Origin of the sequence: Centipeda artemidis DSM 19719, assembly GCF_000426665.1 — a bacterium.
GTDB classification, from domain to species: Bacteria; Bacillota; Negativicutes; order Selenomonadales; family Selenomonadaceae; genus Centipeda; species Centipeda artemidis.
This window is the reverse complement of sequence record NZ_AUFU01000014.1, coordinates 1-57,671: the sequence shown is the minus strand read 5'-3', so window position 1 is coordinate 57,671 and position 57,671 is coordinate 1. Positions and strand designations below refer to the sequence as shown.

Genomic DNA, 57,671 nt, shown 5'->3' with positions numbered 1-57,671 from the left:
TTTTTCTCTGCGGCGAATTTTATACGAGAAGGAAAACTTTCGGGAAAAAGAGGGATAGTTATGTGGAGAGGTCTTTATATCGCGGCGTCCGGCATGATCACGGAGACCAAGCACACGGACATGATCGCGAACAACCTTGCGAACGCGTCGAATACGGGCTTTAAGCGTGACGATATGGCGATCCGCGAGTTCGAACCGATGCTCTTGCGCCGCATCAACGACTATACGGCGGACACGGATGTGACGAGCTTTAAGGGCTTTCGGCTGGGGCATGGCGCCCCACGCGTCGGTATGCTTGGACTCGGTTCTGCGGTAGATGAGATCGCGACTGATCATTTGCAGGGCGCGCTTCAGACAACGGGCAACACCTACGATTTTGCCATCTCGGGCGAGGGCTACTTCGTTATCGATACCCCGCAGGGACCGCGCTACACGCGCGACGGCAGCTTTTACCGCTCGGCGAGCGGGCAGCTGCAGAACGTACGCGGGCAGGCGGTGCTCTCGGCGCAGGGGCGTCCCATCAATATCCCCGCGGACGCGACGCGCGTGAATGTCTCCGGTGACGGGCGCATCTATGTGGGGAATGCGGAGATCGCACAGCTCGGCTTTGTGCAGTTCGACGCACCCGACGCGGTCATTAAGCAGGGGGACAACCTCTACCGTCCGCAGGAGGGCGCGCGCCCCACGCAGGCGACCGGGACGATCGAGCAGGGGCTGCTCGAGATGTCAAACACGAGCGTCGTTACCGAGATGGTCGAGCTCATCAACAACTATCGCGTCTATGAGGCAGGTTCGCGCGCCGTGCAGACGCAGGATTCGCTGCTTGATAAGGCGGTCAATGATGTCGGGCGCACGAGTTAAATGCATTTAAGAAAACCGGAAAAGATTTCGATATAATAGAGTACAAGCAGGAAAAATACTTCTCTTGGAGGGGGATACCGACTATGATGAGAGCACTTTGGTCTGCAGCGTCCGGCATGAAGGCGCAGCAGGCACATATGGACATCGTGGCGCACAACATCGCGAACGTCAACACCCACGGCGGCAAGAAGGTGCGCGCGGAGTTCCAGGATCTCGTCTACCAGACGCTCCGCGAGGCGGGCGCACGGAACGGCACGGATTCGCAGTACCCGACGGCACTGCAGATCGGTCTCGGCACGCGCGTCGCCGCGACGCAGCGTATCTTCACACAGGGGGCGCTCCAGACGACGGACAACCCGACCGACATCGGCATTCAGGGCGAGGGCTTCTTCCGCGTCACGCTGCCGGACGGTTCGACTGCATATACGCGTGACGGCACGTGGAAGCTCGACAGCAACCGCCGCATGGTTACGACGGACGGTTATCTGATTGCGGACGGCATTCAAATCGGTGAGAATGCGCCGTCGGAGTCCATCACGATCTCCGGCGACGGGCGCGTCTCTTACCGTGAGGCGGGGCAGACGCAGCAGCAGGAAGCAGGACAGATCACACTTGCACGTTTCGTGAACCCTGCAGGACTGACCTCTATCGGCAAGAATCTCTTCGTCGTCTCCGACGCATCGGGCGAGGCGATCGAGTCGACGCCCGGTCTTGACGGAACGGGAACGCTCACGCAGGGGACACTCGAGATGAGCAATGTGCAGATCGTTGAGGAAATGGTCGAGATGATCATCTCACAGCGTGCGTACGAGTCCAATTCCAAGGCAATCACGACGTCTGATTCGATGCTCGAGATTGCAAATACGCTCAAGCGTTGAGCATTCAAATTAGAATCATCACAGCCATTCTATTCCTATGGAGTGGCTTATTCGCTTTTTTGCCCGCGCAGACGGTCGCTGCCGTCCCGTACGACACGGTGGGAGAGCAGTTTCCAAACGTGCTTTCCGCCGTGCAGATTTCAACGCTCGCAGAGAAAAAAATCGAAGAGACGCTTACGGAGAGCGGAGAAACACGACGGCATGAGCTGCATTTGCAGCGATCGACAAACACAATGCACCTCCCGGCAGGCGAGGTGACAGCGACGGTAGAATTTCCGCGCGGCATTCCCTACGGCAGAGATTTCCCGGCACTGATTTCGGTCTATATAGACGGTGTATTGCAGCGGAAAACGACGAATTACTATCGCGTAACGGTCTATGACCGCGTGCTCGTCGCCATGACGGACATCCGTCAGGAGGCGGAGATCAGCCCCGCGAATGCGCGGATCGAAGAGCGCGCGGTGGATACCCTACCCGCCGTAACGCTGACGGATTTTTCAAAGCTCGGGGGACGCGTTGCGGGACGCTGGATTCGCAAGGATACGGTGATTACGCCAAACTTTTTGGCGATGCCGCTCGTGATCCGTGTGGGAAATCCGGTCACGCTCATTTTCAACACGAACGGCATCGTTGTTCGTGCCGAGGGGGCGGCGATGGAGGGCGGCCGCATCGGCTACATGATCCGCGTGCGCAATGTACGCTCAGGGAAGATCCTGCGCGGCAAGGTGATTGACGCAGAGACGGTACAGATTTCGGGGTAACGGGACAACGGGAGTTCGGGAGGAGAACATGATGAGTAAAAGGAAATGGCTTGCAGGGATGCTTGCCGCCGCCTTTGCGGTCGGGAGCATTGCACCCGCCGTCTCGGCGGAGTCCCTGTGGAAAAATCCGAGCGGCTACCCGACACGGAATGTTTTCGCGGATCACCGTGCGATGAATGTCGGCGATATTGTGACCATCATCATCAGTGAGACCACAACGACATCGGCGACGCGATCGTCGGCGAATGAGAAAAGCGGCTCCGTTTCGATCGGTGCGGGTGTCGGCATTTTTGACTTCCTCAAGGCAGCGTCGGCGAGCGGATCCGATAAATTCAACGCAAAGGGCTCCGCGTCCTCGACGAACCGAACGATCGGCAACGTGACCGTGACCATTACGGAGATCACGCCTGCAGGGAACTTCATCCTTGAGGGGACGCAGTCCATCTGGCAGAACCGCAATGAGCACAAGATCACGTTCCGCGGCATGTGCCGCCCGGAGGACATCTCCGCAACGAACACCGTGCTCTCGACACGCGTTGCCGATGCGACGGTACGCTTCGACGGCAAGGGACCGCTCAATGCAAAACAGCGGCAGGGCATTCTGACCCAGATCTTCAATATCTTGTTCTAAAGGGGAGGGAGTTCTTATGAAGAAATTTGCAGCAGCACTGCTCCTCCTCGCCCTTGTGTTCGGAACGTTTCCGGGCATCGCATCGGCGGAATCCGCAGTCACGCGTCTCAAGGACATCTCGAAGGTGCAGGGCGTGCGTTCCAACCAGCTCATGGGCTACGGGCTCGTCGTCGGGCTCAACGGCACGGGCGACGGCTCCAGCTCGGGCGAGACGCTCCAGTCGATTGCGAACATGCTCATCAGCTACGGCATCAACGTCAACACGAGCTCGATCAAGCTCAAGAACGCGGCGGCGGTCATGGTGACGGCGACACTGCCGCCCTTCGTCCGCGAAGGCGATGCGCTCGACGTAACCGTCTCCTCCATCGGCGATGCGAAGAGTCTGCGCGGCGGCACGTTGCTCCAGACGCCGCTCAAGGCGGGCAACGGCGAGGTCTACGTCGTCGCGCAGGGGGCGGTTTCTACGGGCGGCTTTACCGCAGGCAGCGGCGGCAGCAACGTGCAGGCGGCGTTCCCAACGGTCGGGATCGCAGTGAATGCGGGCATTGTCGAGCGTACGGTGGAGGACGACATCGGCGGCGACGGGCGCATCTCGATCTCGCTCTCTCGCGCGGATTTTACAACGGCGTCGCGGGTCGCGGGGGCGATCAACGCACAGTATGGGAACATCGCGCAGGCTGCGAATGCAGGGCGCGTGGACGTTTCGATCCCGTCCTATTACCGCGGGAATGTGGTCAGTTTCATCGCATCGCTCGAGGAGCTGCCGATCCGTCCCGATAATATGGCGCGCGTCGTGGTCAACGAGCGCACAGGTACGATTATCATGGGCGGCGACGTTTCCGTGGATGCGGTTGCCATCACGCAGGGCGGCATTACGATCCGCATTCAGGCGAACCCCGATGTATCGCAGCCGGGACCATTCAGCTACGGGAACACGGTTGTGACGGAGAACCCCGACGTATCGGTCTCCGAGGCAAAGGGCAGCACCATCGTTCTGCCCGCGACGACGAATGTCAGCGATATCGTGGGTGCACTCAATACCGTGGGCGCGACCCCGCGCGATACGATTTCCATACTGCAGGCGATGAAGGCGGCAGGTGCACTACACGCAGAGCTTGAGATTATCTAAGGAGGAAAAGATCATGACGATACAGCCGATCGGCAGTCCCGCGCTCACGAGCGGTGCTGCGGGCACCTCCTACGATGCGGCGCGTACGAACGCCGAGGAGAAATCGTTCCAATCGACATTGGAGGAGCTGCAACGCAAAGCCGCCGCTGCGGATGCGACACCCGCAAAAACCACGCCGGAGACGCAGGGATTCGTCCGAACGATGACGGACGCAGACGTGCAGGCGAAGAAACTGCGCGAGGCATGCGAGGGATTTGAGGCGATGTTCCTCAGCATGATGTATAAGCAGATGCGGGCGACTGTCCCTGAGGGCGGTCTGTTCGGGAAAAAGTCCAACGCAATGAATATCTTTGAGGATATGCGGGATACCGAGCTGATGAACGAGGTATCAAAGAGCGGCGGCATTGGCATCGCGGATATGATGTACAAGCAGCTTGCTCCGACCGCCTTGAAGAAATAACGAAGCAAGAGAGAAAACGTCCTTAGGAGGACGCTGTGATGAAGGGAGCTGTTTTTGGGCAGCTCTCTTTTTATTTTGAGACTGCGATTTCTAGTTTGGAGTTTGTTATGCGTGTTTTGAAGAAAATCCTTGTGCTTGCTGCGGCGCTGATGCTTGCGGCAGCTTCTTATGTACATGCGGCGGCAGATCTGACCGGACTGCGCTCGTCATCGGGCACAGCGCGTGACCGCATCGTGTTCGACCTCACGGAGATGCCGATCTACCATGCGAATATTTCCGAGGATGGACGTGAACTGACGCTCGACTTTGCGGATGTGGATGCAGCAAAACTCAATCGGTCAGCGATTCGGACAAAGCGCATTCAGTCTGTCTCCTATGCAAAGCGCAACGGGCATTTCTATGTCACCGTTACGATGGCGAAGGGGATGTCGTACCGGATTGGAAACCTGACCAATCCATTCCGCATTTTTGTTGACGTTGCGCCCGAGGGGATGGAAAAATCCGAGGAAAAGCCCTCGGCAAAACCTGTGCAAAAGCCGGTGGAAAAACCTGCGGAGACCGGCATACCGCCGCAGGAACTTCCTGCCTATATCAAAGTGCTTCAGGAGCACGGACTGCTCGGCAGCGTAGATCCGCGCGCGGTGAGCGAGGGACGCATACTGCCCATCAATCGCGTCACGAATCTCGGGCAGGGACTTGAGCTGACGACGCAGGTATGGCAAGATGAGGATGGTCTCGTGACGGCGTACTTCCTCGCGGCTGACCCGCAGCTTTACAGCGTGCGGCCGGCACTTGCGCGCGGCTATATCCCCGGGCGGCAAACGGTGAGCGGCATCGCGCGCGCCACGAACGCGGCCGCGGCGATCAACGCGTCCTATTTTGCACCGAACGGCGAACTCATCGGCGTGACGAAGATTGACGGGAGCGTCGTTGGAACGACGTATTTCGATCGCTCCGCATTTGGCGTGATGGAGGACGGCTCCTTTATCTTCGGCATTGTATCCTATAATGGAACGGTGAAGATCGACCAAACGACGCTGCCCGTCTCGGGTGTCGACGCCGAACGCGGGGAGAATAATCTTATCATCTATAACCGCGCCTATGGCAGAACGACGGGGACGAATCCCTACGGGCTGGAGTACGTTGTGCGGAACGGGCGCGTGACAGAGATCAATACGAACGACTCCGTGATCCCGTCGGACGGTTATGTCGTCTCGGTACACGGCTCCTCAATGGACGCGTTCGCCTCGGCGGGCGTGCGCGTTGGTGACCCTGTGACACTGACGGAGCATCTAACAGGGGCGTTCGACCGCGCCGTGCAGGTCGTCGGCGCAGGTCCTCGGCTCGTCGAAAATGGGCAAATACATGTGACGGCAGGGGACGAGCAGTTTCCCGGTGACATCCGTTACGGACGCGCGCCGCGCAGTGCGGTCGGCGTAACGAAAAAGGGGATGATTTTCTTTGCCGTGGTTGACGGGCGGCAGTCGCACAGCCATGGGCTGACGCTGACGGAGTTCGCGGAGTTCCTTGTAAAGCGGGGCGTACGGGACGCCGTGAACCTCGACGGCGGCGGCTCCTCGGCACTCTATGCGGACGGCAAGGTGCAGAATTTCCCCTCGGACGGGACGGAGCGCAGTGTCGGCAGCGCGCTCGTTTTGCAGAAGAAATAATTTTGACGGTATAGCGGCAATATGATAGAATGTGATGAGGTTTATGCCTGCGGGTATTAGAAATATCAATGAAGAGAGTTGCCGCGCCGCGCTGCGGATCGCGTTACTGTAGGTGATAAGACATTGAAAAACGACATGTTTGATGTCATAGAGGAAGACCTCACCGTACTCGAGGCGGCGCTGGAGGCGGCGCTTTCTTCGGATTCGGCTCTCGTAAGCGACATCGGTGCGCATCTCGTTTCCTCCGGTGGGAAGCGGCTGCGTCCCGCTCTGTTCCTGCTCGCGGCGCGCGCAGGTGCGGACTTTGACCGCGACCGCGCGATGCCGATTGCGGTTGCACTCGAGCTGATTCACACGGCGTCCCTTGTGCATGACGATGTGATCGACGAGGCGGATACGCGGCGCGGGTCGGCAACGACAAATGCAAAATGGGGCAATCAGGTCGCCATTCTGAGCGGCGACTATATCTTTGCGCGCGCCTTTAAGCAGGTCGCGCGGGTCGGGTATTCCTCGCATATCTATATGCGTCTCGCCGACCTTGTCTGTACGCTCAGCGAGGGGGAGATCCTGCAGGATCATACGGTCTATCAGGTGCCGGCGAGCGAGGACGCCTACTATGAGCGTATTCGGAAGAAAACGGCGGACTTCCTTGAGATCTGCTGCGAGCTCGGCGCGGGCATCGGCGGGATGAGCGCGGAGGATACGGCGAATTTTGCTCGGTACGGGCACGCGATCGGCATGGCGTTCCAGATTACGGACGACCTGCTCGACCTCCAACAGACCGCCGAGCGCATCGGAAAGCCTGCAGGGCGCGATCTCGCGCAGGGCTATGTGACCCTGCCCGTCATCCGCGCGCTCTCGGTGCTCGGCGAAAAGGAGCGCGCCGAGCTCACGGCGCTTATTACGAATCCGAAGATGTCGGAGGAGGAGGTCGCACGCGCGCTCGTACTCGTTCGCAGTACGGACGGCGTGGACTACGCGCAGGAGCAGGCGGATGCCTACCTCGCGCGAGCGAAGGAGGCGCTCCCCGCATCGCTCGACCCGCGCATCAGGGAAACGTGCCTCATGGCGGCGGATTTCATCGGACGCAGAGAGTTTTGAGAGGGCGAAGCAGAGAGGGGCGCATCGTCGTGTCGTCGTGAAGACATGCCGCTATATATTGCAGGAGGGCACGGTATGCGCGCTGTTCTTGATTACGCTCTGTAACAATCGTTTATCATAAAAGAAGGTGTCATTCATGTTTGGTATCGGTGTCCCCGAACTCATTTTAATCCTCGTTGTGGGACTGATCGTGTTCGGTCCCGGTAAATTGCCCGAGGTGGGGCGGTCGCTCGGCAAGGGACTCCGCGAGTTCCGCAAAGCGTCGAACGCCCTGACACAGGCGATTAACGCACCCGATCCGCCGCCCGCCGCACCCGCGCCGCAGCCGGCACAACAACCGCCCGTGGCGCAGCCTATACAGACCGCACAGCCTGTGCAGGAGACGGCACAGCCCGCTCCCGCGACCATGGAGAGCGCGGCGGCAGCCGTCGCGGCACATCGTGCAGCGCAGGCGGAAACGGCGGGAGAGCAGCCCACCGCCGCAGAGACTGCAGAACCCGCACAAAAGAACGGATAGTAATGGTTCTGCCGATATATGGCGGCATCGCATCGCAAGCGAAACATCTCTCGCTATGCCGCTCCCGTAGGGGCGCCGCGCTGCTGCGCCCTCCTGCGATATGCGGCGGCGTAACGTCCGGCAGCCAACAGTATCACATCATGTCGGCATGGAGATTCACCGCGACATCGCGTGTGAAGTACCTCGTTATGCCGCCCCCGTAGGGGCACGGCGCCGCCGTGCCCTCCTGCGATTCACGGCGGCGTAACGTCCGGCAGCCAAAATGTTTAACGATATAACAAGTTGTATTATTTTTAGGAAGAATAGAGTGAAGTGAAAGTTTTGAAAAAATCTCACTTCACGCCTTGGGAGGGGAACAATCATCATGTTTGGACTCGGCGTACCCGAACTCGTACTCATTCTCATCATCGGACTGGTCGTCTTTGGCCCCGGCCGCCTGCCGGACATCGGCAAGGCGCTCGGCAAGAGCATCAAGGAGTTCAAATCCGCGAACAACGAACAAGACCGGGAAAAATCCGAGATCAATGTCACGGCGGAGACAAAGACGCTCCCCGCGGACGGAAAGACGGAAACGAAGAGCTAATCTATGTCTGAGGAATCGAAAACGCCCGAGGCGCCTGTCTCCTGCCCCGCCACACCGGAGGAGCGCGACGCCATGATCGCCGCGCAGCGGCGGGCGGCGGCGGCTGCGGAACAGGCGGCACAGACACCCGAGACAATCTCGTCTCCTGACGATGTGCCGTCCACGGAGGACACTCCTCCGATCGCGGAACCCGATCCGACGAGCGGGGAGGAACCGCCGCTCCCGTCACCCGCCGCAGAGACGGAGGACGACGACGAGGGGAGCATGTCGCTCATCGCGCATCTGACGGAGCTGCGATCGCGCCTCATCAAGTGCCTGATCGCCGTCGCCGTCGGGAGCAGCGTCGGTTATTACTTCATCGAAGACATCATGCATTATCTGACCCGTCCGGTCGGAAAGCTCTACTACATGCAGCCCGCCGAAGCGTTCTTCACCTACATCAAGATCGCCGTCGTCGTGGGCTTTCTTCTCGCGCTGCCCGTCATATTTTACCATGTGTGGCGGTTCTTCCTGCCCGCACTCACGCGCGCGGAGCGCATCGTCCTCGGGATCGTTGTGCCGGTCTCGGTCGTGCTCTTCTTCCTCGGGCTCGCGTTCTCGTTCTTCCTCGTGTTCCCCGCCGCGATTCTCTTTTTCAAGGGTTTTGGCAACTCCGAACTCGAGGCGCTCTTTTCCGTCAACCGCTACTTCGAATTTGTCATTATGTTTGTCCTGCCGTTCGGCTTTGTCTTTGAACTGCCACTCATCATCACGATTCTCGGCAAAATGGGCTTTATCTCGTCTAAATTTCTGCGGAAATATGCCCGCATCGTCATTTTCCTCTCGTTCGTCGTCGCCGCCGTCATATCGCCGACGCCGGACGTCTTTACCCAGTCGATGATCGCCGTGCCGATGATCGCGCTTTACGGCGTCGGCTACCTCATCGTGCGGTACATCCTGCGCAAATAACATCTAGGAGGGATTTCCTTGGCGTATAAAGATCTACGCGAATTCATCGACGTGCTCGAACAGCGCGGCCTCTTGAGACGCATCACGGCGGAGGTCGACCCGGAGCTCGAGATCACCGAGATTACCGACCGCATATCGAAACTGGAGGGGGAGAAAAACGTCGCCCTCCTCTTTGAGAACGTCAAGGGCTCGACCATGCCCGTCCTCATGAACGCGTTCGGCAGCTACGAGCGCATGGCGCTCGCGTTCGGCGTGGAAAAACTCGACGACGTGGCGGACGAGCTGACCGAGCTGCTCAAAATCCCGCACATCTCCCTCCAAAACAAGATGAACCTCATGACGCTCATCCCGATGGCGCGCAAGGCGATTAATTTCCCGAAATATGTGAAAAATGCGCCCTGTCAGGAAGTGATCGAGACCGAGAATCCGAGCCTCGACAATATCCCCATCCTGAAATGCTGGCCGGACGACGGCGGCCCCTTCGTCACACTGCCGCTCGTCTTTACGAAGAACCCCGCGACGGGCAAGCGCAACGTCGGCATGTACCGCCTGCAAAAATATGACAGCCGCACGACGGGGATGCACTGGCACATCCACAAGAACGGCGCGGAGAACTTTCGCGATACGAAGGAGCGCGGCGGCACGCGCATCGAGGCGGCGGTCGCCATCGGCACCGATCCCGTCCTCACCTACGCCGCGACCGCGCCGCTGCCGCGCGACATCGACGAGATGGTGTTCGCGGGCTTCCTGCGGCACAAGTCCGTCGAGCTCGTGAAATGCGTGACCGTCGATCTCGAAGTGCCCGCGACGGCGGAGATCATCCTTGAGGGCTATGTCGACACGGAGGAGCGGCGGCGCGAGGGGCCGTTCGGCGACCACACGGGCTACTACTCGCTCGCCGACGACTATCCCGTCTTTCACATCACGGCGATCACGCACCGCAGAGATCCCGTCTACGCCGCGACCGTCGTCGGCAAGCCGCCGATGGAGGACTGCTTTATCGCAAAGGCAACCGAGCGCATTTTCCTCCCGCTGCTGAAACAGATGCTGCCGGAGATCGTCGACGTCAACATGCCGCTCGAGGGCGTGTTCCACGACTGCATCGTCGTCTCCATCAAAAAGCAGTTCCCGATGCACGCGCGCAAGGTCATGCACGCGCTGTGGGGCATGGGGCAGATGATGAACGTCAAGATGATCATCGTCGTGGACGCGCACGTCAACGTGCAGGACATGAAGGAAGTCTGGTGGCGCGTCTTTAACAACATCGACGCGAAATATGACCTTGAGATCGTGCAGGGGCCGCTCGATGTACTCGACCACTCCTCGCCCATGGCGCAGTGGGGCTCAAAGCTCGGCATCGACGCGACCAAGACATGGCCGTCCGAGGGGCACGCGCGCGAGTGGCCGGACGAGATCACGATGAGCGATGAGATCAAGGCGCGCGTCACGGCGCGCTGGAAGGAGTTTGGACTCGATTGAACCGACTGATCGAACGGATTCGGGCGCATGCGAACAACACCGCTTTTCATCATACGGTGTTCTCGCTGCCGTTCGCACTCATGGCGGCGCTGCTCGCTGCGGACGGACATCCGCGTCCGGGAGACCTCGGCTGGATCGTCCTTGCCATCACGGCGGCGCGGTCGGCGGCGCTCGTCCTCGACAATCTCGCCGATCTGAAATATGACAGGCAGCAGCCCCGCCTCGCGTACCGCGCGATGGTGCAGGGACGCGTGAGCAAACGGGAGGCGCTCGTCTTTATAGGCGTGTGCCTCCTTGTGCTTGTATTTGCGGTATTGCAGCTGCATCCCATTTGCATCTATCTCCTGCCGATCGCCGCGCTGCCCTTTCTCGTCTACCCGTTCCTCAAGCGCGTGACGGGCTGGGTACACCTCTTCCTTGGCATCGCGATCGCGATGGCGCCTGCGGGCGGCTGGGTTGCGGTGACGGGGGAGATCGCGGCGCCGATGGTCGTGCTCTGTCTCGCCGTCGCCCTCTGGATCGGTGCGTTCGACGCAATGTACGGCGCGCAGGATGAGGAGTTCGACCGCAGTCAAGGACTGCACTCCCTCGCCGTCTCCTACGGCGCGGCGGGGGCGTTCCGCATCGCACGCATCGCGCATGTGCTGTCGATTGTCGGATTCGTCGCCGTCGGCATTATGTGCCGGCTGCATTGGCCGTATTTTGTCGGCGTCCTGATCGCGGCGGCGACACTCGTCTATCAGCACCGCATCGCGAGTCCTACGGATTTTTCACGCGTGACGCAGACGTATTTCATGCGGAACGGCATCGTATCGATCGCCGTTTGCGCGTTCGCGTGGATGAGTTACTATATATAGAACTGAAAAAGAGGAGAGCATATGGCACGCATACTGTCGGGCAAGGAATTTGCCGCGAAAATCAAAGAGGACGCGGGACGCGCGGTCGCGGAGCTCAAGGCGGAGGGCGTTCACCCGCGGCTCGCCGTCGTCATCGTCGGCGCTGATCCCGCCTCGGAGGTCTACGTCCGCAACAAGCAAAAGGCGTGTGCGGAGCTCGGCATCATCTCGGATCACATCGCCCTGCCTGCCGATACGGCAAAGGAGGAGCTGATCACGCGCATCGATGCCCTGAACGCAGACGCATCCGTGCATGGGATTCTCGTGCAGCTTCCTCTGCCGGAGGGGCTGCGCGCCTATGAAGAGGAAGTGCTGGAGCGTATCGACCCGCGCAAGGACGTGGACGGGTTCAACCCCATGAACGCAGGGCGGCTCGTGCTCGGCGCGCCGGGACTGCGCCCCTGCACGCCTGCGGGCTGTATCCGTATGCTCGAACTCGCGGGCATCCCCATCGAGGGGGCGCACGCCGTCATCATCGGGCGCAGCAACATCGTCGGCAAGCCGATGGGGCATCTTCTCCTCGAGCGGAACGCGACCGTGACGGTCTGCCACTCGCGCACACAGAACCTCGCGGCAGTCGCACGTGAGGCGGATATTCTCGTCGCGGCAGTCGGGCGTCCGGGCTTTGTGACCGCGGATATGGTGAAGCCGGGCGCAACCGTGATCGACGTCGGCATCAACCGCATCGCCCCGAAAAAACTCGTCGGCGACGTGGATTTTGATGCTGTGTCGGAGATCGCAGGAGCGATCACGCCCGTGCCGGGCGGCGTGGGGCTCTTAACTGTCGCAATGCTTATGAATAATGTTGTTGAGGCAGTTAAGCTACAGCAGGGGTGAGTCATATGTTCCGGCGCCGTTCGGGCATCCGCCTTGCCAAAAAAGCGGGGCTTAAAAATGGCTGCGGCGGACGCCCAAACGGCATATCAACTACGGCGGTACACATTGCGGGAGAACAACCGCTCAACGTGCGCCCAACATCGTGGGAAGAGGAAATTCAATATGCACGCCTTGTAGGGGCGCCGCGCTGCCGCGCCCTCCCGCGATCTACGCGCGCCTTACATCGTGGGTAAAAAAATCGCTTAAATTCGGTCAAATTTGGTAAAGGAGAGCACCAACATGAAAACCGACGTCGAAATCGCACGCGCAGCGAAAATGCGCCCCATCGCGGAGATCGCCGAAAGCATCGGCATCCGCGCCGATCATCTCGAACCGTATGGAAAATACAAGGCGAAGATCGGGCGCGCCGCGCTTGACGCCGTAAAAAATAATCCCGACGGCAAACTCATCCTCGTGACCGCGATCAACCCGACCCCCGCGGGTGAGGGCAAGACAACGACGAGCGTCGGACTTGCCGACGCCCTGCACCGCCGGGGGAAGCGAACGATCGTCGCTCTGCGCGAACCCTCACTCGGCCCCTGTTTCGGCATGAAGGGCGGCGCGGCGGGCGGCGGCTATGCGCAGGTCGTGCCGATGGAGGACATCAACCTCCACTTCACGGGCGACTTCCACGCCGTCACGACGGCGCATAATCTGCTCGCTGCGCTCATTGACAACCACATCCAGCAGGGGAACACGCTCGACCTTGACGTCAGGCGCATCGTGTGGAAGCGCGTGCTCGACGTCAACGACCGCGCTCTGCGGCACATCACGCTCGGTCTTGGCGGCACGGCGCACGGCGTCCCGCGCGAGTCGGGCTTTGACATCACGGTCGCCTCGGAGATGATGGCGATCCTCTGTCTCGCGGACGGCATATCGGACATGAAACGCCGCCTCGGGTGCATCCTCATCGGCTACACGCGCGGCGGACGTCCCGTCTGCGCGGAGGAACTCGGCACGACGGGCGCACTCGCACTCCTCTTTAAGGACGCGGTGTACCCCAACCTCGTGCAGACCATCGAGGGCACGCCCGCTCTCATCCACGGCGGCCCCTTCGCGAACATCGCGCACGGGTGCAGCAGCGTCATGGCGACCAAATACGCGCTGAAATCTGCCGATTACGTTGTCACCGAGGCGGGCTTCGGCGCTGATCTCGGCGCGGAGAAATTCTTTGACATCAAATGCCGCATGGCGGGGCTCACGCCCGACGCGGTCGTCATCGTCGTGACGGTGCGCGCGCTCAAGATGAACGGCGGTGTGGCAAAAGACGCACTCGGCACAGAAAACCTCGACGCGCTGCGGCGCGGCGCGGCGAATCTCGAAAAGCACATTGAGAACATCGGCAAGTTCGGACTGCCTGCCGTCGTCGCGGTCAACGTGTTCCCGACCGACACCGAGGCGGAGCTGGCACTGCTCGAGGAGCTATGCGCGGCGCTCGGCGCGCCCGCCGTTCGCTCCGAGGTCTGGGCAGAGGGCGGCGCGGGCGGACTTGCCCTCGCGGACGCCGTGGAGACAGCGCTTCAAAAACCCGCCGACTTCCGGACGATTTACGATACGAACCGCTCCATCGTTGAGAAGATCGAAACAATCGCACGGGAAATCTACGGCGCGGACGGCGTTGACTTTACACCCGAGGCACGGAAACAACTCGCCGAGATGGAGCGGATCGGCATGACGGAGACGCCCGTCTGCATGGCAAAGACGCAGTATTCCTTTTCGGATGATCCTGCGCGTCTCGGACGCCCGACGGACTTTCGCATCACCGTGCGCGAACTGCGCGCCTCCTGTGGCGCGGGCTTCGTCGTCGCACTCACAGGGAACGTCCTCACCATGCCGGGACTGCCGAAACATCCCGCCGCGATGGACATGGACATCAGCGAGGACGGCGTGATTACCGGGCTATTCTAAAAAAATAAATATAAGGTGGGCTTACTGCATAAAGGTACTTTTTGCACACAATCAGTAAGCCCTTTTTCTATACCACCTATATTAAAATCGACAGAATAAAACTATTATATCTTATGAGACGGATTTTCATTGACAGTTGCTGTGAAATACTTTATTCTGCAAAGGTGAATATTGTTCATATTTAAGAACTGCCTTGTTTTGATGCGGCATATGGGAGAAAGGAGCACTCGTGCATATGAGGCGTATACTGACAGCGCCGCCCGTACTCGCGGCAGTGCTCGCAATCATCGCGCTTTATGCGGTCTCTGCGGGCAGCGTCGCCGTTCCCACATCCGATACACTCGCCGTTGTGACGGCGAAGCTGATGGGGCATGAGCCGTCCATCGATCCCGCGGTGACGGACATCATCTGGGAACTGCGCGTGCCGCGTGTACTGCTTGCAATGACGGCGGGCGCGGGGCTTGCGCTTGCGGGTGTTGTGATGCAGGCGTCCGTGCAGAACCCGCTTGCCGAACCGTTCATCCTCGGCATCGCCTCGGGCGCGTCCGTCGGAGCGACGCTCGCAATCCTCCTCGGCTCTGGGACGATCCCGTTCGGCGTACCGGGGGCGGCGTTTCTCGGCGCGATTCTCGCAACACTCGCCGTGCTCATGCTCGCGGGGATCCGGCGGCGCGTCTCGACGGTGAAACTCGTGCTCGCGGGCGCGGCGATCAGCGCACTCTGCGTTGCCGCGACGAATTTCATCGTCTACATGGCGGCGGATGCGGAGGGGATGCAGTCCGCGGCATTTTGGACGATGGGATCGCTCGCCGATGCGAAATGGCGCAGTCTCTTTCTGCCCGTCCTCATTGTGAGCACGCTCGCCGTGTACTTCCTCTCGCAGCTGCGCACGCTGGACGTGCTCCTCCTCGGCGAGGAGCTGGCGACGACACTCGGCATCGATGCGAGCGCGAAACGGCGCCGCTATATGGCGCTGCTTGCGCTCCTGACGGGCGTCCTAGTCGCGACCTGCGGCATCATTGGTTTCGTGGGGCTCGTCGTGCCGCATCTCGTGCGCGCCTTTACGGGGGCGTCGCATCGGCGGCTGCTCCCCGCGGCGCTCCTCATTGGGGCGATCTTCCTCATCGTCGCAGATCTCATCGCGCGGACACTTCTCCCCTCGGGCGATCTGCCCATCGGCATCATCACCGCGCTCATCGGCGCGCCGCTCTTCATGAAGCTGCTCTTTGGCAGCGGCGGGAATTTCGGAGGCTGATATGAAGGAGATTCGCATTGAGGGGCTGAAATTCTGCATCGGAACAAAAGAGATTCTCCACGGCATCTCCGCCGTGCTGCCCGCCGACCGTTTTGTTGCGCTTCTCGGCCCCAACGGCTGCGGCAAGTCCACGCTGCTCAAACACCTCTACCGCGTACATCAGATTCAAGAAGGCACGGTCTACTTCGACGGCATGCCCATCGCCGACATCCCGCTGCGCGCGGCGGCGCAGGAGATTGGCGTGATGGGGCAGTTCCACGCGGTGGACTTTGATTTCTCCGTGGAGGAGATCGCGCTCATGGGGCGCGCCCCGTACAAGGAGAGCTTTGAGGAGGACACGGCGGAGGACTTTGCACTCGTCCGCGCCGCGCTCGATAAGGTCGGCATGGCGGACGCGGCGGCGCGCAGTTTCAACGAGCTCTCGGGCGGCGAGCAGCAGCGCGTCATGCTCGCACGCTGTCTCGTGCAGGAGCCGCGCCTGCTCATCCTCGACGAACCGACGAACCATCTCGATGTAAAGTACCAACTGCATCTGCTGCGCCTCGTCAAAGGGCTCGGCATCGGCGTCATCGCGGCGCTCCACGATCTCAACCTCGCGGCGATGTTCGCCGATCTGCTTGTCGTCATGAAGGCGGGGGAAATCGTAGAGATCGGCGCGCCGCGCGAGGTGATTACAGAGGAGCTGCTGCAAAGTGTCTACGGCGTTGCGGCGCATGTCGCCTACGATGCAGAGGGCTTGCCGCTCGTCGACTATCGCACGGGAGCGTATGCATCATGAGGCGGCGGCTGCGCGCAGCGCTCTGTCTGCTGCCGCTCCTCGCCGTCACCGCGCTGGTTCTCTTTCTCTCCTATACGGAGGGGCGCGGGGCTGAGGAGGCGGCGGGCACGCCGGGCGGCGAGACGTTCGTCACGGCGGACAGCGACGGGCACCCGACGACGTTCACACTCGTGCATGTGCCGGAGCGTGTCCTCGTCACTTATCCCGGGGCGGCGGAGCTGATGATCGACCTCGGCATCGCGGATCGAATCGTCGGCGCGATCGCGCCGTATGGGGAGGAGCCGCCTGTCTATAGGGACGCTTACGCCGCCCTGCCGATTCTCGGCGCGCCCTATATGCCGAGCCGCGAGGAGGTGACGGCGCTGCGCCCCGATCTCATCATCGGCTGGTCGCATCACTTCACGCCCGACGCGCTCGGCGACGTGCACAATTATTTCCGCAAGGGCATCGGATGCTACGTCGTCCCCGCCACCGTGCGCAAAGGGCATCCGACGCTCGACGGCACGGTCTATCCGTTCATTGAGGATATGGGGCGGATGTTTGCGGTGGAGGAACGTGCCGCCGCCTATGCTGCGGGACTGAGGGCGCGTTCCGCAGCGATTGAGGAGCGGACGCGCGCACGGGGCAAAAGGTATACGGCGATGATCCTGCAGGCGCACGGGAGCAGTCTCTATAGTCTCTACGGCGCCACATACATCATCGACGACATCGCGCGGCGGGCAGGCGCGGACAATGTGACGGAGCGGCAGATGAACGGCGTTGGACCCGAGCGTGTGCTCGGCTTTGCCCCCGACGTCGTTATCTATGTGAATCCGAAGAATATCTCCGCGGAGGAGGCGCGCGCCGAGCTGCGCGCGGATGAGAATCTAAGGAATATGCGGGCGATCCGCGAGAACCACATCATCGTCGTTTCCTACGCCGATGTGAACAATGGGAACGGGCGCACGATCACGGCGCTTGAAGATATTGCCGCGGGGCTGGATGCCCTCGCGGACTAGGGAATTGGGAGGATTATCATGAAGAAGAATGTACTGCGCGGGCTCATCGCGGGCGCACTCACGGTAGGAGCATCTGTTTGCCCACCTTCGGTGTACGTTTATGCCGCTGAGGCGGAATCGGGAGATCTTGAAACCTACAGCCTCGCCGATGTTATCGTCACGGCGAGCCGCAGCGACACGCAGATCGCCGATGTCCCCGCCGACGTCACGCTCATCAGTGAGGCGCAGATCGAGCGCGGCAACTATAAGAGCGTCTCGGATGCTCTGGCGGGGGCGAACATCAACGTCGTCAAGAAGGGCTTTGCCGCCTATCCGATCATCAACGGCGATACGCGCGTCCTCGTCATGGTCGACGGTAAGAAGGTCAACTGGGATCATCTCATGGTCAGCGGCGACGACAATGCGGTCAACGTGGATCAAGTGCCGATGGAGAACGTCGAGCGCATTGAGATCGTGCGCGGGCCGAACTCCTCGCTCTACGGCGAGCGCGCCGTCTCGGGCGTCATCAACATCATCACAAAGCGCGCCAAGACGGGCAAGCCGTCCGGATCGCTGAACATGCAGCTCGGCGCGTGGGGGGAAAAGCGTGCGGGCGTCTATGTGACCGGCGGTGATGCGAAAAACAGCATCAAGGCAAGCGCTGCGCATGAGCGCAGTCATGATTTCCGCTACCGGAACGCGGACGGAGACACGCGCACCTTTGGCAACAGTGACATCAAGCATACGGACTATACGATCGGTTATGACCGCATCATTGGCAATGACCGACTGAGCTTTGACTTTTCACGGCACGAAATGGACGATGGATTCGGTGTTTTGTTAAAGAACCCAAAGACCGGCGAACCCACCTACACGGGGCGTCAGGAAACGCTGGATACCGCCTATGGCATCACCTATATGTTCGGCTCGGAGAAGGACGGCGAGGGGACGTTCCTGCGTTATTATCGCAATGAATCCACAGCGGATTCGCCGTTTGGCGCGCCGTATAATCATAAGCTGCGCCGCAACAGCTTTGAAGGACAAAAACTTTGGATGTTGGGCGATAAGAATATGCTCGTGGGCGGATTCCTGTGGGCGAAGGAAAGCATCTATGAGAACAACGACGGATCGGAGATGAACGCGTCCGCGACAACGAAGGCGATCTTTGCTGAGGACGACTGGCAGCTTGGCGGCGGGTATGCGCTGAAACTCGGCACGCGGTACGAGCATCACAGTGACTTCGGCGGCGATGTCGCCTCTCATATCAGCTTGAATAAAAAATTTGGACGCAATACACACGTCTATTTCTCATGGGGGCAGGCAGTCAATAATCCAACGCTTAAAATGCGCTATGCCGACACCCCGTATATGAAGGGCAATCCAAATCTCAAGCAGGAGAAATCACAGACCTATACCCTCGGGGCGGAAAGCCAGCTCTCGCGCAAGTGGAACGTCTCGGCGAGCATCTATAAGAGCAAGGTAAAAGATGCACTCAACTGGTCGTGGAACGTTTATACGCGCTATTACAATGTGGACAACGAGGATCGCCGCGGTATGGAGCTGAGCGCGCGCTACCGCGCAAGCAATGCATGGACGGTGCGCGCCGCCTATAGCTATGCGCATGTCGAATCGACGGATACGAACAAAAACTATCTTTCGACGAATACACGTCCGAACGGGTATAACCTTGGGCTCTCCTACACGATGAACCGTTGGAGCGCGGATGCGGATCTGAACTACGTCACGGGGCGGAGCATCGAGCGGTTCACCGATACAAGTTATCTTACCCTCGACCTCGGTGTGAATTATCGGGTGAGCGATGCGTTCAAGGTCTATCTGAAAGGCTATAACCTCACAAACGAAGCCTATGAATCCATTGGCATCGGCTTTGGCGCGCAGCGCGGCGCCTACGCTATGCCCGCCCGGCACTTCGTCCTCGGCGCGACATATAATTTCTAAAAAAATATCGCGCACAATAAAAGACTGCCGCACAAAGGTGTTGACCAATGTGCGGCAGTCTTTTTTGCGCACCGGTTACGGATGCTCCTCGTACTGCGGCAGATATACGATGTTCAGCCGACCCGTATCGGGGTGGATGCTGACAGTGGAGCGCACCTCGTAGAGATCGTAGATAAACTCCTCCGTGAGGAGCTCGCGCGGCGTGCCGAGACCGACGACTTGACCCTGCTTAATCGCGATGAGGCGGTCGCAGTAGAGCGCGGCGATGTTGAGATCATGGATGGCGGCGGCAACGGTCAGACCGAGCCCCTTTACGATGTCCATGATCTGGAGTTGATACTTGATGTCCAGGTGGTTTGTCGGCTCGTCGAGGATCATGCACTCCGTCTGCTGTGCAAGCGCACGCGCGAGGATGACGCGCTGCTGCTCGCCGCCGGAGAGACTGGAGAAGCTGCGCTCCTCGAACGCCGCCATGCCGACCACCCCCAGCGCCTTGCGTGCGAGCTCATAGTCGCGCAGATTGTCGCGCTCGAGTAGCTTCTTGTGCGGAGAGCGCCCCATGAGTACCACATCGAGCACGGGGAAGTCAAAGCTGTAAAAATTGTGCTGTGCGACCACCGAGAGTCGCTGCGCCGATTCCCGATAGGAAAAATCATCGATCGGACGCCCGTCAAGCGAGATCGTTCCCTCGCTCGGACGCTGCACGCGGTAAATGCATTTGAGAAACGTGCTCTTGCCGCTGCCGTTCGGTCCGATGATGCCGAGAAACTCCTTATCGTGCAGATGAAAATCCATCCCTTTGAGAATCGCCTGCTTACCGATGAAGAGCTTCACGGCCTCCGCGAGTATTTCCATATCAGTTTCCTCCAAATCCGTAGGTGCGTTTCACCATGAGATAGATGAAGCAGGGGGCGCCGATCATCGAGATGAGGATGCCGATCGGCAGCTCCGTGCGCGGGATGATTACGCGGCACAGCCCGTCGGCGACGACGAGAAAGACGGCGCCGGAGAGCGCGGCCACGGGGATGAGCCGCTTATGATCTGTGCCGATGAGCATACGGACGACGTGGGGAACGACGAGACCGACGAAACCGATCATGCCCGCCGCATAGACCGCGAAGCCGACGATGAGCGCGCTCACGAGCAGGTATGCCTGCCGATAGCCGTGGAGATCCTTGCCGAGCGTGACGGCGGATTCGTCGCCGAGCAGCATGAGATTGAGGATGCGGCTCTGCGTCCAAAAGAAGAGAACGGCGAGGACGACAATACCGCCGATGACGGGAAGCGTATCCCAGTTCGCGCCCGCGAGACTGCCCATCAGCCAGTAGGTGACGGTTTGAATGCCGTCCTTGTTGTTGGCGAAATAGATGATAAAGCTTGAGAACGCGCTGCACACGGCGCTGAGCGCCATGCCGCCGAGCAGGAGCTTCACCGCGTTGGCACGGCCGCCGAGGTTTGCGATGAAGAGCACGCCGAGCGATATGGCGAACGCGCCGACGAATGCCGAGACGCCGACCGCGTTCTCGCCGAACGCCGCGCCGACGCCGAGGAGAACGGCGGCGGTCGCTCCAAGCGAAGCGCCCGAAGAGATGCCGAGAATGTAGGGATCGGCGAGCGGGTTCTTTACAATCGCCTGCATGATGACGCCGCAGACCGAGAGTCCCGCGCCGATGGCGACGGCGAGGAGAAGGCGCGGCAGGCGCAGGAGCCAAACAATGTCGTGTACCGGACCTTTACCCGGCGCGTCGACGGGCGTGCCGCTCGCGAACTGTGCGCCGACCGCGCTCCAAATGGCCTCTGCGGGCAGATGCACCGTACCGATGCCGAGCGCCCAGAAGATCGCCGCGCAGAGCAGCAGGAGGAGCAGGAGACAGACGCCGAGCACGCCCCATTTTTGAAAAAAGTTCCGCATATATTTTACTCCTTATAAAGTGACGGGTAAAGCCCTGCGGCGATGATTCGGATGCCGTCGTACGTGCGCGTGCCGGCACTGTAAACCGTGTAGAGGGGGAGCGTATCGACGCGCCCCGCGCGGATACAGGAGAGGCCGCGCAGCGCGGGAGTGTCGCAGAAGCGCGCTTTGATTTCCGCCGCGCGGTCGTAATCCGACTCCACGACGACGAGGAAAATCGCATCCGGATCCATCTCGATGATCTGTTCGAGGCTGAGATTCAACCCGTCCGCGCCGAGATTTTCCGCGTGCAGCGCGCGCAGGATATCACCTGCGAGGGAGTTGTCCCCGTACGCGCGGATATCTCTGCCCATCGGCTCGATGACAAGGGCGCGCGGGCGGCGCGCAGCGTCACGCGTCTGCTCCGCGACGAAAGCGATTTCGCTGCGCATGGCGCGGACGAGTTCCTCTGCGCGCGCCGGATGCCCGAGGATTTTACCGAGGTTCAGAATATCCCGGCACTCGTCGTCGATGGTTTTTCTTGCGCGTGCGGCGGACGAGGAGGGGGCGATGTAGGTGTGAATCCCGCGCGCATGCCAAAAATCCGTACCGCGCAGCACCTTCGGGGAGAAGGTTGACGCCCATCCGATGATGAGATCCGGTTCCATCATGAGGACGGTTTCGACGTCAAGATTTTCAAGGCTCGTATAGGGAATGCGGTCATAGGCCTCTTGATATGCGGGGCTGAGATATTTTCGATCGGGGACGCCCATGCCCGCGATGAGACGATCGCCCGCACCGAGCGCGAGCGGCGTCTCGATAGAGTTCTGCCACACGGCGACGATGCGGCGGGGCGGGGCGTCGTATGTGTCCGTCGCCGGGTTGCCCTTGGCGTCGATGTTCTCGATCGTCACGGGATAGCCGGCGCGCGGCGACACATCCGCCGGCGCGGGTGTCTGCGCCGCATTTTCATTGACGCGGACGATCGGCGCACAGGCGGCGAGGAGAAGGGCGCACAGCGCCGGCAATAACAATTTATACATGAGATATACCTCAAAAATACGGCGTTACGGGGGCGGCGTATGTGTTTGCGCTGCTCAAAAAGGGGCTATTGCATCATGCAACAGCCCCTAGGGAGCGGTCTATATGCCGCGGCGCATTAGAAATTGTACCGCGCGCCGATCATCCAACTGCGTCCCGGCATTGCAGCGCCGCCGATGCCCGTCCATGAATTGAACGACGTCTCGTAGCCTTGGTTTGTCAGATTGTTGATGACCATATACGCCGTCAAATCCTTTGTGACTTCGTAGTTGAGATTCCAGTCGAGGATGAGGAACCGGCTGCTTGTAAAGGCATTGCGGCTCGCCCCTGTATACCAGTTGGCAAGCAGCCCCGTATAAAGTCTGCCTTTTTCATAGGACAGATTTAAAGCATAGTGATTTGCCGGGCGCAGACGGTTGATCTGCGTATTGATATCATGTCCTCCTTGATATCCCCAGTTCGGATCGAGTATCCAGCCGGATTTTGCTGACCATTTGTCCAACATATGGGAGTAGGAGGCACTCATCGTTACATGTTTATTAAACTTGTGGTCAAAGGTTAGGTTAAAGGATTTTTTATCCTCACGCGCGTTGACCGCCGTACTGCTGAATTCTGTTCCGTCCCAGATGGGAAGTGTTGCGACGGCATTGCTCATGCGCGTCCAATCATAATGAACTGCCGCTGATGTCCGCTCGGAGAATTCTTTTTGAACACCGATTGTCCATACATTCCCGCGTTCATCTTCAAGAGGCGTGTTGAAGACGCCGTTGACCTCCGTATAATCACCTTGGCGCAGCGGACGGTAAATCTTTGTCCAACCAAAATAAAGGCTGGTGGAGTAGTTGAATGTATACTGGATATTGAGTGCGGGCGTGATGAGATGCGACTTTCCTTTGCCTTGTACAGCGTCGCCTGTCGTTGTTGATTCATAAGAAGAATAGTAGGAGTAGCGCAGGGCAGGCGTAATGTCAAACTTATCTGAGACATGAATCTTATCCTGCACATAGCCGAGAATCGAGCTGCGCGTTGTGTGCGATTGCCGAACCGTACCGTTGTTGCGGAGACTCTTGGAGAAGTTTTTGGCGCGATCATAGGTGAGACTTGCGATTACGTCATTTTTGCCAAGTGCCTTCGCATATTGAACTTGCACCCCGCGGTTCCGTTCCTCCTGCCAGCTTGTCGGTTCTTTTGCCGTACCGCCTGTTTTTGCAAGCCATTCTTTGACTCTGTTTTGATCCCCGCCCGGGAAGGGGGCGAGGTTTTCTCGAATCCACTCTTGCAGCTGCTCGTTCGTTGCGCCGTGCGGGAATGCTGCATGATATTCGTTTGCCAAATCGGTGGCGCTCTTATTTCCCAAACGCCACCGATAATAGTCTCTGTTGGCGTAACGATGGTTCTGATCGTAGAGCCGCACAAAGCTCTCCATACCATTCTCCTTATGGAACGTCCATGTCAGCTCCCAATCGTTGTTCTTAAATCTGCTGAAAGAGCGGTACACTTGCCCGTCGAGCGCAAAGAGATTGCGGTAGCCGGGATTCCGCGTTGCTCCCGCGAGCGTCCGCTCCGGCTTCCAAATGTGATCATTTGGGTCGATCGCGCCCTTGATGGCATTGTTTGCATCAAGTTGACCAACGGCAGCGTTAAAAATGATTCGGTTCCAATCAGACTCGTTCCAATATTTTTGTGCAGGAGTTGCGATGGGATAGCCATCCTTGCCCTGCTTGAAGTTATACCAGAGTTTGAGGTTCTGTTTGTCACCGAGCTTTTTGTCGAGACGGATATTCAGTGCGTCCTCTTTGAACTCTGATCCGCCGAGCGTGCCCGTGATGCCTGATTCGCCGTCTACAAATTTCGTATCGCCGCTCATATTACGGCTCGCAGTAAAGAAGTAGCGCAGGTCATGCGGAGAGAATGCATTGCCCGAGAGCGTGAGCGCATAGTTATGTTTATGCCACGCGCCAGTGGAAAGGTCAAGCGTTCCGCGTTGCTTTTCGCCGCCTTTGCGCGTGATGATGTTGATGACACCGCCCGTCGCATCAGGACCATAAACGGATGCGCCCGGGCCTTTGATGACCTCGATCTTATCCACGCTCTCGATACCGAGCATCTGATCGAGATTGACACCTGTCGACTTGGTGCCGGAGGTACTGGTATCTCCGACACGCGTACTTGTGAGATTGTCCACACGCCGTCCGTCGATGAGAATAATCACACGCGTATCCCCGTTGATCGAAATGCCGTTGTTGTAGAACTCGTAACCGTACTCGCCGCCGCGGTAGCCGGGATTCTGGAACGTGATGCCCGGGATGCGCTTGATCGCCTCGGTCAGATCAAGATAATGACGTTTCTCGATCTCCTCGCGTGTGATGACTTTGACGTCACCGCCCGTACGATAATAGGACTGCTCGGTGATCGTATCGCCGAATTGATCCTTCGTACGCTCAGCGCTGACAACGACATCGTCCAGCGTATACTCGTTGAGATTCTCGTCATGCGCCGCGTAGACGGTGTCGTGCCCTCCGCCAATGGATATGAGTGCTATAGCGACGAGCGCGGACAGCTGTTTCTTCTTCATACCGATAGTTCCTCCTCAATGTTTCTAGGGTCTGCGGATTACCACCGCGCTCCGTTGATGTAAGAGAATTCGTAGTTTTGTTCTGTGACCCATGTTTTCCACTGACCCTCGAACGAACCGAAGTTCAGTGTCAGACGCTTTGTCTCACCCGCAGGGACTTTGCACATGGGCAGACGCTTTGGTGTGCCGATGAATTGGTAGGTTGTGCCGTCGGCGCGCGTGAATGTGATCTGCATGGTGAAGTCGTTCAGCGCCGTGACGGTGATGTCGTCGCGGCGATTCTCGAAGGTACCTGATACGCAGAGGTCTCCCCCGGACAGCCACACCTTTGTCGTCGTCCATTCGAGCATCATCGGATCGCCGGAGACCTCTGCCGCCATTCCTCTGCCGCCTGTGCACAGGACAAGCAGAAGAGCAAAGAACAACATCCTGTATAAACGCATTTCCTCACCCCCTTTTGGAAAAATCTCACAAAAAAACGGCGTTCTCCACGCAGGAAAATGCCGTCATACCGCCGCTGTGGGCGCGGCTCTCCTCCCCATCGCTCGTGGGTCAGGCGGTGAGCGTCAAACAGGCAGTTCTCCCGGCTCGGAATCATCGCGCAGCTGCGCCTTCCCAAGGAGACGATCTCCCCAGTGACATCATACAGCATTGCTCTTCCTTACGGTGGCGGGACCGCTTCGGCTTCACACCGAATTCCCTATTAAGTCCAAAGGACACCTGCTCCAATATAGATTTATAATTTTATAGGGCGTGTTTATTCTATTATAGGGGAATGGAATTTGTCAAGATGGATTCGGGTGGAACAGAAAAAAAGAATATGCAAAAATATCGAATGTTTATAGCGGATGATTTTATCTTGCATGAAAGCGTGTGATTCGCTAGAATGAAGTTTAAGAGGCACTTGACATGGTGTTTCTACGAATATGGTTTGGCAGTATGCGGAAAGCTGCTGCGGCGGTCGTAATATAGAGATTAATTAAGGAGGATTAACATATGCAAACCGGACAACTAAAGGAAATGGTGAAGGATAAGTCGCTGCCGGCGCCGATTCAAAAGGCGCTGCAGGTGCTGCATCTGCGCGATATTGCAAATATGCAGACGGGGCGCGTGGAGATTGCAGGCGAGGATATGTACGCGGATGTGTTCGACGCGGTGACGCGGCGGTACGGCGATCAGCGTGCGGAGGCGCACGAGCAGTACTACGATGTGCAGTACCTCGCGCGCGGAGCGGAGCGGCTGCACTATGCGCCGCAGGGCACAGAGGGAGAGGTCGCGGCGCGCATCCCCGAGCGCGATCTGATCTTTTACCGCGGGACGCCCGATCCGGAGTATATCGACGCCGTGCCGGGGACGGTGACGATCTTTGCGCCGGGGGAAATCCACCGCCCGACGGTCGCAGCAGGCGAGCCGATGGAGATCCGCAAGGCGGTCGTTAAGGTTCATTCGTCTCTCATGACGTCGTGATCCTTGCAAAAAATATTGTTTTGTGCTACTCTTACGTAGTATTTCATACCAAAATAAACGACGATGTGCGGGCGCCCTCGTCCCCCTCGGGACGGGGCGCTTTTTTCGGGAGGAACGAAATAGATGTCAGAAGAGCAGGGCGCCAATATTCCGAAGAACTACGATCCCGCTTCCTTTGAGCGGAAATGGTATGCGTATTGGGAAGATCACGGATTTTTTCATCAAGAGGCGGACGAGAGCCGCGAACCGTACAGCGTCGTCATCCCGCCGCCGAATGTGACGGGACAGCTCCACATGGGGCATGCACTCGACAATACTCTGCAGGATATCCTCGTGCGGTATCAGCGGATGCGCGGGAAGAACGTCATCTGGGTGCCGGGCTGCGACCATGCGGGCATCGCGACGCAGGCAAAGGTCGAGGAGTCGCTGCGCGCGGAGGGGACGACGCGGTTCGACCTCGGGCGCGAGAAGTTCCTCGAGCGCGTGTGGGCGTGGAAGGAGCAGTACGGCGACCGCATCATGTATCAGCTGCGGATGCTCGGTTCGTCCTGTGACTGGGCGCGCGAGCGGTTCACGATGGACGGGGGATGTTCGCGTGCGGTGCGCGAGGCGTTCGTCAGTCTCTACGAGCAGGGGCTCATCTATCAAGGCACGCGCATCACGAACTGGTGCCCGTCCTGCACGACGGCGATCTCCGACATCGAGGTGAACCACGAGACGGAAGAGGGGCATCTCTGGCATCTGCGCTATGCGATCGAGGGGACGGACGAGTACGTCGAGATCGCAACCACGCGCCCCGAGACGATGTTCGGCGATACGGGCGTCGCGGTACACCCGGACGATGAACGGTACAAACATCTCGTCGGGAAAACGCTGATTCTGCCCGTCGTGGGACGGCGCATCCCGCTCTTTGCCGACGCCTATGTCGATCCCGCATTTGGGACGGGCGCGGTCAAGGTGACGCCGGCGCACGACCCGAACGACTTTGAGATGGGACTGCGGCACAATCTGGCGCAGATCATCGTCATCGATACGGAAGGGAAGATGACCGCGGGCGCGGGGCATTATGAGGGCATGGATCGCTATGCCTGCCGCAAGGCGCTCGTGAAGGAGCTCGAGGAGATCGGCGCACTTGTTTCGACCGAGGGACATGAGCACGCGGTCGGACACTGCTCACGCTGCGGCACGACGATCGAGCCGCTCGTCTCAAAGCAGTGGTTCGTCCGCATGGAGGAACTTGCAGAGCCCGCGATCGCGGCGGTGCGGGACGGGCGTATCCGCTTTGTGCCCGATCGCTTTACGAAGATTTATGAAAACTGGCTCGAGAATATCCGCGACTGGTGCATCTCGCGTCAGCTTTGGTGGGGACACCGCATCCCCGCGTGGCACTGCGACGACTGCGGCGAGACGAGCGTTTCGCGTGAGGATTTGACGGCGTGCGCGCACTGCGGCTCGACGAAGATCCGGCAGGACGAGGACGTCCTCGACACATGGTTCAGCTCGGGGCTTTGGCCGTTTGAGACGATGGGATGGCCGGACGATACGAAGGATCTGCGTCATTTTTACCCGACGGCGGCGCTCGTCACGGGCTACGACATCATCTTCTTCTGGGTGGCGCGCATGGTCATGATGGGGCTGCGCTTCGGCGGCGACGTGCCGTTCCGCGACGTATTCATCCACGGGCTCGTGCGCGACAGCGAGGGACGCAAGATGTCAAAGTCCCTTGGCAACGGCATCGATCCCGTCGAGGTCATTGAGAAATACGGCGCGGACACGCTCCGGTTCATGCTCATCACAGGCAATACGCCGGGCAACGATATGCGTTTTTACTGGGAGCGCGTCGAGGCGGCGCGTAATTTTGCCAATAAGATATGGAACGCATCGCGCTACATGCTGATGAATTTCGAGGGGGCGGACACCTCCTTCGTCCCCGCGGCGGAGGACTATACGCTCGCCGACCGCTGGATTCTCTCGCGCTGTGCGGTGACGGCGCGCGACGTGACGGCGAACCTCGAGAAATACGAGCTCGGCGAGGCGGGGCGCACGATCTATGAGTTCCTCTGGAGCGAGTTCTGCGATTGGTACATCGAGCTGACGAAGGCGCGGCTCTACGATAAAGAGAATGTCCGCGCGAAGAATACGGCGCTCTATGTGCTGCGCACCGTGCTCGAGCGGACGCTGCGTCTCCTGCATCCCTTCATGCCGTTCCTCACGGAGGAGATTTGGCAAAAGCTGCCGCATGAGGGCGAGAGCATCATGACGGCACACTGGCCGGCGGGGCATGAGAGCGACCTCGATGCGGCGGCGGAGCGCGATATGACCGCCGTCATGGAGGTCATTAAGACCGTGCGCAACCTGCGCGCCGAGCTCAGCACGCCCCCGGGCAAGAAGAGCGAGCTCATCCTGCGCGTGACGGACGGGGCGCTGCGGGAGGTCTTTGCGGCGCACGAGGACTATTTCTTCGCACTTGCCTCCGCTTCGTCCGTGACGTTCCTCGCGGCGGACGCATCCGATCCGGAGAATGCGGTGACGGGGGCACTCGCGGGCGCGGCGGTCTATCTGCCGCTCGCGGGGTTGATTGACGTCCCGAAGGAGCGCGCGCGCCTTGAAAAGGAGCAGACGAATCTCGAAAAGGAGATCGCGCGCTTGTCGGGCAAGCTCGCCAACGCGGGCTTTACCTCCAAAGCGCCCGCACAGGTCGTTGCGGCGGAGCGCGAGAAACTCGCGGGCTATGAGGAGAAAATCACGCTCCTCAGAACTCGCCTTGCGGATCTCGTAAAGCTCTGAGGTACGCCGATGGACTATCAAGAGTCACTGGCATATCTGGACGAACTGAATACGTTCGGCATCCGTTTGGGGCTGTCGCGCATGGAGGAACTCTGCGCGCGGCTGGGGCATCCCGAGCGTGCGTACCGGAGCATCCACATCGCGGGAACGAATGGCAAGGGCTCCGTGACACAGATGATGGATGCCGTGTACCGCGCCGCAGGGATTCGCTGCGGACGTTATATGTCGCCGCATCTCATTTCCTATACGGAGCGCATGAGCGTCGGCGGAGAGGACATCTCCGAGGAGCGGTTTGCCGCGCTCTTAACGCGCGTGCGTGCGGCGGCGGACGAGATGACCGCGGAGGGACATGAGCACCCGACGCAGTTCGAGGCGCTGACGGCGCTCGCGTTCCTCTATTTTGCCGAGGAGAAGGTGGAGATCGCCGTCATTGAGACGGGGCTCGGCGGTCTGCTCGATTCGACAAATGTCATAGAGCCGATGCTGACCATCATTACAAATGTCGCCATGGATCACGCCGACCGCTGCGGCGGTACGCTCGCGGGCATCGCCGAGCACAAAGCGGGCATTATCAAGGAGGGCGTGCCTGTGATCACGGCGGCGTCGGGCAAGCCTCTTGAGATCATCCAAGCGCGTGCGGAGGAGATGACGGCGGACGTCTTTGTCTATGGCGAGGACTTTTCTGCCGATATGATTTTCCCGGCGGGCGGAGGGCAGCGCGTTGCGTTTCATTCGCTTGTCTGCCGTGAGCCTGCGCCGTTTGAGCTCTCACTTGCAGGAACCTATCAGGCGGAGAATGCCGCCCTCGTCATCATGGCGGCAAAGCTCCTCGAGCGCGATGATGCGCGCATTACGGAAGAGGCGCTGCGGACGGCGCTGGCACATGTGCGGCATCCCGCGCGCTTTGAGATTCGATCATGGGCGGCGGGGGACGCCGTTGTGGACGGCGCGCATAATCCGGCGGGCATGGCGGCGCTGCGGGCGAGTCTTGACCGTTATTTCCCGAAGGAGCAGCGTGTCTTTGTGCTTGGCATCCTCAAGGACAAGGACATCGACACGATGCTCAGTACGCTCCTGCGTCCCGGGGATGTGGTCGTCACGGTACGGCCAAACTCCGAGCGTGCGGCGGGAGCGGATGTCGTCGCTGCCGTCGCCGCCGCGATGGGACTCGACACCGTTGCCTGCGGTGATGTGGAGACGGCGCTCGTTGAGGCGGAGCGGCGCGCACACGGCGATGCACTGCTCGTCGCTTGTGGGTCGCTCTATCTTGTCGGCGGCGTGCGCAAACTCCTGCGCGCAGCGGGGAGGTGAGCGGATGGCGGAGGATTACGTCAAGCAGCGCCGCCGCTTCCGGCGGCGTCGCCGATGGGGGGCACGCATGGGCGCCGTCATGCGTTATGCAGTGCTCGCGGAGGCTTTCCTCATCCCTCTCGTACCGCTCGCTGCGATGGCAGTCCTGCTCGTCGGATGCGGGGCACTTGCGCTTCGGCTGCGCATCGATCCGGAGTTCCGGCTGCGGCGGCTGCCGTACGATGCGCCCGCGCTTCTCTTTGTCGTCATCGCATTGGCATCCGTCGCCGCTGCACCGGATAAGGCGTTCAGTTTCTACAACTTTTATCACCTTGTCCCGGTCTATGCGCTGACCTACCTCCTCGCAGGGCAAACGCTGCGCGACACGGCGTCGCTGCGGCGTACGGTGCTCGTCATGGCAATTGCCGCAGGGATTGTCATCCTTTACGGATTCTATCAGTTCATTTTCGGCATTGATATCTCCGCGATGAAATGGGTGGACGGCGAGTCCTTCCCGGAGCTGTCGAAACGGGTTTTTTCCACATGGGAAAATCCGAATATCCTCGCGGGCTATCTCGACATCGTTGCCTGTATCGCGGTTGGTCTCATGACCGGGCTTCAGCGTTGGCTGCGCATCCTTGCAATTGTCCTTCTCATCGCAGCACTCGCGTGCCTTGGCATGACCTATGCGCGCGGCGCGTGCCTTGTCATTGCCGCGGTGCTTGCAGGCTATGGCATCTTGCGTGATTTGCGCATCCTCGCGGGAATTGCGGTGATTTGCGGGCTTGTTCTTGCCTTTGACCCTGTGCTGACGGATCGGCTGCTCTCGGTATTTACGCGCATTGATACCTCTTCGGAGATGCGTCTCGCGTTCTGGGAGAGCACTGTCGCGATGATTTTAGACCATCCCTTTCTCGGCATCGGGTGGGGGATGTACTTCATGGTCTATCCCGATTACGATTTTTACTTGCAGGGCGCGCCCGTGCAGATCGTACACGCGCACAATATGTATCTGAACTACGCCGCAGAGATCGGCATCCCCGGGGCGCTCGCGTTCCTGTGGTTCTTTTTCGGGACGCTCGTGCTTGCTCTGCGCACAAAGCGCGATACGCCGCCGTGGGAAGCGCAGCTCGCCGTGCATGAGCGGGCGTGGAAAACGCTCGCCGACGTGCGTGCGGGGCTCGAGGCGTGGCGCTGTGATAAATTTATTGACGGGCTTAGCCTCGGCCTGGGGCTTGCATTTTGCTCCGTCGCTCTTAACGGGCTCACCGATCACCTGTTGTTTAACATTCCGTCCTCCATGCTGCTGTGGATGCTTGCCGCAATGACGGCGGCGGTGCACGCGATCGCGGGGGAACGGAAGGAAGGATGAGTATGCAGGAAAACAGTTCAATCTCGAAGGCAACGGTGGACAGGCTTCCACGGTACTACCGCTGCCTGCGTCTGCTTGCGGATGAGGGGGTGGAGATTACCTCCTCCGAGGAGATCGGCAGGCGTACCTCCGTCAATCCCGAACAGATTCGCAAAGACCTTGCGGTCTTTGGTCAGTTCGGAAAAAAAGGCGTTGGGTATTACGTCGCTGAACTCAAGGAAAATATCGGCGGGATTCTGGGGCTTGACCAGCGGTTTAATATTGCCATCGTCGGCATGGGACATCTCGGCGTTGCACTTGCGAACTATCAGGGGATCACGCGCCTTGGTTTTCGCATCGCCGCACTCTTTGACGTGAATCCCGTCGTCATCGGTACGCGGCTCGGCGAGCGGCGTGTCGAGGACATTGCGTACCTCCCCGAGATCGTCGCCGAACGCGGCGTTCAGATCGGCGTCATCGCCGTGCCTGCCGCGCATGCACAGGAAGTTGCCGACAGACTGGTAGGAGCGGGGATACGGGGGATTTGGAACTTCGCTCCCGTGAAGCTCGCTGTGCCGGAAAACATTCCGCTGATCAGTGAGGATCTGTCCGTCGGACTCAGCAGTCTGTCTTATTCGCTCACACATATCGCGTTTGAAGATGAAGAATTGTCAGAGAAAAATAATATAGAATAGCGCTTGCGTGCACTTTTTTTCACAAATCACAGAAAATGCCGTCAATACAATCTTGACGGTAATTTTTTTTCGTGATATTCTAAGGGACAGATATAATTGGCATATGCAGCTATGATAACTCGTAACTATTCAAAGCGTTTACATCTACTCTCCACGGAGGTTTTTACCTCATGTTTTGGATGGATTACGAGTGTTCAGGCGCGGTGCCATAGATGTATCAGAAGAGCAGCCGCCAAGAGAACTGGTCGGTGTAGCAAGAGGGAGGTTTTTCTATGATCGATATTTCCGATCGCGTACCTAAGTCCCTTGCGGACAAAATCGTGAGTGCGGAAGTAGCTGCCGAGTATTTTAAGGACGGCATGACCATCGGTGCGAGCGGCTTTACGCCGTCCGGCTATCCGAAGGCAGTGCCCCTCGCCATCGCGGAGCGGATGAAGAAGAGCCCGTTCAAGGTCAATCTTTGGACAGGCGCATCCACAGGTCCCGAGCTGGACGGCGCGCTCGCCGAGGCAAACGGCATTGAGCAGCGTCTGCCCTATCAGACGAACACGCCGCTGCGCAATCAGATCAATTCGGGAGCAGTGAACTACATCGATATGCACCTTTCGGAAGTCGCGCAGCAGAGCCGCGAGGGCTTCCTGGGCAAGATCGACGTCGCGCTCATTGAGGCGGTTGCGATCACCGAGGAGGGCATCATCCCCTCGACCTCGGTCGGCAACACCCCGTCCTATGTGCAGACCGCGGATGTGGTCATCGTCGAAGTCAACACCAGCCAGCCCATGGAGCTGGTCGGAATGCACGACATCTATATCCCGCTCGATCCTCCGAACCGTCTGCCGATTCCCATCACGAAGGCGGGCGACCGTATCGGCACGAACTTCATTCCGTGCCCGCTCGAGAAGATCAAGTACATCGTCCCCTGTGACATCACCGACAAGACGCGTGCGCTCGCACCGCTCGACGATGCCTCGCGCAAGATGGGGGCGTTCACGGTCGAGCTTCTCAAGAAGGAGATCGCGGCAGGTCGTATGCCCAAGGGACTTCTCCCGCTCCAGTCGGGCGTCGGCAACGTGGCAAACGCCGTTATCGCAGGCTTTGTCAACTCTGACTTCACGGATCTTGAGGTCTATACCGAGGTCATTCAGGACGGCATGTTCGACCTTGCGGATGCCGGCAAGCTGAAGTTTGCATCCGGCACGGCGTTCTCTCCCTCTCCGGAAGGGCTGCAGCGCTTCTACAAGGACATCGACAAGTACAAGAAGATCATGATGCTCCGTCCGCAGGAGATCTCGAACAACCCCGAGGTTGTCCGTCGTCTCGGCGTCATCGCGATGAACACCGCGATCGAAGTCGATATCTACGGCAACGTCAATTCCACCCATGTCACGGGCACGAAGATGATGAACGGCATCGGCGGCAGCGGCGATTTCGCGCGCAACGCCTACCTCACGATCTTTTACACGACGTCCGAGGCAAAGGGCGGCAAGATCTCGTCCATTGTTCCGTTCTGCGCACACATTGACCACGGCGCACACGACGTTGACGTCGTCATCACGGAGCAGGGCGTTGCGGATCTGCGCGGCAAATCCCCGCGGCAGCGTGCACTCGAGATCATCAACAACTGTGCACATCCGGACTATCGTCCGATTCTGCTCGATTACTACAACCGTGCGCTTGCGGCAACCAAGGGCGCACAGACACCGCATCTGCTCGATGAGGCGCTTTCCTTCCATCAGCGCTTCGTAACAACGGGGTCGATGCAGAAATAAAAAGATAAAAAGTGCAAAAAGCACTTTAGCGCACAAAGCGCAAAAACTGAAAAGAGCATAGGAGGAAAAAATCCAAATGAGCAATGAGAAAATCCAGGCGGAGCTTGACCAGTACAATGCCAACGTAGAGAAGGCAACCGCAAAGTTCCCCGCGCGCCCGAACATTCCGGCGCAGGGGCTTTACACCCCGCTCGACATCAAGGAGACGGACTACGCGGAGGATCTCAGTTTCCCCGGCGTTTATCCCTATACCCGTGGCGTTCAGCCGACGATGTACCGCGGGCGCTTCTGGACCATGCGTATGTACGCGGGCTTCTCCACAGCGGAGGAATCCAACAAGCGCTATCGCTACCTCATCGAAAGCGGTGCGACGGGGCTTTCCTGCGCGTTTGATCTCCCGACGCAGATCGGCTACGATTCCACGGATACCATCGCTGAGGGCGAGGTCGGAAAGGTCGGCGTTGCGATCGATTCGCTTGCCGATATGGAGATCCTCTTCGATCAGATCGACCTCGGCAAAGTCTCCACGTCCATGACGATCAACGCACCGGCTTCCGTTCTGCTCGCGATGTATATCGCTGTGGCAGAGAAGCAGGGCGTCTCCGCGGACAAACTCAAAGGGACCATTCAGAACGATATTCTGAAAGAATACGCGGCACGCGGTACCTATATTTTCCCGCCGCGTCCGTCCATGCGTCTCATCACGAACATTTTCGAATATTGCTCCAAGAACGTGCCGAACTGGAACACCATTTCCATCTCCGGCTATCACATCCGCGAGGCGGGTTCCACCGCGTCGCAGGAAATTGCATTCACCATTGCGGACGGCATCGCCTATGTTGAAGCCGCCATCAAGGCAGGTCTCAGCGTCGACGACTTTGCGGGACGTCTCTCCTTCTTCTGGAATGCGCACAACAATGTGCTCGAAGAAGTTGCGAAGTTCCGTGCCTCCCGCCGCGTCTGGGCGAAGGTCATGAAAGAGCGTTTCCACGCGCAGAAACCTAAGTCCATGATGCTCCGCGTTCATACACAGACGGCCGGCTCCATGCTGACCGCGCAGCAGCCAAACAACAACATCGTCCGCGTTGCGCTCCAGACCGCAGCCGCGGTTATGGGCGGCACGCAGTCGCTGCACACGAACTCCCGCGACGAAGCGCTCGCGCTTCCGACGGAGGAATCGGTTATGGTCGCACTCCGCACGCAGCAGATCGTTGCGTATGAGAGCGGACTTGCCGACGTCATCGATCCGCTCGCAGGCTCCTATTATGTAGAGGCCATGACGAACCGCATTGAGGCGGAGGCATGGGAATACATCAAGAAGATTGATGATATCGGCGGCGCTGTTGCGGCGATCGAGAAGGGCTATATCCAGAAGGAAATTCAGGACAGCGCTTACAAGTGGCAGATGGATGTTGAGTCCGGCGCGCGCGTCATCGTCGGTGTCAACAAATTCCAGGTGGAAGAGGAAGCTCCGAAGAACCTGCTCAAGGTTGACGCTTCTGTCGGCGAGAAACAGAAGGCCAAGGTTGAGGCTATGAAGGCAAAGCGTGACAACGCCGCCGTTCAGGCTGCTCTGGCGGATCTGAAGAACGCCTGTGCGGACGAGGACGAGAACCTCATGCCGCATATTCTCGCAGCGGTCAAGACCTACGCAACGCTCGGCGAGATCTGCGGCGTGATGCGCGAAGTCTTCGGCGAATACGAAGCACACGTCAACCTGTAATGAATTGGTGAATGCAAGGTTCAGGAGGAATATAAAAATGGCAGAGAAAATCAGAGTACTCGTTGCGAAACCCGGTCTTGATGGGCATGACCGCGGCGCGAAGGTCGTTGCACGCGCACTGCGCGACGCCGGATTCGAAGTCGTCTACACGGGGCTTCGTCAGACGCCCGAGGAGATCGCAGAAGCAGCTCTGCAGGAAGACGTCAACGTCATCGCGATGAGCATCCTCTCTGGAGCGCACCCGCATCTCTTCCCGAAGGTTGTGGATCTCGTCCGCTCCAAGGGAATGAAGGATGTCCTGATCATCGGCGGCGGAGTGATTCCCGAGGGCGATATCCCCGCACTCAAACAGGCGGGCGTCGCAGAAGTCTTTACACCCGGAACGCCGACCAGCGCGATTGTTGACTTCATCAAGGCACATGTAAAAGCGTAACAAACGCATTTTTAGAAAGGTGGATGGCAGCGGAATCTCTTCACTGCCATCCACCTGACATGTTTTGATGGAAGCAGCGACGCGAAGGAGGCGGGTAATATGGATATCGCCGCCGAAGTGCTGCGCGGCAATCGCCTTGCCCTCTCACGCGCCATTACGGCGATTGAGAACGAGCGCGAGAGCGCGACGGACATCATGAAGGCTCTTTATCCACACACGGGACACGCCTATGTCCTCGGCATTACGGGACCCCCCGGTGCTGGGAAAAGCACCATGACGGATAAGATTGCCAAGGAATACCGCAAACGCGGGAAAACTGTCGGCATCATCGCCGTCGACCCCACAAGCCCCTTTTCCGGCGGCGCCATCTTGGGCGACCGCATCCGTATGAACGACCTGACGCTCGACGAGGGCGTATTTATCCGCAGTATGGGAACGCGCGGCAGCCTTGGCGGGCTTTCGCACAAGACTGCTGACGCGGTAAAGGTCATGGATGCGTTCGGCAAAGATATCATCTTTGTCGAGACCGTCGGTGTCGGGCAGTCCGAGGTGGACATTGTGCGGGCGGCGGACACTACCATGGTCGTTTTGATCCCCGGTATGGGCGACGATATTCAGGCCATTAAGGCGGGCATCTTGGAGATCGGCGATGTGTTCGCCGTCAACAAGTCCGATCTTGACGGTGCGGATAAACTCGTCCGCGAAATCAATATGATGCTGGATCTTGACGATCATATGTCAGACTGGCGGCCGCCGATCCGCAAAGTCGTTGCCAACCGCAGCGAAGGAATCGAGGATCTGGTGGACACGCTCGAAGAACACCGCGCCCATATCGAAGGAAACGGCGTCCTCACGGAACGGCGGACACGCCGTACACGCGACGAGATGCTCGACATCCTCCATGCGGGGGTGGGGCGCCATATCGAAAAACGAATCGTCAGTACCGGACGGCTCGACGCGTATGTGGCGCAGATCAAGGCACATGAGACAGACCCCTACACCGTAGTGGGCGAGGTCATGGCCGAAATGTTGTCATAGGGAAATACCGAGCGCCGGATCACTCTGCGCGGGCATTTCCTTGATGAGGAGGATTAACAATGTTCAAGGTTTTGGGAATCGATCACATCGGTGTCGCAGTGAAAGACCTCGAAGAGGGCAAATCGTTCTGGTCGGATGTCATCGGCATCCCCTGCACGAATCAGGAGACGGTCGCCGAGCAGAAAGTCACGACGACGTTCCATCCGACCCCGAACGGCAGCGAAATTGAGCTCCTGATCGGCACGGCGCCGGACAGCCCGATCACGAAGTACATCGAGCGCAGCGGCGAGGGCATCCAGCATGTCGCTCTGCGTGTCGACAATATCGAGAACGCAATTGCCGACCTCATGGCAAAGGGCGTCCGCATGATCGACGAGAAGCCGCGCATCGGTGCGGGCGGCGCAAAGATTGCGTTCCTTCATCCGAAAGCGACGAAGGGCGTTCTCCTTGAGATCTGCGAGCATGAGGATCGCTGAGGCGGCTCTTCTACGCATATCATTTCATTGGGCGATTCCCCGGCAGAGCGCGACTCATCCCCGCCGCACTGCCGTAGATTCCACATATAAACATCAGGAGGGATATGATGTCCACAGTCCAGGAAAAAATTGATGAGATGCTCAAGAAAAAAGAGCATGTCATGCAGGGCGGCGGCGCAAAGAGCATCGAGAAGCAGCACGCCAAAGGGAAGCTGACGGCGCGCGAGCGTCTCAACCTGCTCTTTGACGAGAGCAGCTTCGTCGAGCTCGATCTGTTCGTGAAGCATCGCTGCACGAACTTCGGGCAGGAGGAGAAGGAACTGCCCGGCGAGGGCGTCGTTACGGGCTACGGCACGGTCAACGGTCGTCTCGTCTATGCGTTCGCACAGGACTTCACCGTCGAGGGCGGCTCGCTCGGTGAGAAACACGCCCACAAGATTTGGAAGGTCATGGATCTCGCGATGAAGATGGGCGCACCGTGCGTCGGCATCAACGATTCCGGCGGCGCGCGTATCCAGGAGGCGGTCGACGCACTCTCCGGCTACGGCGGCATCTTCTACCGCAACACGAAGGCTTCGGGCGTGATCCCGCAGATCTCCGTTATCATGGGACCTTGCGCGGGCGGCGCCGTTTACAGCCCGGCACTCACGGATTTCATCTACATGGTGAAGAACACGAGCCAGATGTTCATCACGGGCCCTGCGGTTATCAAATCCGTCACGGCGGAAGAGGTTACGGCAGAGGAACTCGGCGGTGCGATGACGCACAACAGCCGCTCCGGTGTTGCGCATTTCGCAACGGAGAACGATGAGGACTGCATCGAGCAGATCCGCTATCTCCTCTCCTTCCTCCCGAGCAACAACATGGAAGAGACCCCGCGCGTCGATACGGGCGATGATCCGGATCGTCAGGACGAGTCGCTCAACTCCGTTGTGCCGGACAACCCGAACGCACCGTATGACATGAAGGACGTCATCCGCAGCATCGTCGACAACGGCGAGTTCTACGAAGTGCACGAGCACTATGCAAAGAACATCATCTGCTGCTTCGCACGTTTCGACGGCCGCGCGGTTGGCATCATCGCGAACGAGCCGAATGTCATGGCAGGCTGCCTTGACGTTGACGCTTCCTGCAAGTCCTCGCGCTTCATCCGCTTCTGCGATGCGTTCAATATTCCGCTCGTCAACCTCGTCGATGTTCCGGGCTTCCTCCCGGGTGTCAACCAGGAGTACAACGGCATCATCCGTCACGGCGCAAAGATGCTCTACGCATACAGCGAAGCAACCGTGCCCAAGGTGACGGTCATCACGCGCAAGGCATACGGCGGTTCCTACATCGCAATGTGCAACCGTGAGCTCGGTGCGGATCAGGTCATGGCATGGCCGACGTCCGAGATTGCCGTTATGGGACCTGCGGGCGCAGCCAACATCATCTTCCGTAAGGATCCGGATAAGGAAGCGCGCACAGCAGAATATATCAAGGAATTTGCGACGCCGTACAAGGCGGCAGAGCGCGGCTACGTCGATATGGTCATCACGCCGAGCGAGACGCGTCCGTACATCATCACGGCGCTCAACGCACTCTCGAGCAAGCGTGAGGCGAACCCGACGAAGAAGCACGGCAACATTCCGCTCTAATTCCTTAGGAGGGATAGCATGGCTAACAGCAGCGTTGCACCGGAAATTATCGCCGCCATCACCGCCGCCGTTCAGTCGGCGATGGGCAGCAAGGTCGTCGCTGTCAGCATTAAGCCGGCAGAGATCTGGACGATTGCAAATCGCAGCAGTATCTAAGGAATCCCATCTACCGGGGACTTTGGAATAAACACGTTGGAGGAATCACACATGAAAAAGTTCAACATCACTGTCAACGGCACCGCCTATGACGTAGAGGTCGAAGAAGTACGCGGCGGCGCATCGGCAGCTCCGCGCGCAGCGGCTCCCGCACCGCGTGCGGCGGCTCCCGCTCCCGCGGCAGCGCCCGCTCCGGCACCCGCAGCGCCGGCACCGGCAGCGGCTCCCGCAGGCGCAGGCACGATCGCAGCTCCGATGCCGGGCAAGATCATTGACGTGAAAGTCTCGGTCGGCCAGGCTGTCAAGGCAGGCGACACACTCCTCATCCTCGAGGCGATGAAGATGCAGAACGAGATCCCTGCGGTCAGCGACGGCACGGTCAGCGCGATCAGCGTCAGTGCCGGTCAGTCGGTCAAGGCGGGCGACCCGCTCGTCACGGTCGGCTAATTCACCGCGATAAAATTGCATAAAAGGGCGGCTGCACATTGTGCGGCCGTTTTTTTATGCAAGGATAATTCCTTAACACTGATTTTCTTGATTGTTTATTCGTTTTCATATACAATAACAAATATCTATAATCAGGTTTTACAGTACTCTTTGGAGATGAAATAAAATAGGATATAAGTCCTTTATTATCTGAGAAAACAGACGATAATATCAATATGAGCGATGTTTTTGTAGTCGCCGATAGAGCGCGGTATGAGAGGATCGTGACGATGGAAAAACGAGTTTTATTGACGGGCGGGTATGGCTTCCTTGGACGCGCAGCCGCTGCGTGTTTTGCCAAAGAGGGATGGGAAGTCCACATCATCGACGACGGAACTTCCGAGCCGATGGAACCGCTCAAGGCAAAACATCGTTTTTATCCTTACAGTGTGTTGGACGAGCGCTGTGAGGAAGTTTTTCGTGTGCGCAATTTTGATGTGGTTCTGCATCTTGCAGAGCGCTCAACCGCGCTTGAGAGCGGGGCGTACCTAGAGAATGCGGGCGTGAATTTTCCGGGGCTCGCTCATATGCTCGCGCTGTCTACGAAATACCATGTGGGGAAGTTTCTCTTGATATCGACGGGTTCCGTGTTCGCTGCGGATGCCAAGGATCCCGGAAAAGATGGGGAGACGGCGGGGCATCTGCGTGCGATGCAGAAATATGTAAACGAGGAGTATGCACGCCGCTGGGGACAGAATTTTGACCTTCGTGTGACTGTGCTGCGCTTATCGACAATATATGGCCCGGGACAGCTGCCAACGCATGGCTTTGTTGCAAAATTTATCATGCAGGCACTTCTTGGCAAGTCCTACGAGTTTTTCGGATCGCCCGATGAGACGCGCGATTTTCTTTACATTGACGATGCCGCCTATGCGATATACAGTGCGGCGGAGCGCAACCATGCTGCGGATGTTGTTAATATATCGTCGAATACGGCAGTGTCCTATGCGGCGTTTGAAAAATGTGCCGCAGAGATATTCCCCGTGCGTCCCACAAGTTTTATGGGGGCACCGGAGAATCCGGCACTGTCCTTTGGGCGTGCAGTCCTGGATAATTCCGTCTGCCGCAATGAGCTTGGATGGCGCGTGAATGTGCCGCTTGCCGAAGGTCTTCGGCGCACCTACGACTGGTACCAAAATTACCTCAAAGAAAAGGCAAAGCGTGATGCCGCCGTACAGGCGGCGGATCAACGCAAAGAACTGTGGAACAAGATCCTGCCTTATTTGGAACATGCAGGGCTGTTTGCCGCGGCTGCGGGCATTGTCGTATGGCAGGGCAACACCGTCAACAGTATGATCCGTATGGACTTTAACTATATTTACATCGCGGTTCTTGGACTTCTTTACGGCAAGCAGCATTCCCTTCCCGCCGTAGGGCTTGCAAGCCTGCTGCTGGGCTATTCGCTGCTGATCGGCGGGACGGATGTTGTTTCTCTGCTCTATTTACCGGAATATTTACTGCATTTTGCGTCCTATCTCTTTATGGGAGTTCTCACGGGATATATTACGGATACGCGTGACCGCGAGCTGGAGGACGAGCGCTACAAGCGCAGCCGCGCGCTCGAGCGCTATGAGTTCCTGCATGCCATGTACCAGGAGAGCATTGAGATCAAGGACAAACTCTATCGTCAGATCACGAATTCCAACGACAGCATCGGGCGCGTTTACCGCATCGTCAAGCGCCTTGACAGCGTGGAGCCGGAGAACGTCTTTACACAGGCGGTTGCGGTCACGGCGGAGATTATGGAGGCGGAGAATGTCGTCCTCTATGTCAAAGGATCGAATCCGTGGTATTTCCGTCAAAAGATCCGCCGCGGCTCTGCGGTTGAGGATCTCCCGCGCTCGCTCAAGGTGGAGGAGACGCCGTATCTGCGCGAGATGATTGCGGACAAGCGCCTCTTTGTGAATCGTCAGCTCAAGGCGGGGATGCCGGACATCGCTGCGCCCATTATCTACGAGGATGAGGTCATCGCGGTCGTGGAACTTCATGCGCTTGATTTTGACCTTTGGACGTTCTATCGGCAGAACCTGCTCTCCATGACGGCGCGCCTGATCGCGACGGCGATCGGTCATGCCTATTTCTATGAGCAGGCAGTGCAGGAGAAGCGCTTCCTTCCCGGGACAAGCCGTATTCTGCGCGAAGAGCAGTACCGGCGCATCGTTGAGGAGCTGGAGGAGCGCGCCGCAGCACCGCAGACGGCAATGTCGCTCGTCTACTTGAACCTCGACGTGGCAAACGGCGACTGGCAGGCGCTCGATGGAAAGCTTACGGGCGTTGTCCGCGCTGAGGATTATATCGGTCAGGTCGGCAGTGTGGCGCAGATTTTGCTGACCGACGTGACCGACAAGATCGTTGCCATGGTGCAGGAGCGCCTGAAGGAAAAGGGCGTCGCGAGCATACGGGTGGCATCATGAATGCGGTGATGCAGTTTTACTGGTGGGAAATCCTCATTCATTTGCTCGTCACGGGGATCTTTTTCGCTGTGAACCGGCGCAGGAAGAAGCCTGTGCAGAATGCGGCGGAGACAGGTATTGTGCTCTTGATCCCTGTCTTTGGTCTCTTGACCCTGATCGGGGCAAAATTTCTCCTGGCCGCCCGTCTTCAAGGGCCGGCGGATGTCGGCGACAAGCTCCAGAACAAGGAAGTGATCTTTACCGACCTCATGCGCATCGACGCGAATGTCGTGCCGCTGAACGATTCGGTGCTTGTCGATGATCCCGAAGTGAAACGCAGGCTCTTTACCGAGACCATCAAGCGCGATGTTCTGCAGAACCCGCTCGTCCTGCAGCAGGCAATTCACGACGAGGATCGCGAGATTGCGCATTATGCCATCACGATGATCACGTCACAGCTCGATACACTCGAGGAGCGTCTCTATACGCTTGAACGGCGTGTGAAAGAAGAGCCGGACGAGGTTCAGCACCTCGAAGCCTATGCTGAGGCGCTCGGCGAATATACGCAGCAGCGTTTTATCGATCGCCTCTCACGCCTACAAAAGGCGGCGGAGCACGTGGCGGTGCTTGCACGCCTGATCGCACTGCAGCCGGATCGCCCTGAGCTGTATGTGCAGAAGGTACGGCAGGAGATCCGGCTGGAGCGTTATGCAGCGGCAGAGGAAACATGCCGCGCTTTTCTTGCGCATTTTCCGACGGCGGAGCAGCCCTATCTCCTCTATATCGAGCTCTATCAAGCAACGCATCGTCCCGCGCTCATGCAGGAGAAAATACGAGAACTCAAGGCGTGCCCGATCCGGCTCTCCATTGAGGCGCTGAACGTCATTCGGTTCTGGGATGAGGGGATCGCGCATCATGTATAAACGGAATTTTATCGCCGCCTTTCTGATTGTGTTTTTGCTGGGGCTGTTCTTCCAGTACAACCGCACGGACGGCTTTATGAAGCTCAGCACGAATATCCATGAAAACTTTGGCGCAAACGGCGCGCTTGTCGAGGGCTCGGAAGAGGACAAGGCGCTCGAACGGGAGACGTTCCTCATCCTCTATGATCCGATGAATCTGCGCAGCATGTTCCTGAAACATTATCTGGAGCGGTTCATCCGGGAGCAGAAAAAAGCGACGCTCGCGGCGGAGATCGGCGCCGTCCCGGAGATCGACCGCCGCTATATGGGCGTGCTTGTGACCACAGGAAATATCGGCGCGGTTGCCGCTCTGCCGCAGATCGAACAGTATGTCGCGGACGGCGGCACGGCACTCTTTCTCGACGGGCTTTCCGATACGGGGGTACCCGCAGGCTTTGCCGAGCGCATCGGTGTCCACCGATTTGGCGAGTCTTATACGCGTGAGGGCATTCATATGACCTCGGACATCATCTTCGGGGTACAGTCGATCGGCGTCAGCGGGCGGTCATATCAGACGACGACGGCGGCGGTGTCACTTGACTCGGCGGTGCAGATCCATGCGGCGGCGGACGATGGGACGCCGCTGGTTTGGGAGATGCCCTCAGGAGCAGGGAAATACGTCGTTTATAACGGGCAGCGCATGGCGGATAAGCCGAATGTCGGGCTCCTTGCGGGGATACTGAGCCTGACGTCGGACACCTATGTCTATCCAACTGTGGGGGCAAAGGTCTTTATTATTGACGATTTTCCCGCGCCCGTCCCCGTGGGGATCTTCCCGCGCCTCTACGACGAGGTTCACCTGACGACGGCGGATTTTTACCGCAATGTATGGTGGCCGCAGATGCTCGCCAATGCCAAACGCTACGGGTTTAAGTACACAGGTGTTGTCATTGAGACGTACGGCAACCAGGTCAAAGGACCGTTTGCCCCGATGAGCGACCGCTACACGCGCAGCTATCTCATCGCGTACGGACGCGAACTCCTCAAATCCGGCGGTGAGCTCGGTATCCACGGCTATAACCATCAGCCGCTCGCGCCCGCAGGGTACAATCAGGAACATCTGGACTATACGCCGTGGGCAAGTCCCGAGGATATGAAGGAGTCTCTGCGCGAACTGCGCCGCTATATTGCCTCGGCATATCCGGACTACGCAATACGTACCTATGTGCCGCCGTCCAACATCCTCAGTCCCGAGGGCAAGGAGGCGCTCAAAGAGGTGTTCCCGGATCTGAAGATCATCGCGGCGCTCTATATGGGGATGCCCGAGGACCGCGCCTACTATCAGGACTTTCAGCGTAATGCGGACGGGAGCTACGAATTTCCGCGCGTCAGTTCCGGCTATATTGTGCGCGGGGACATGCTTTGGGATATCGTAAACGTAATCAATACCCAGGGGATCGTCTCGCATTTCGTCCATCCCGACGAGATCTTTTACGAGGAAAGCGCCCATACGACATGGCGTGAGATGAACGAGGGCATGGATGCCTTTATGAAGTTCACGCAGGAGCAGTACCCGTGGCTGCGCGGCGCGACGGTTTCGGAAGCCGCGGCGATGCTCGGCGCGTATTTCGATCTCGACTGCCGTATCGAGCGCGAAGGGGACGAGATGCGTATCATCTCTTGGAACTACCGTGTGCCGCCGCGCTATATTCTGCGCACGCATAAAAAGCCGGAGGCGGTCGCGGGATGCACCGTCGAAAACATTGGCCAGGCGGCATATATCGTCGAGGTAAAGGAACCGACGGCTGAGATCCGTTTTAAGTGAGAAAGGAGGGGGCACATGCGTATCTGTCTTTTGGTCGAAGGCTCGTATCCCTATGTGGTCGGCGGTGTCTCCTCATGGGTGCAGATGCTCATCGAGGGGCTGCCCGAGCATGAGTTCGTCGTCTACTCCATTGGTGCGGAGATGAAGCAGCGCGGGGATTTTCGCTATAACCTACCAAAGAACCTCGTGGAGGTGCGTGAGCTCTTCCTCGATGAGATCCTTGCGCTGCGTGCGCCGTCACGCAATGAGAAGCCGCTCACACCGCAGGAAAAAGTATGCCTTTATGAGCTTGTTGTCGGCAATGTGCCGCTCGATCTGGACGTCCTGCTCGGCATTTTCCGCAGCGACCGTATGCGGCACGACGCCATGGGGATTTTCATGAGCGCGGACTTCTTCGACATCATCGAGCGCGTCTACCGCGAGCACTATGATCATCTGCCGTTTACGGATTTCTTTTGGACCATCCGCTCCATGCTCCTGCCGCTCTTTTACATCCTGCAGCAGGACTTCCCGGAGGCGGATATTTATCACAGCGTCGCCACGGGCTACTGCGGCGTTGTCGGCGGCGTTGCGTCGCGCGTTTATCGCAAGCCGTTTCTCATCACGGAGCACGGCATTTACTCCCGTGAACGCGAGGAGGAGATCCTCAAGTGCAAATGGGCGGAGGGCGATTTCAAATCCGTTTGGATCCAGTATTTCTATAACCTCGCGGGTCTTGCCTATGCGGGGGCGGATCGCGTGTTCACGCTCTTTCAGAAAAATGCGGATACGGAGATTGCGCTTGGCTGCGCGCCGGAGAAGATCGCCATCGTCCCAAACGGTATTCATATGGAGCGATTCGCACATATCGCGCTTAAGGAGGAAGCGACCGAGAGCGGCATCGTCATCGGCGCCGTCGTGCGCGTCGTGCCGATCAAGGACATTGTGACCATGCTGCGCGCGTTCTTCCTCGTGAAGCAGTCCATCCCGGATGCGAAACTCCTCATCATGGGGCAGTACGAGGAGGATCCCGAATACTACGAGTTGTGCCAACGGACGATCGAGACCCTGCGTCTTGAGGACGTCACGTTCACAGGATCGGTCAATGTTGCCGAACGCCTCGCCGAGGTTGATCTCCTGCTGCTTTCAAGTATCAGCGAAGGACAGCCGCTCGCCGTCCTCGAAGGGCTCGCGGCGCATCGCCCCTTTGTTACAACGGATGTCGGGTGCTGCCGCGAACTCCTTTACGGGGAGGGCGTCGACGACATGGGCGACGCGGGAATCGTCGTCCCCGCGATGGACTACGAGGAGATGTCGCGCGGTATTGTCCGCATGGCAAAAGACGCGCCGCTGCGCCGCCGCATGGCCGAGATCGGATATGAGCGTGTGAAGCAGAGCTACACCTACGAGAAATTTATCAATTCGTACCGCGACATCTACGCACGGGAAAAGAGGGACTAGGATGGCGGGCATCGGCTTTGAGCTAAAAAAACTGTTCCGGGAGCGCTCTGCTGCCGGATATATGAAGGCATACGGCTACTCTGCCATCGTCACGACGGGACCTTTTGTATTGATGGCAGGGATGGTGCTTGCCGTACAGATGATGTTCCGCACATTCGAAGTGCCGCAGGCGGAGATGCAGCTCTATACCGCGTCCGTGATCTATTCCTTTGTATTTTCGCATGTCCTCTCGAGCGGATTTGTCATGATCATCACGCGCTATCTCGCCGACCTGCTCTACGGGGGGGAACATCGGGATATCGCCGCATCCCTTTTTGGTATCGCTGCGGTGACGCTCCCGTTCGGAACGATCATCGCTGTCCTCTTCTTTTGGAATAAGCCGATCGCTTTTTCGACGAAACTGCTGACCTATATTTTCTTCATGCAGATGACGGGCATCTGGCTGCAGGGCGTATATCTTACGGCGGTAAAGAACTATAAGGCACTCTTTTTCAGCTATCTCGCAGGCGTGTTTATCTCGGTCGCACTCTGCTTCCTTGTCCTTTGGACGGGGCTGCTTCCGGCGGTCGACGGATCGCTGCTCGCCATGAATATCGGCAGCGCAGTCATTTTGACGCTCTTTTTGGCACACATCCTGCGCTATTTCGGCTATACGAAAAAGGGGCTTGCGTTCCGCTTTCTGCCGTATTTCGAGATGCACCCGAAACTGTTCTTCATCGGACTTTTTTATACTGCCGCACTTTACATGCCGAACTTCATCATCTGGCTTGGCCCCGACGGCATCCTCATCGACGGCACGTACCGCTGTGCGCCGACCTATGATGTCGCGACCTTCTTTGCGTTCCTGTCAATCATGCCCGTTATGGTTATGTTTACAGTGTCGGCAGAGCTGAATTTCTACGAGCGCTACGCTGTCTACTTTACCTATATTACGAAGCGGGGCAATTTCCGCGACATCGAGGACGCGCGCATTGATCTGCTGCGTACGCTGTGGTATGAGCTGCGGAATATCGTGGAGTTCCAGCTTGTATTTACCGTTGTTTTTCTTGGCCTTGGCAATTATTTCCTGCCGTTTGTCGGACTTTCGTTCGGTTCGGTCAATATGTATAATCTCATCGTACTCGGTGCGTTCTTTGTCGCAGCGGCGCAGGTCGTCTATACACTGCTCCTCTATTTCGAGGATCAGCGCGGCGCGCTTCTCGTCACGGGCGGACTGTTTTTCGCGCAGATTGTATTCGGCGTGGGCGGACAATTTTTCGGCGAGGTCAGTTACGGCTTTACATTCTTCCTCGCATCTGCTATTGTCTTTATTGGAGCATTCCTGCGGATGCAGTATTTCTGCAAACGCATCAATTATTTTGTCTACTGCGCGCGTCCGGTCTTTTACCGTCCGCCGAATGGAATGCTCACGCGGCTTTCGCGGCTGCTCTGCGGGAAAAGGGAAGGGGATGATCTTGTGTGAAGCGATGCAATTATAAAAATAAGGCGCTCCTCACTTCGCTCGGCGTCCTGAGTATTTTTTTGCAGCCTTCGCCCGTCGGGGCTGTGGATGTTCTGCACGATGTGCAGGGCGAGTTCGACCGCCTGCGCTCCGCTGCACAGGAAGTGGAGGATCATCGCGCCGCCGTTGCCGATCTGCATCAAACGGAGCAGGATCTGCGTACGGCAGAGGACTATGTGAAAACGGCGGATGAAGAGGTTGCCGCTGCCGAGGACGAGCATAAAAATACGCAGACAGCACTCGCCGATGCGCGGATGCGCGCATCCGATGCGCGTGAGCGTGTTAAAGAGACGGAAAACATGGTCGCCGTGCGCACCGCAGAGACGGCGGTACGCCGCCGGGAAGCAGAGAGCTATACAGCCGAGCTCGAAGCGGCGCAGGCAGAATATGATGCGGCAGAGGCTGCGGCGGAAGCTGCAAGTGCCGCAGCCGCAGGGACGGCGGGCGGAGACGATGCGATAAAACTCCTCATCTCCTCCGATGAGATGCGCCGCCGTGTTGCGGATGCCGCACAGCAGGCGGGCTATGATTACCCGCTGATGGAGCAGCTCGAGCAGGGACTCTATACACTCCCCGCGCAGGAGGAGGCGGCATCCGGGGCGGCACCCGCCGCGGATGCCGGTACGGCGGCGGAGGTACGGGACAGTGCGGCGCAGGTTGCACTTGACCGTGCAGCGGCGAGACTTTCCTACGCAGAACAGCGCGCCGAGGAGCTGCGCGCCGCCCTTGAGACGGCGGAAGACGCTGAGGAAGCTGCGCGCGGCGATTACGCAGACGCTTTGGAAGAAGTGCGTGACGCGGACGAAGAGCTCAATCAGGCCTATAAAGATCTTACCGCGGCGGCACTTTATGTCGGCGAAGCGCGCACCGCGCGCACGGAAAGCGAGGCAGACCTTGCCCTCGCCGAGCGCGACCACGCGGCCGCCATGCGTCAGCTCGCACGATGGGCTGCGGGGCGCAGCGCACAGGTGGGCATCGAGTATTACGCATGGCACGGCGGAGAGGGCGGCGTTGGGCATCAGCGCTACCACCCCGTTTCCTACAGCTATTCGGACGGAAAGCTCGAGTTCGGTGTCAGTACCGCGTATGTCGTCTCTCGCACGGGCAAGAAGCAGGGACATGTCTCGGGATTTACCGATACGACGGTCGATCTCGGTTTATGGAACAAACACGACCGATATGATGTCCGTTACGGACTCTCGGTTAATTTGCCGACGGGCATGGCGCAGATTCATGATAACGCCGTGGTGCCGGATACGGTTGCCGCGCTCACGCGTTTCGGCGAGGGATGGAACTGGACGCCGAACATCACGATACGCCGGAAAATCAACGAAACGGATTCGTGGTATTATCGTCTTGCCTATGCGATTCGCGGGAAATACGACTATACGCTCGATATGGATCTGCATGATCCGCCGACGGTGCATCCTGCAGATCGCTACGAGGGCGAGGTGCGGTACCTTCATGCTGCTAAAAATGACCGGTTGACGGCATTCCTGCGGACAAATGTATTTACAGGACGTTCGAAGGAAAGCAGGGAGGTATATCACGAAGGGGCGGAAGGTCTTCTCGGGATCTTCTATACCAAGCGGTACACAAAGAAAGATTCGTTCAAAGCATATGTCATGTATGAGCTGCGCGGCGCCCCTATTTACAAGACGGCCGCGGAGCAGCACAGCGATAATACGTTTACGCACTATTACGGAATCGGCATGACGCGTGAACTTTCAAAGAACCGGCGGGCGCGCCTTATGCTGCATCATCGGCGCTCGAAGGGGACATTCATCTCGCCGCTGAATAGTGAAAACGGCGAGGATCAAATGCGTACCTCCGTGCAAGTCGGATATGACCTGCGTATTAGCGACCGTGAAGCATTGTCGCTCGACGCGGAACGGTATTTCTACCGATCGAACCCGCATGAGCGATACCACGGATGGGGCGTAGCGCTCACGTTCTCCCGCAGCTTTTAACGGAGAAGATTCAACCAAGGAATACTGAAAAATAGGGGTTATGCGAATAGGCAAACCCTATTTTTTTGCCTAAAATTTCTTGTTTTGCATGACTTTTTCGGAAAAAACAAGGAGTTTTGGGATGATTTTATTCAGAAAAAGAAGGAATTTTATCATGCCCTATCGAATGACTACAGAACTCTGAGGTTTAGTTTGTTTGTATATGTTTGCTGCAGAGGATTGTGCGGCGGACAAGGCGGGAGCGGAATGGTGAAAAAGATTTTTTGTGCGCTCGCGGTTCTCATGGGGCTTGGCATTGCAGGGATGTTCTGCTGCTCCTTTTTCGAGATGCACGCGGGGGCAGAACGCGAGATGAAACAAGCGGAGCAGCGCCGAGCGGAACAGGAAGCTGCGGAAGCAAAGGCGGAGAGCATCGACTACCGCGCGGCGATGGAAGATCTCATCGTCGAAATGAATGATTATGCAGACGCCGCTGCCGGACGGAACTTTATGTTTATTACGAACGGTGGTACGGGCATCTATGCACCGGACGAGACGCATCCGCGCGATCGTGTGGAGCGTCTGCTCAACGCAGTTGACGGCGCGCTCATCGAGGATTTTTTCTACGGTTGGGATATGGAGGACGACCTGCCCCCGCCGGCAGAAGAGCAGGCGGAGCAGCGGCGCAATCTGCGCCTCGTACGCGAAGCGCACCGTCCCGTGTTCAACATCGACTATACACATAAGGACAGCGCCGTGCGCGGCTCGCAGCGCAAGAATAAAGAGGCAGGCTTCATCGGCTTTGCCGCCTCGCGACGCGAACTGGATGAGATTCCCTTCGGTACGATCGTCGATGCGAATGCACGCGACGTGCATTCGCTCGGTGACGTGCGCAACTTCATCGCGCTGCTGAACCCTGCGCGGTTTCGCAGCAAAGAGGACTATATAGAGAAGCTGCGCCGCACGGACTACGATCTCCTTATCATCGATCTTGTCTATAACGATGCCCCGCTCACGAAAGAGGATGTCGAGGCACTGAAGGTCAAGGCAAACGGCGGTCGTCGCCTCGTCTTTGCCTACATGAGCGTTGGTGAGGCGGAGGATTACCGCATCTATTGGAAGGACGAATGGAACAAGCACCTGCCCGTCTGGATCGATGAGATGAACGACGACTGGGAGGGCAATTACAAGGTTCGGTATTGGACACGCGCCTGGCAGGATCTCCTCTACGGATCGGCGGACGGGTACCTCGATAAGATCATCGCCGCAGGATTCGACGGCGCATTCCTCGACGTCATCGATGCGTACGATTATTTCTATGAGAAAGAGGGACACTGAGCGCCGCAGGTCAATTTTGAAATGCTAAACAAGGGAACGATGCATGAATTGGTGCAGCGTTCCTTTTTGTATCCTTGTCAACAGCGTAGGAAAATGCTAGAATAAAGCGTATATGACCAAAAGTTTTGGAAGTGATCGGAGGGCATGTTTCACGTGCGTCTGAAAATCCGGATTCTCGACAAATACATTTTTCGCGAGGTCTTTGTTTCGTTCCTGTTCGCCATCTGCGCGTTCTCGGCGGTCTTCATCGGCTCGGGGACGCTCTTTCGCATTGCGCAGTACATTACGGACTATGGGGCGTCGCTGCCGTCGGTGATCAAGATTTTCGTATTCAGTCTGCCGGGCGTCGTCATGTGGACATTCCCAATGTCGATGCTGCTTGCGAGTCTCCTGACGTTCGGCAAGCTCTCGTCAGCGAGTGAGATCACGGCGATGAAGTCCTGCGGCATCAATTTTACGCGCATTGCGACGCCGGCGGTACTGCTTGGCTTCGTGGTCAGTGTGGGCGCGATTCTCTTCAACGAATACGTTGTACCGCGTGCGAATACGGCGTACCGGAATGTCATTTACTATGAGATCGAAGGCAACTCCGGGATGAAGTCGCAGGAGCATGTCATCATCAAGGAGATCACGGACGGGCAGATCCGTCGTCTGGTCTATGCGCGTGCGTACGATGCGGAACAACAGCGGCTCACGAATGTCAGCCTGCAGGTGTTCGGCGACGACGGTAAGGTCTCGCATGTGGAGAACGCGGAGTATGCGGAGTGGACGGGCAAAGAGTGGATCATGCACAGCGGGGACGTCTACGACATTGCGGACGAACATATGGAGCGGCATATGCGGTTCGAGACGCAGGTGCTGCCCGTGCAGAAAGACCCGCGTCAGATCATCCGTGAGCAGAAATCACCGGAGGAGATGACAATGCGCGAACTGCGCCGTCAGATTGCGCTGATGCAGACGCAGTATGTAAATACGAACAAGCTCGAGGCGGAGCTCTATCAGCGCGTCTCCGTACCGATGGCGAGTCTCATCTTTACACTCATCGGTGTGCCGCTCGGGATTCAGCCGACGCGCAACTCGTCGTCGGCGGGCTTTGCGATGAGCGTTATCATCATTTTCTTTTACTATGCGCTCATGACGATGGGCAACGCGTTCGCACGCGGCGGTGTTCTGCCGCCGATGCTTGCCGTGTGGATTCCGAATATCGTCGGCATAATTGCGGGGGCAATTCTCTTTCGGCGCGCCTCGCACTAATATTTTCCTGAAAGGCTATAGATTTGTAATTAAGGTGACGGCACTATGTACGGTATTACGCTCATTCTCGTGCTCGCCGTTGTGGGCGGGGTCATCGCCTTCATCGGCGACCGGCTCGGTACGCGCATCGGCAAGCGGCGGCTTTCGATCTTTGGGCTGCGCCCGCGCCACACAGCGGTCGTTGTGACGGTTTTTACAGGCGTCTGCATTACGACGGTGACGTTCGGCGTGATGGCGGCGGTCTCAGAGAATGTACGGACGGCGCTCTTTGGCATGGAGCGTCTGAACAGGATGATGGCTGAGACGCAGGCGGCGCTTACGCGGACGGCGGATGCGCTCACGCAGGCACAGTCGGATCAGGAGCGTGCGCAGGGGGAGCTGAAGCAGTCGGAGGACGAGATTGCGCGGCTCGAGGGCGAACGCCTAGGGCTCACAGAGGAATCGGAGCGACTGTCGGAGGGCAACCGCCGTCTTGCGTTGGAAAAAGAGGGGCTGATCTCGCTCAATGGGCGGCTCAGCGGGGAAAATGAAACCCTTCTCACCGATATTAAGGAACTGGGCATACGTGCGAATGCGCTGCGGCAAAATATTTTGAGCCTGCGCGAGGGGGACATCACCTACCGGGCGGGCGAGATCATCGCGAGCGGCATCATTCCCGCAGGGCTCAGCCATGAGGAGGTCGAGCGCGGCATGGCGGGGCTCGCGCAGCTCGGTACGCGCAATATCTCCGCACGTCTTGGGGAAAATAAGACGGATCAAGATATCTGGATCTATCAACCAGAATACGACGCCGCCGTGCGTGCGATCGAGGAGAGCAAGACGGGGATGATCGTGCGTATTGTCGCGGCGGGCAACCTCGTGCGCGGCGACGAGATCCGCGCGTCGATTGAGCTCTATCCGAACAGTATCATCTACCGCGACGGCGAGCTGATCGCAGCGCGTGTCTATACGCCGGAGACCATGCGCGCACAGGGGGCGGAGCAGACGGTGATGGCATTCCTGCGCGAGGTCAACGCGGCAGCATCTGCAAAGGGAATCCTCCCCGACCCGATCCGCGGGACGGTCGGCGTCATCGAGGGGGCAGAATTTTACGGACTGGTGCAGGAACTTCAGGGGCGTACGTCCACTGTCGTCATCTCGGCATATGCCGCAGGTGATACGGATGCGATGGGACCGTTGCGCCTCACGTTTAAGATCGAAAACGAGACGCCGCAGTGAGTACCGTTCTTGCCATCGATCCCGGGCGGGATAAATGCGGTATCGCCGTGCTCTCGCCGCAGGGAGACATCCTCCTGCATGAGATCGTGCCGACCGGAGCCTTAGAGACGCGGGTATCCGAGCTCGCAGCGGAATATGCGCCACGCATCATCATGGGGGACGGTACGACGAGCGCGGCGACAAAGGCGCGGATCGAGGCGCAGGTCGGCGCGGTGACACTTGTGGACGAATACCGCACGACGGAGGAGGGGCGGCGGCTGTACTGGGCGGAGAACCCGCCCCGCGGCTGGCGGCGGCTCGTGCCGCGCGGGCTGTTGACGCCGACCGTGCCGGTGGACGATTTTGCCGCCGTTGCGCTTGCCCGGAGATTTTTAGCGGGTACGGCACGGCGCGATTGACAGCCGACGCGCTCTGCGGTAAGATGAAAGGAATTATATCCTGCTGTAATGTAAGGAGAGCAAGACTACATGCCCGATCATGTCCTAGCATTTATGATAGCGCTCGGTGTCGCGCTGTTTTTGACGCCCGTCGTCATTTCTTTTGCGCGGCGCACGGGTGCACTTGACGCACCCGATGCGCGCAAGGTGCATGTGCGTCCCATTCCGCGCATCGGCGGCATTGGCATTTATGCCGCCTTTATGGTGTCTGTGCTCGTGCAGATGAGTATTTCCGACCTTTCGCCGGAGCTCATGACCAGTCTGTGGGGGCTGCTCGCAGGCGGGACGATCATTGTCGCCATCGGAATCATCGACGATTACCGGGATCTCCCGGCAAAGGTGAAACTCCTGGGGCAAATCTTCGCCGCGTGCGTTCTCGTCATTGGCTTTGACGTGCGCATCGACGTGATTACGGATCCGCTCGGCGATTTTATCTATCTCGAGTATTTCGCGATTCCTGCGACCATTTTTTGGGTGGTTGGACTGACGAATACCGTGAACCTCATCGACGGGCTCGATGGACTCGCCGCGGGGGTGTCCTCAATCGCGGCGGTGACGATCTTCCTCGTTGCGATGGAGGAGGGCATTCCCTTCGTAGCAATGATCACGGCGGCACTTGCGGGGGCGGCGATCGGCTTCCTGTACTATAACTTCAACCCCGCGCGCATCTTCATGGGCGACACGGGGAGTATGTTCCTCGGGTTTATGCTTGCGGGGATCTCCGTCATTGGCGCGGTCAAAAGCGCAGCGACGATTGCGCTTATTGTGCCGATCTTAGCGCTTGGTCTGCCCATCCTTGACACGACGTTCGCCATTGTGCGGCGCGCGCGCAATCACCGCCCGATCTTTAAGCCGGACAAGGGGCATCTGCACCATCGGCTGCTCGCACACGGCTTTACGCAGAAACAGGCAGTACTGCTCATGTACGTTGTGAGCGCTCTTTTTGGACTGTGCGCGCTTGCACTGACGGCGGTGAGTACGCAGGCGGCGCTGCTTATCATCATCATCGTTGCGGCGGCAGTTTTTATCGGCGCTCGCAAGCTCGGCATTTTGCGTCTCGACGCGCAGCAGAAATAAATCGTGTATGACATTCCGAGAGGAGTGAAAATAGAGCATGATCGGCAAAATCAAAGTGATGTCGATTTTTGGCACGCGCCCCGAAGCGATCAAGATGGCGCCCGTCGTCATGGAGCTCATGCAGCATTCGGACGAAATCGAAACGAAAACGCTGGTCACGGCGCAGCATCGCGAGATGCTGGATCAGGTACTGCATCTTTTCCACATCGTGCCGGATTATGACCTCAATATCATGGCGGCGGGGCAGACCCTCTTTGACATCACGACACGAGCGATGATGGGCATCAACGAAGTATTCCAAAAGGATCGCCCGGATCTCGTGCTTGTCCACGGTGATACGACGACAACCTTTGCGGGGGCGCTTGCTGCGTACTATCATCAGATTCCCGTCGGGCATGTCGAGGCGGGACTGCGTACGCATGACATCTATTCGCCGTTCCCCGAGGAGATGAATCGGCGGCTCACGGGCGGTATCGCGACCCTTCATTTTGCACCTACCGCAACGGCGCACGACAACCTCGCGGCGGAGGGGGTTCCCGAGCGGCGCATCTTCGTGACGGGCAATACCGTCATTGATGCCCTCCATCATACCGTGCGCCCGGACTATATGCTTTCGCCGGAACTCTCGCAGGTCGATTTTGCAAATAACCGTGTGTTGCTTGTTACCACGCATCGCCGCGAAAATCTCGGCGAGCCGATGCGGCACGTTTACCGTGCCATTCATGACATCGTGGACGGACTCTCGGACGTGGAGGTCGTTTTCCCCGTGCATCGCAATCCAAAGGTGCGCGAGATCGTGCAGGAGGAGCTGGGGCATCTCCCGCGCGTCCACCTCATCGATCCGCTCGACTACGAGCCGTTTGCCAACCTCATGGCGCGCGTCGACATCGTGCTCACCGACTCGGGCGGCATCCAAGAGGAAGCGCCCGCACTCGGCAAACCTGTACTCGTCCTGCGCGATACGACCGAACGCCCCGAGGCAGTCGCGGCAGGAACCGTGCACCTCATCGGTACGGCGGAGGATCGCGTGTTCAACGAGACGATGCGTCTTCTCACAGATACGACGGCGTATGCCGCGATGGCGGAGGCCGTGAATCCCTATGGCGACGGGAGGGCGGCGCAGCGTATCATAGAGGCAATACTCTACCATGCGGGACATCGTCATACCCCGCCGGAGCCATTCCATGCAGAAAACGAAGAGTACTAAAAACGAAGATGCGGCACCGGACGGAAAAAAGTCCAACACCGCGTCATCGGGGATCGTCGATGCCCTGCGCGCCTTTGGAGTGCTTTCCGGCATCGGCATCTATCTCGTCGTATTTCTCGGCATCTTCATCTTCATTGGGAAAAATGCGGATGATATACTCGGTACGGGGCGCGTCTGCACCATCCTCGGGATCCTCCTCGGATTCCCTGCGGCAGGCTATTCCATCTATCGACAACTTAAAGCATATAAAATCGTATGACGAAATGAATGGAACGATCCCTTATTTTCAAAAAACTTGAAAAAGGGACTTGACGAAGAAAAGCCGTTGTGTTATATTATGACAGTCGCGCTGATGAAGGCTAGAGGCTCTCGAGGCGCACGAGATGTACCCTGAAAACTACACAATGCAGAGAGGTTAGAGTAATATCTAACCGAAGCCAGATGCAACATCGTTGATAATTTGGTCAACGAAAACAATTCTTTTACAGAATGACATTAATGAGTCTAGAGAGGCTCTTCTTTTACGGAGAGTTTGATCCTGGCTCAGGACGAACGCTGGCGGCGTGCTTAACACATGCAAGTCGAACGGAGCGAATGAAAGCTTGCTTTTATGAGCTTAGTGGCAAACGGGTGAGTAACACGTAGACA

General features: G+C 58.3%; 52 protein-coding genes, 1 rRNA gene and 1 riboswitch. Of the genes, 48 read left to right on the top strand and 5 right to left on the bottom strand.

Features of this window, described 5'->3' with window-relative positions; translation table 11 throughout:
* Nucleotides 1-60: 60 nt before the first annotated feature.
* From K341_RS0108590 to K341_RS0108500, 21 genes are all read left to right on the top strand, one after another.
* Nucleotides 61-861, top strand: a complete 801-nt coding sequence (locus tag K341_RS0108590; RefSeq protein WP_026762504.1) for a flagellar hook-basal body protein — start codon at nt 61-63, stop codon at nt 859-861.
* Between the two features lie 83 nt (nt 862-944).
* Nucleotides 945-1,739, top strand: a complete 795-nt coding sequence (gene flgG, locus K341_RS0108585; RefSeq protein WP_009350251.1) for a flagellar basal-body rod protein FlgG — start codon at nt 945-947, stop codon at nt 1,737-1,739.
* A 59-nt stretch (nt 1,740-1,798) separates the two neighbouring features.
* Complete coding sequence (gene flgA / locus K341_RS0108580; protein WP_081657293.1) at nt 1,799-2,500, top strand: flagellar basal body P-ring formation chaperone FlgA; 702 nt, start codon at nt 1,799-1,801, stop codon at nt 2,498-2,500.
* 31 nt (nt 2,501-2,531) lie between these two features.
* The gene (locus K341_RS0108575) at nt 2,532-3,131 is read left to right on the top strand and encodes a flagellar basal body L-ring protein FlgH (protein ID WP_026762502.1); all 600 of its coding nucleotides are present in this window, start codon (nt 2,532-2,534) and stop codon (nt 3,129-3,131) included.
* 16 nt (nt 3,132-3,147) lie between these two features.
* A complete protein-coding gene (locus K341_RS0108570; RefSeq protein ID WP_026762501.1) occupies nt 3,148-4,260 on the top strand; it encodes a flagellar basal body P-ring protein FlgI in 1,113 nt (370 codons plus the stop codon).
* A 13-nt stretch (nt 4,261-4,273) separates the two neighbouring features.
* A complete protein-coding gene (locus K341_RS0108565; RefSeq protein ID WP_026762500.1) occupies nt 4,274-4,720 on the top strand; it encodes a rod-binding protein in 447 nt (148 codons plus the stop codon).
* A gap of 38 nt (nt 4,721-4,758) precedes the next feature.
* Complete coding sequence (locus tag K341_RS0108560) at nt 4,759-6,390, top strand: phosphodiester glycosidase family protein (protein WP_037349535.1); 1,632 nt, start codon at nt 4,759-4,761, stop codon at nt 6,388-6,390.
* 135 nt (nt 6,391-6,525) lie between these two features.
* On the top strand, nt 6,526-7,491 hold the full coding sequence (locus K341_RS0108555) for a polyprenyl synthetase family protein (RefSeq protein WP_026762498.1): 966 nt from the start codon (nt 6,526-6,528) through the stop codon (nt 7,489-7,491).
* 136 nt (nt 7,492-7,627) lie between these two features.
* Nucleotides 7,628-8,008 (top strand): Sec-independent protein translocase subunit TatA/TatB, encoded by a 381-nt coding sequence (locus tag K341_RS0108550; RefSeq protein ID WP_009438195.1) that lies wholly within the window; start codon nt 7,628-7,630, stop codon nt 8,006-8,008.
* Nucleotides 8,009-8,108: 100 nt separating this feature from the next.
* On the top strand, nt 8,109-8,255 hold the full coding sequence (locus K341_RS12730) for a hypothetical protein (RefSeq protein ID WP_162141747.1): 147 nt from the start codon (nt 8,109-8,111) through the stop codon (nt 8,253-8,255).
* Between the two features lie 117 nt (nt 8,256-8,372).
* A complete protein-coding gene (gene tatA / locus K341_RS0108545; RefSeq protein ID WP_009438175.1) occupies nt 8,373-8,591 on the top strand; it encodes a twin-arginine translocase TatA/TatE family subunit in 219 nt (72 codons plus the stop codon).
* Between the two features lie 3 nt (nt 8,592-8,594).
* Nucleotides 8,595-9,539: a twin-arginine translocase subunit TatC gene (gene tatC / locus K341_RS0108540; protein WP_026762497.1), complete on the top strand. Its 945-nt coding sequence runs from the start codon at nt 8,595-8,597 to the stop codon at nt 9,537-9,539.
* An 18-nt stretch (nt 9,540-9,557) separates the two neighbouring features.
* Nucleotides 9,558-11,018, top strand: a complete 1,461-nt coding sequence (locus K341_RS0108535; protein ID WP_026762496.1) for a menaquinone biosynthesis decarboxylase — start codon at nt 9,558-9,560, stop codon at nt 11,016-11,018.
* Nucleotides 11,015-11,875, top strand: a complete 861-nt coding sequence (locus K341_RS0108530; protein WP_009438183.1) for a 4-hydroxybenzoate octaprenyltransferase — start codon at nt 11,015-11,017, stop codon at nt 11,873-11,875. Before K341_RS0108535 ends, K341_RS0108530 begins: the two co-directional genes overlap by 4 nt.
* A 21-nt stretch (nt 11,876-11,896) precedes the next feature.
* Nucleotides 11,897-12,751 (top strand): bifunctional methylenetetrahydrofolate dehydrogenase/methenyltetrahydrofolate cyclohydrolase FolD, encoded by an 855-nt coding sequence (gene folD, locus K341_RS0108525; protein WP_009438186.1) that lies wholly within the window; start codon nt 11,897-11,899, stop codon nt 12,749-12,751.
* A gap of 5 nt (nt 12,752-12,756) precedes the next feature.
* A complete protein-coding gene (locus K341_RS12615; protein WP_009438162.1) occupies nt 12,757-12,984 on the top strand; it encodes a hypothetical protein in 228 nt (75 codons plus the stop codon).
* A gap of 46 nt (nt 12,985-13,030) precedes the next feature.
* Nucleotides 13,031-14,698, top strand: a complete 1,668-nt coding sequence (locus tag K341_RS0108520; protein WP_026762495.1) for a formate--tetrahydrofolate ligase — start codon at nt 13,031-13,033, stop codon at nt 14,696-14,698.
* 235 nt (nt 14,699-14,933) lie between these two features.
* Nucleotides 14,934-15,953, top strand: coding sequence for a FecCD family ABC transporter permease (locus K341_RS0108515; protein WP_009350234.1), 1,020 nt, complete (start codon nt 14,934-14,936; stop codon nt 15,951-15,953).
* Nucleotide 15,954: 1 nt separating this feature from the next.
* Nucleotides 15,955-16,731 carry an ABC transporter ATP-binding protein gene (locus K341_RS0108510; RefSeq protein ID WP_009350233.1) on the top strand — a complete coding sequence of 259 codons (777 nt, stop codon included), beginning with the start codon at nt 15,955-15,957 and terminating at the stop codon, nt 16,729-16,731.
* The gene (locus K341_RS0108505) at nt 16,728-17,729 is read left to right on the top strand and encodes an ABC transporter substrate-binding protein (protein ID WP_009350232.1); all 1,002 of its coding nucleotides are present in this window, start codon (nt 16,728-16,730) and stop codon (nt 17,727-17,729) included. The genes K341_RS0108510 and K341_RS0108505 overlap by 4 nt, the downstream gene beginning before the upstream one ends.
* 18 nt (nt 17,730-17,747) lie before the next feature.
* Nucleotides 17,748-19,667, top strand: a complete 1,920-nt coding sequence (locus tag K341_RS0108500; RefSeq protein WP_009350231.1) for a TonB-dependent receptor plug domain-containing protein — start codon at nt 17,748-17,750, stop codon at nt 19,665-19,667.
* A 75-nt stretch (nt 19,668-19,742) separates the two neighbouring features.
* On the opposite strand, the gene K341_RS0108495 is transcribed toward K341_RS0108500, so the two are convergent.
* The 5 genes from K341_RS0108495 to K341_RS0108475 form a co-directional block, all read right to left on the bottom strand.
* The gene (locus K341_RS0108495; protein ID WP_009350229.1) at nt 19,743-20,522 is read right to left on the bottom strand and encodes an ABC transporter ATP-binding protein; all 780 of its coding nucleotides are present in this window, start codon (nt 20,520-20,522) and stop codon (nt 19,743-19,745) included.
* Nucleotide 20,523: 1 nt separating this feature from the next.
* Entirely contained in the window at nt 20,524-21,579 is a 1,056-nt protein-coding gene (locus tag K341_RS0108490) for a FecCD family ABC transporter permease (protein WP_009350228.1), read from the bottom strand.
* Nucleotides 21,580-21,584: 5 nt separating this feature from the next.
* On the bottom strand, nt 21,585-22,601 hold the full coding sequence (locus K341_RS0108485) for an ABC transporter substrate-binding protein (RefSeq protein WP_009350227.1): 1,017 nt from the start codon (nt 22,599-22,601) through the stop codon (nt 21,585-21,587).
* A gap of 116 nt (nt 22,602-22,717) precedes the next feature.
* Nucleotides 22,718-25,174 (bottom strand): TonB-dependent receptor domain-containing protein, encoded by a 2,457-nt coding sequence (locus K341_RS0108480; protein ID WP_009350226.1) that lies wholly within the window; start codon nt 25,172-25,174, stop codon nt 22,718-22,720.
* A 38-nt stretch (nt 25,175-25,212) separates the two neighbouring features.
* Nucleotides 25,213-25,602 (bottom strand): hypothetical protein, encoded by a 390-nt coding sequence (locus tag K341_RS0108475; protein ID WP_248676897.1) that lies wholly within the window; start codon nt 25,600-25,602, stop codon nt 25,213-25,215.
* 128 nt (nt 25,603-25,730) lie between these two features.
* Nucleotides 25,731-25,913: riboswitch (cobalamin riboswitch) on the bottom strand.
* Between the two features lie 257 nt (nt 25,914-26,170).
* Here K341_RS0108475 and K341_RS0108465 point away from each other — a divergent pair.
* The 27 genes from K341_RS0108465 to K341_RS0108330 all read left to right on the top strand — a co-directional run.
* Nucleotides 26,171-26,641, top strand: a complete 471-nt coding sequence (locus K341_RS0108465) for a NanQ anomerase/TabA/YiaL family protein (RefSeq protein WP_009350224.1) — start codon at nt 26,171-26,173, stop codon at nt 26,639-26,641.
* A gap of 123 nt (nt 26,642-26,764) precedes the next feature.
* Nucleotides 26,765-29,428, top strand: a complete 2,664-nt coding sequence (locus tag K341_RS0108460; RefSeq protein WP_009350223.1) for a valine--tRNA ligase — start codon at nt 26,765-26,767, stop codon at nt 29,426-29,428.
* Between the two features lie 9 nt (nt 29,429-29,437).
* On the top strand, nt 29,438-30,739 hold the full coding sequence (locus tag K341_RS0108455; protein WP_009350222.1) for a bifunctional folylpolyglutamate synthase/dihydrofolate synthase: 1,302 nt from the start codon (nt 29,438-29,440) through the stop codon (nt 30,737-30,739).
* A gap of 4 nt (nt 30,740-30,743) precedes the next feature.
* Complete coding sequence (locus K341_RS0108450; RefSeq protein WP_009350220.1) at nt 30,744-32,090, top strand: O-antigen ligase family protein; 1,347 nt, start codon at nt 30,744-30,746, stop codon at nt 32,088-32,090.
* Nucleotides 32,091-32,092: 2 nt separating this feature from the next.
* Nucleotides 32,093-32,764 (top strand): redox-sensing transcriptional repressor Rex, encoded by a 672-nt coding sequence (locus K341_RS0108445; RefSeq protein ID WP_026762493.1) that lies wholly within the window; start codon nt 32,093-32,095, stop codon nt 32,762-32,764.
* A 272-nt stretch (nt 32,765-33,036) separates the two neighbouring features.
* Nucleotides 33,037-34,533 carry a succinyl-CoA:acetate CoA-transferase ScpC gene (gene scpC, locus K341_RS0108440; protein ID WP_009350218.1) on the top strand — a complete coding sequence of 499 codons (1,497 nt, stop codon included), beginning with the start codon at nt 33,037-33,039 and terminating at the stop codon, nt 34,531-34,533.
* A 76-nt stretch (nt 34,534-34,609) separates the two neighbouring features.
* Complete coding sequence (locus K341_RS0108435) at nt 34,610-36,256, top strand: acyl-CoA mutase large subunit family protein (protein WP_009350217.1); 1,647 nt, start codon at nt 34,610-34,612, stop codon at nt 36,254-36,256.
* A gap of 37 nt (nt 36,257-36,293) precedes the next feature.
* Complete coding sequence (locus K341_RS0108430) at nt 36,294-36,689, top strand: cobalamin B12-binding domain-containing protein (RefSeq protein ID WP_009350216.1); 396 nt, start codon at nt 36,294-36,296, stop codon at nt 36,687-36,689.
* 99 nt (nt 36,690-36,788) lie between these two features.
* A complete protein-coding gene (gene meaB, locus K341_RS0108425) occupies nt 36,789-37,727 on the top strand; it encodes a methylmalonyl Co-A mutase-associated GTPase MeaB (protein ID WP_009350215.1) in 939 nt (312 codons plus the stop codon).
* Nucleotides 37,728-37,786: 59 nt separating this feature from the next.
* Complete coding sequence (gene mce, locus K341_RS0108420; protein ID WP_009350214.1) at nt 37,787-38,203, top strand: methylmalonyl-CoA epimerase; 417 nt, start codon at nt 37,787-37,789, stop codon at nt 38,201-38,203.
* Nucleotides 38,204-38,310: 107 nt separating this feature from the next.
* Nucleotides 38,311-39,840, top strand: a complete 1,530-nt coding sequence (gene mmdA / locus K341_RS0108415) for a methylmalonyl-CoA decarboxylase subunit alpha (RefSeq protein WP_026762492.1) — start codon at nt 38,311-38,313, stop codon at nt 39,838-39,840.
* Between the two features lie 18 nt (nt 39,841-39,858).
* Nucleotides 39,859-39,996, top strand: coding sequence for a hypothetical protein (locus K341_RS12790; RefSeq protein ID WP_009350212.1), 138 nt, complete (start codon nt 39,859-39,861; stop codon nt 39,994-39,996).
* 51 nt (nt 39,997-40,047) lie between these two features.
* Entirely contained in the window at nt 40,048-40,443 is a 396-nt protein-coding gene (locus tag K341_RS0108405; protein WP_009350211.1) for a biotin/lipoyl-containing protein, read from the top strand.
* Nucleotides 40,444-40,658: 215 nt separating this feature from the next.
* Nucleotides 40,659-42,896, top strand: coding sequence for an NAD-dependent epimerase/dehydratase family protein (locus K341_RS0108400; RefSeq protein ID WP_009350209.1), 2,238 nt, complete (start codon nt 40,659-40,661; stop codon nt 42,894-42,896).
* Nucleotides 42,893-43,798, top strand: coding sequence for a tetratricopeptide repeat protein (locus K341_RS0108395; protein ID WP_009350208.1), 906 nt, complete (start codon nt 42,893-42,895; stop codon nt 43,796-43,798). Before K341_RS0108400 ends, K341_RS0108395 begins: the two co-directional genes overlap by 4 nt.
* Nucleotides 43,791-45,602, top strand: a complete 1,812-nt coding sequence (locus K341_RS0108390; RefSeq protein WP_026762490.1) for a DUF2194 domain-containing protein — start codon at nt 43,791-43,793, stop codon at nt 45,600-45,602. Before K341_RS0108395 ends, K341_RS0108390 begins: the two co-directional genes overlap by 8 nt.
* 15 nt (nt 45,603-45,617) lie before the next feature.
* Nucleotides 45,618-47,042: a GT4 family glycosyltransferase PelF gene (gene pelF / locus K341_RS0108385; RefSeq protein ID WP_026762489.1), complete on the top strand. Its 1,425-nt coding sequence runs from the start codon at nt 45,618-45,620 to the stop codon at nt 47,040-47,042.
* A gap of 1 nt (nt 47,043) precedes the next feature.
* Nucleotides 47,044-48,504: an exopolysaccharide Pel transporter PelG gene (pelG, locus tag K341_RS0108380; RefSeq protein WP_026762488.1), complete on the top strand. Its 1,461-nt coding sequence runs from the start codon at nt 47,044-47,046 to the stop codon at nt 48,502-48,504.
* Nucleotides 48,501-50,513, top strand: a complete 2,013-nt coding sequence (locus K341_RS0108375; protein WP_026762487.1) for a transporter — start codon at nt 48,501-48,503, stop codon at nt 50,511-50,513. Before pelG ends, K341_RS0108375 begins: the two co-directional genes overlap by 4 nt.
* 246 nt (nt 50,514-50,759) lie before the next feature.
* Nucleotides 50,760-51,830, top strand: a complete 1,071-nt coding sequence (locus tag K341_RS0108365) for an endo alpha-1,4 polygalactosaminidase (RefSeq protein WP_009438583.1) — start codon at nt 50,760-50,762, stop codon at nt 51,828-51,830.
* A 153-nt stretch (nt 51,831-51,983) separates the two neighbouring features.
* Nucleotides 51,984-53,084 carry an LptF/LptG family permease gene (locus tag K341_RS0108360; protein ID WP_026762486.1) on the top strand — a complete coding sequence of 367 codons (1,101 nt, stop codon included), beginning with the start codon at nt 51,984-51,986 and terminating at the stop codon, nt 53,082-53,084.
* 45 nt (nt 53,085-53,129) lie between these two features.
* Entirely contained in the window at nt 53,130-54,302 is a 1,173-nt protein-coding gene (locus K341_RS0108355) for a DUF3084 domain-containing protein (protein ID WP_009350200.1), read from the top strand.
* Entirely contained in the window at nt 54,299-54,700 is a 402-nt protein-coding gene (locus K341_RS0108350) for a RuvC family protein (RefSeq protein ID WP_009350199.1), read from the top strand. The genes K341_RS0108355 and K341_RS0108350 overlap by 4 nt, the downstream gene beginning before the upstream one ends.
* A 69-nt stretch (nt 54,701-54,769) precedes the next feature.
* Nucleotides 54,770-55,816 carry a glycosyltransferase family 4 protein gene (locus K341_RS0108345; protein ID WP_009350198.1) on the top strand — a complete coding sequence of 349 codons (1,047 nt, stop codon included), beginning with the start codon at nt 54,770-54,772 and terminating at the stop codon, nt 55,814-55,816.
* Nucleotides 55,817-55,853: 37 nt separating this feature from the next.
* Nucleotides 55,854-57,023, top strand: a complete 1,170-nt coding sequence (gene wecB / locus K341_RS0108340) for a non-hydrolyzing UDP-N-acetylglucosamine 2-epimerase (protein WP_009350197.1) — start codon at nt 55,854-55,856, stop codon at nt 57,021-57,023.
* Nucleotides 57,001-57,282, top strand: a complete 282-nt coding sequence (locus K341_RS11730) for an AtpZ/AtpI family protein (protein ID WP_009350196.1) — start codon at nt 57,001-57,003, stop codon at nt 57,280-57,282. Before wecB ends, K341_RS11730 begins: the two co-directional genes overlap by 23 nt.
* Before the next feature lie 261 nt (nt 57,283-57,543).
* Nucleotides 57,544-57,671 (top strand): 16S ribosomal RNA (locus tag K341_RS0108330); the annotation flags it as partial.

What these genes read in the sequence shown, in the direction of transcription:
- K341_RS0108590 (WP_026762504.1), top strand. Translation starts at nt 61, where the DNA reads ATGTGGAGAGGTCTTTATATCGCGGCGTCCGGCATGATCACGGAGACC.
- flgG (WP_009350251.1), top strand. Translation starts at nt 945, where the DNA reads ATGATGAGAGCACTTTGGTCTGCAGCGTCCGGCATGAAGGCGCAGCAG.
- K341_RS0108575 (WP_026762502.1), top strand. Translation starts at nt 2,532, where the DNA reads ATGAGTAAAAGGAAATGGCTTGCAGGGATGCTTGCCGCCGCCTTTGCG.
- K341_RS0108570 (WP_026762501.1), top strand. Translation starts at nt 3,148, where the DNA reads ATGAAGAAATTTGCAGCAGCACTGCTCCTCCTCGCCCTTGTGTTCGGA.
- K341_RS0108565 (WP_026762500.1), top strand. Translation starts at nt 4,274, where the DNA reads ATGACGATACAGCCGATCGGCAGTCCCGCGCTCACGAGCGGTGCTGCG.
- K341_RS0108560 (WP_037349535.1), top strand. Translation starts at nt 4,759, where the DNA reads ATGAAGGGAGCTGTTTTTGGGCAGCTCTCTTTTTATTTTGAGACTGCG.
- K341_RS0108555 (WP_026762498.1), top strand. Translation starts at nt 6,526, where the DNA reads ATGTTTGATGTCATAGAGGAAGACCTCACCGTACTCGAGGCGGCGCTG.
- K341_RS0108550 (WP_009438195.1), top strand. Translation starts at nt 7,628, where the DNA reads ATGTTTGGTATCGGTGTCCCCGAACTCATTTTAATCCTCGTTGTGGGA.
- K341_RS12730 (WP_162141747.1), top strand. Translation starts at nt 8,109, where the DNA reads ATGCGGCGGCGTAACGTCCGGCAGCCAACAGTATCACATCATGTCGGC.
- tatA (WP_009438175.1), top strand. Translation starts at nt 8,373, where the DNA reads ATGTTTGGACTCGGCGTACCCGAACTCGTACTCATTCTCATCATCGGA.
- tatC (WP_026762497.1), top strand. Translation starts at nt 8,595, where the DNA reads ATGTCTGAGGAATCGAAAACGCCCGAGGCGCCTGTCTCCTGCCCCGCC.
- folD (WP_009438186.1), top strand. Translation starts at nt 11,897, where the DNA reads ATGGCACGCATACTGTCGGGCAAGGAATTTGCCGCGAAAATCAAAGAG.
- K341_RS12615 (WP_009438162.1), top strand. Translation starts at nt 12,757, where the DNA reads ATGTTCCGGCGCCGTTCGGGCATCCGCCTTGCCAAAAAAGCGGGGCTT.
- K341_RS0108520 (WP_026762495.1), top strand. Translation starts at nt 13,031, where the DNA reads ATGAAAACCGACGTCGAAATCGCACGCGCAGCGAAAATGCGCCCCATC.
- K341_RS0108515 (WP_009350234.1), top strand. Translation starts at nt 14,934, where the DNA reads ATGAGGCGTATACTGACAGCGCCGCCCGTACTCGCGGCAGTGCTCGCA.
- K341_RS0108510 (WP_009350233.1), top strand. Translation starts at nt 15,955, where the DNA reads ATGAAGGAGATTCGCATTGAGGGGCTGAAATTCTGCATCGGAACAAAA.
- K341_RS0108505 (WP_009350232.1), top strand. Translation starts at nt 16,728, where the DNA reads ATGAGGCGGCGGCTGCGCGCAGCGCTCTGTCTGCTGCCGCTCCTCGCC.
- K341_RS0108500 (WP_009350231.1), top strand. Translation starts at nt 17,748, where the DNA reads ATGAAGAAGAATGTACTGCGCGGGCTCATCGCGGGCGCACTCACGGTA.
- K341_RS0108495 (WP_009350229.1), bottom strand. Translation starts at nt 20,522, where the DNA reads ATGGAAATACTCGCGGAGGCCGTGAAGCTCTTCATCGGTAAGCAGGCG.
- K341_RS0108490 (WP_009350228.1), bottom strand. Translation starts at nt 21,579, where the DNA reads ATGCGGAACTTTTTTCAAAAATGGGGCGTGCTCGGCGTCTGTCTCCTG.
- K341_RS0108485 (WP_009350227.1), bottom strand. Translation starts at nt 22,601, where the DNA reads ATGTATAAATTGTTATTGCCGGCGCTGTGCGCCCTTCTCCTCGCCGCC.
- K341_RS0108480 (WP_009350226.1), bottom strand. Translation starts at nt 25,174, where the DNA reads ATGAAGAAGAAACAGCTGTCCGCGCTCGTCGCTATAGCACTCATATCC.
- K341_RS0108475 (WP_248676897.1), bottom strand. Translation starts at nt 25,602, where the DNA reads ATGTTGTTCTTTGCTCTTCTGCTTGTCCTGTGCACAGGCGGCAGAGGA.
- K341_RS0108465 (WP_009350224.1), top strand. Translation starts at nt 26,171, where the DNA reads ATGCAAACCGGACAACTAAAGGAAATGGTGAAGGATAAGTCGCTGCCG.
- K341_RS0108460 (WP_009350223.1), top strand. Translation starts at nt 26,765, where the DNA reads ATGTCAGAAGAGCAGGGCGCCAATATTCCGAAGAACTACGATCCCGCT.
- K341_RS0108455 (WP_009350222.1), top strand. Translation starts at nt 29,438, where the DNA reads ATGGACTATCAAGAGTCACTGGCATATCTGGACGAACTGAATACGTTC.
- K341_RS0108450 (WP_009350220.1), top strand. Translation starts at nt 30,744, where the DNA reads ATGGCGGAGGATTACGTCAAGCAGCGCCGCCGCTTCCGGCGGCGTCGC.
- K341_RS0108445 (WP_026762493.1), top strand. Translation starts at nt 32,093, where the DNA reads ATGCAGGAAAACAGTTCAATCTCGAAGGCAACGGTGGACAGGCTTCCA.
- scpC (WP_009350218.1), top strand. Translation starts at nt 33,037, where the DNA reads ATGATCGATATTTCCGATCGCGTACCTAAGTCCCTTGCGGACAAAATC.
- K341_RS0108435 (WP_009350217.1), top strand. Translation starts at nt 34,610, where the DNA reads ATGAGCAATGAGAAAATCCAGGCGGAGCTTGACCAGTACAATGCCAAC.
- K341_RS0108430 (WP_009350216.1), top strand. Translation starts at nt 36,294, where the DNA reads ATGGCAGAGAAAATCAGAGTACTCGTTGCGAAACCCGGTCTTGATGGG.
- meaB (WP_009350215.1), top strand. Translation starts at nt 36,789, where the DNA reads ATGGATATCGCCGCCGAAGTGCTGCGCGGCAATCGCCTTGCCCTCTCA.
- mce (WP_009350214.1), top strand. Translation starts at nt 37,787, where the DNA reads ATGTTCAAGGTTTTGGGAATCGATCACATCGGTGTCGCAGTGAAAGAC.
- mmdA (WP_026762492.1), top strand. Translation starts at nt 38,311, where the DNA reads ATGTCCACAGTCCAGGAAAAAATTGATGAGATGCTCAAGAAAAAAGAG.
- K341_RS12790 (WP_009350212.1), top strand. Translation starts at nt 39,859, where the DNA reads ATGGCTAACAGCAGCGTTGCACCGGAAATTATCGCCGCCATCACCGCC.
- K341_RS0108405 (WP_009350211.1), top strand. Translation starts at nt 40,048, where the DNA reads ATGAAAAAGTTCAACATCACTGTCAACGGCACCGCCTATGACGTAGAG.
- K341_RS0108400 (WP_009350209.1), top strand. Translation starts at nt 40,659, where the DNA reads ATGAGCGATGTTTTTGTAGTCGCCGATAGAGCGCGGTATGAGAGGATC.
- K341_RS0108395 (WP_009350208.1), top strand. Translation starts at nt 42,893, where the DNA reads ATGAATGCGGTGATGCAGTTTTACTGGTGGGAAATCCTCATTCATTTG.
- K341_RS0108390 (WP_026762490.1), top strand. Translation starts at nt 43,791, where the DNA reads ATGTATAAACGGAATTTTATCGCCGCCTTTCTGATTGTGTTTTTGCTG.
- pelF (WP_026762489.1), top strand. Translation starts at nt 45,618, where the DNA reads ATGCGTATCTGTCTTTTGGTCGAAGGCTCGTATCCCTATGTGGTCGGC.
- pelG (WP_026762488.1), top strand. Translation starts at nt 47,044, where the DNA reads ATGGCGGGCATCGGCTTTGAGCTAAAAAAACTGTTCCGGGAGCGCTCT.
- K341_RS0108365 (WP_009438583.1), top strand. Translation starts at nt 50,760, where the DNA reads ATGGTGAAAAAGATTTTTTGTGCGCTCGCGGTTCTCATGGGGCTTGGC.
- K341_RS0108355 (WP_009350200.1), top strand. Translation starts at nt 53,130, where the DNA reads ATGTACGGTATTACGCTCATTCTCGTGCTCGCCGTTGTGGGCGGGGTC.
- K341_RS0108345 (WP_009350198.1), top strand. Translation starts at nt 54,770, where the DNA reads ATGCCCGATCATGTCCTAGCATTTATGATAGCGCTCGGTGTCGCGCTG.
- wecB (WP_009350197.1), top strand. Translation starts at nt 55,854, where the DNA reads ATGATCGGCAAAATCAAAGTGATGTCGATTTTTGGCACGCGCCCCGAA.
- K341_RS11730 (WP_009350196.1), top strand. Translation starts at nt 57,001, where the DNA reads ATGCAGAAAACGAAGAGTACTAAAAACGAAGATGCGGCACCGGACGGA.